Here is a 55,915-nt window from a genome sequence, read left to right on the forward strand (position 1 = left end):
CCGGCCTGCGATCCGGCGAGCCCGCGCGCCTAACGGCGCACGGGACCGGGCGTCACTTCAGGATCTTCGCCACCACCCCGGCGCCGACCGTGCGGCCGCCCTCGCGGATCGCGAAGCGCAGACCATCGTCCATCGCCACCGGGTTGATCAGCTCCACCACCATCTTCACGTTGTCGCCCGGCATCACCATCTCGGTGCCCTCCGGCAGCGTCACCGCGCCGGTGATGTCCGTGGTCCGGAAGTAGAACTGCGGCCGGTAGCCCTTGAAGAACGGCGTGTGGCGACCGCCCTCGTCCTTCGACAGCACGTACACCTCCGCCTCGAACTGCGTGTGCGGGGTGATCGAGCCCGGCTTGGCCAGCACCTGCCCGCGCTCCACGTCGTCGCGCTTGGTGCCGCGCAGCAGCAGACCCGCGTTGTCGCCCGCCTGGCCCTGGTCCAGCAGCTTGCGGAACATCTCCACGCCCGTCACCGTCGTCTTCTGGGTCGGACGGATTCCCACGATCTCGATCTCGTCGCCGACCTTGATCACGCCGCGCTCGATCCGACCGGTCACCACCGTGCCGCGGCCCGAGATCGAGAACACGTCCTCGACCGGCATCAGGAACGGCTTGTCGATGTCGCGCTCCGGCTCCGGGATCCAGCTGTCCAGCGCCTCCACCAGCTTGATGATCGCCGGCACCCCGATGTCGCTCTGGTCGCCTTCCAGCGCCTTGAGCGCCGAACCGTGGATGATCGGCGTGTCGTCGCCCGGGAACTCGTACTTCGACAGCAGCTCCCGCACCTCCATCTCCACCAGCTCCAGCAGCTCGGCGTCGTCCACCATGTCCGCCTTGTTCAGGAAGACCACGATGTACGGCACGCCCACCTGCCGCGCCAGCAGGATGTGCTCGCGGGTCTGCGGCATCGGGCCGTCAGCCGCCGAACACACCAGGATCGCGCCGTCCATCTGCGCCGCACCCGTGATCATGTTCTTCACGTAGTCCGCGTGGCCCGGGCAGTCCACGTGCGCGTAGTGACGGTTCGGGCTCTCGTACTCCACGTGCGCCGTCGAGATCGTGATCCCGCGCGCCTTCTCCTCCGGCGCCGCGTCGATCGCGTCGTAGGCCTTGAACTCGCCGCCGAAACGCTCCGCGCCGATCTTCGTCAGCGCCGCCGTCAGCGTCGTCTTGCCGTGGTCCACGTGACCGATCGTGCCCACGTTCACGTGGGGCTTGGTGCGCTCGAACTTACCCTTGGCCATGGTTGCGTTTCTCGTTGAACTGTTTGGGATGGAGTGCCGCGGAAGATGGTGCTCACGAATGGAATCGAACCATCGACCTCCTCCTTACCAAGGAGGTGCTCTACCGACTGAGCTACGTGAGCAGGTGTTCTTGCTTGTTGCAGAAGATCGGGCTCCTGCCCGGCTCCTGCGTCGCGGCCCCGGCCAAGCCGGGACTCGCTCCCGCGCGACGCTTTCGCCTCGCGCGTCCGGGGCATCCTGTCCCGGTGGGTGACCGATGTTCTGCTGTCGCGGGGCCCAATGGAGCGGGAGACGGGAATCGAACCCGCACCATCAGCTTGGAAGGCTGAGGTTCTACCATTGAACTACTCCCGCGCCGCGCGGAACTTCACTGGATCTGGTGGAGGGAGGTGGATTCGAACCACCGAAGGCGTAAGCCAGCAGATTTACAGTCTGCCCCCGTTGGCCGCTTGGGTATCCCTCCGGTGTTTCTGGCAAGTCGGTGAAAACAGCCCGCGATTTTCGCCTGAACCCGCGCCCCTGTCAACGCGGCCCGTCGCCCGGGTGCGCCAGGCGCGTTCGCAGTTCGGCCAGCTCGCGGCGCAGCTCGCGGATGTCGTGGCCCAGGTCCGCCAGCGCGGCTTCGGGAGCCGCGGCGACGGCCTCGACCGGCGACTCGGCCGCGATGGCGGCCTCCCCCACGTCGCGGTCGTGCAGCGTCTGCATGGCATTCACGATCACCGCGATGAACAGATTCAGCATTGTGAAAGTAGCCAGCAGGATGAACGGGACGAAGAACGCCCAGGCCCAGGGGTGGACCTCCATCACCGGCCGCACGATGCCCATCGACCAGCTTTCCAGGGTCATGATCTGGAACAGGCTGTAGAAGGAGGCCCCCAGGCCACCGAACCACTCCGGGAAATCCGACCCGAACAGGCTGGTGGCGATCACCGCGGCGACGTAGAACAGGATCAGGATGAGGCCGCCGATCGCGCCGATCCCGGGAATCGCCCGCAGCAGCGCCTCCACCACGAAGCGCAGCCGCGGCATCATCGAGGCCAGCCGAAGCACGCGCAGCACCCGCAGCGCGCGCAGCACCGCGAGCGGCCCGGACGCCGGCACCAGGGCGATCCCAACCACCACCAGGTCGAAGACGTTCCAGGCGCTGCGGAAGAACCGCGGGCCGTGGGCCCACAGCTTGATGCCCAGTTCGGCCACGAACACCGCCAGCGCCGCCATGTCCAGGCGCACCAGCCAAGGCCCCCATTCCGCCCGCAGTCCCGGCGAGGTCTCCATGCCCAGGATGGCGGCATTGAGCAAGATCACCACGATCACGAACTTCTGGACCGGCGCCGATTCCACCCAGGCCGCGGTGCGGCCGCGCAGCCCCGGGCGCGGCGCTTCCCCAACGGTCATGTCCACCCCTGCTCCTCCCGGTCAGACGTTGAAACGAAAGTGCAGCACATCGCCTTCCTGGACCCGGTACTCCTTGCCCTCCAGCCGGAGCCGGCCCGCATCGCGCGCGCCGGCCTCGCCGCGGTAGCGGATGAAGTCCTCGAAGCCGATCGTCTCGGCACGGATGAAGCCCTTCTCGAAGTCGGTGTGGATCACCGCCGCCGCCTGCGGAGCGGTCGAACCGGCCTTCACGGTCCAGGCCCGCACTTCCTTGACCCCGGCGGTGAAGTAGGTCTGCAGCCCCAGCAGCGCGTAGGCGGCCCGGATGACCCGATTCAGCCCCGGCTCGTCGAGGCCGAGGTCGGCGAGGAAGGCGTCGCGATCGGCGTCGTCGAGCTGGCTCAGCTCTTCCTCGATCGCGGCCGAGACCGGCACCACCTCGGCGCCCTCGCCGGCGGCCCGGGCGCGCACCGCGTCCAGGTGCGGGTTGTCGTGGAAGCCGTCCTCGAGCACGTTGGCCACGTACATCACCGGCTTCAGGGTGAGCAGGAACAGGTCGCGGACCGCGGCGCGGTCGTCGTCCGAGAGGGCCAGGGCACGCGCCGGCTTGCCGGCATCCAGGCCGTCGCGAACCCGGGTCAGCACCTCGACCCGGGCCTTGGCGTCCTTGTCGCCGGTCTTGGCCGAACGCTCGGCCCGCTGCAGGGCCTTTTCCACCGACTCCAGGTCGGCCAGGGCGAGTTCGGTGTCGATGGTCTCGATATCGGCGATCGGGTCGATGCGGTTGCTGACGTGGACGACGTCGTCGTTCTCGAAGCAGCGCACCACGTGGGTGATCGCATCCACCTCGCGGATATGGGCCAGGAACTTGTTGCCCAGGCCCTCGCCGCTGGCCGCGCCCGCCACCAGTCCGGCGATGTCGACGAACTCGACCGCGGTCGGGAGCACCTTCTGCGGCTTGACGATCTCGGCCAGCTGGGCGAGCCGCGGGTCCGGCACCGGCACGATCCCGACGTTGGGCTCGATGGTGCAGAACGGGAAGTTGGCCGCGGCGATGCCCGCCTTGGTGAGTGCGTTGAACAGGGTCGACTTGCCGACGTTGGGCAGGCCGACGATGCCGCATTTGATGCCCATGATGGTTCCGTGATTCGGGATTCGTGATTGGTGATTCGAAAAGGCGGCGCGGTCGCTCGTCGAATCACCAATCACCAATCACCAATCACCAATCACCAATCACCAATCACGGCCTCGGCGTATGCAACCGCTTCATCGCCTCGTTGAGATCGCCCGCCACCGCCAGCGGCAGCACGTCCAGGGCGTCGTCGATGGCGCGGTCGATGAGGATGTCGTCGTCCGCGGAGGCACGCCCCAGTACCCACGGGGTGACCTTGTCCTTGTGGCCAGGGTGGCCGATACCGATGCGCAGGCGGTGGAAGCGCCCGTGCCCCAGCAGCCGCATGGTGTCGCGCAGGCCGTTCTGGCCGCCGTGGCCGCCGTCGAACTTGAGCCGCGCGGTGCCGGGCGGCAGGTCGAGCTCGTCGTGCGCCAGCAGCGCCTGCTCCGGCTCGATCTTCCAGAACCGCAGCGCCGCGGTCACCGATTTGCCGGAAAGGTTCATGAAGGTCGCCGGCTTCAGCAGCCAGACCTGGCGCCCGCCGACGGCGACCCGCGCGGTCTCGCCGAACAGCTTGCCATCGATCCGGAACCGCTCCCCGCAGCGATCGGCGAGCGCGTCCACGAAGCGGAACCCGGCGTTGTGCCGGGTCCGCGCGTACTCCTGGCCGGGATTGCCCAGCCCGACGATCAGTCGCAGTTCCGTCATTGCGCGCACCGGCGCCTGGACGCCCGGAGCGGGCGTCCAGGCAGCGACCGGCATTACTCGCCCTTGCCTTCCTCGTCGACCTTGGCCGCGGGAACGGCACCGGCCGCGTCACCCTCGCCTTCGCCCTCGGCCTCGATGCGGCCGTGGCGTGCGATCACCACCGCCACGTCGTGCTCCTTGCCCAGCTTCAGCTCGGGGATCTCGACGCCTTCGGGCAGCTTCAGGTCGGACAGGTGCACCGCGTCGCCCAGCTTCAGCTCGCCCAGGTCCACCTCGATGTACTCGGGCAGATTGCCGGGCAGGCAGCTGATCGCGACTTCGTTCATCTCGTGGGTGATCACCACGTCCGAGGCCTTGCCGGCCGGCGAGGTGTCCTCGTTGAGGAAGTGCAGCGGCACCGAGGTGCGCAGCGCCTGGTTGGCGCTCACCCGCTGGAAGTCGAGGTGCATGATCTGCTGCCTGTAGGGATGGCGCTGCATATCCCGCAGCAGCACCTTCTGCACGTCGCCGTCCAGGCTGAGGTCGAGGATCGACGAATAGAACCACTCGTTCTTGCTGGCGAGCAGCACGTCCTCGTGGACGAGCTGGATGTTCACCGGATCGAGCTCGCCACCGTAGACGATGGCCGGCACGTTGCCGGTACGACGCAGGCGGCGGCTCGCACCCTTACCCTCGTCTTCGCGGCGTTGCACCTTGATTTCATGCGTGGTTGCCATGTTGTTTCACTACCTTCGTTGAATGAACCGCCTCGCGGCGGCTTTGGCGACTCTCCCGCGACCAGGAGAGACGGTGGAACCATGATTCGTGACAGGCTAGCGGTTCCTTCCTGCGCGTTGCGGACTACGGATCACCAATCTAGGCTCTCAATCGACATACAGCGAACTCACCGACTCGCCGAAGGCGATCCGGCGGATCGTCTCGGCCAGCAGCTCGGCCACGCTGAGCTGGCGGATCCGGCCGCAGGCCCGCGCCGAGGCGGCCAGCGGGATCGTGTCGGTGACCACCAGCTCGTCGAGCTGCGAGCGGGTGATGTTGTCGATCGCCGCGCCCGAAAGCACCGGGTGGGTGCAGTAGGCGACCACCTTGGTGGCGCCGTTGTCCTTGAGCGCGCCGGCAGCGGCGCACAGGGTGCCCGCGGTGTCGACGATGTCGTCGACCAGCACGCAGGTCTTGCCCTCCACGTCGCCGATGATGTTCATCACCGTGGCGACGTTGGCGCGCGGACGGCGCTTGTCGATGATCGCCAGGTCGGCGTCGTCGAGGCGCTTGGCGATCGCCCGGGCCCGCACCACGCCGCCGACGTCGGGCGAGACCACGATCAGGTTGTCGGTGCCGTGCGCGCGCCAGATGTCGGCGAGCAGCAGCGGCGAGGCGTACACGTTGTCGACCGGGATGTCGAAGAAGCCCTGGATCTGATCGGCATGCAGGTCGATGGTCAGCGCGCGGTCGCAGCCCACCGCGCCGAACATCCGCGCCGCCACCTTGGCGGTGATCGGCACCCGCGACGAGCGCGGGCGGCGGTCCTGGCGGGCGTAGCCGAAGTACGGCACCACCGCGGTGACGCTGGCGGCGCTGGCGCGCTTGAGCGCGTCGATCAGCACCAGCAGCTCGACCAGGTGCTCGGCGCTGGGGGCGCTGGTCGGCTGCAGCACGAACACCTCCTGCTTGCGCACGTTCTCCTCGATCTCGACCTGCACCTCGCCGTCGGAGAACTGCGAGACCAGCGCCTTGCCCAGGCGCGTGCCCAGTTCGCGGCAGACCGCCTGGGCCAACGGCTTGTTGGCGTTGCCCGAGAAGATCAGGAGATTGCGGTCTTCTTTCATCAGGAGGTACTCCGCGTCGCTCTGACCGTGGCGGGGTTGAAGGCCGAGATTGGTGATCGGTGACTCGAAGAAGCGCGCAGTCGCTGTCGCTCTTGCCAAACACGAATCACCACTCGCCAATCACGACCCAATGGCAGGGGCGGCAGGATTCGAACCTGCGAATGCCGGGATCAAAACCCGGTGCCTTGGGCCACTTGGCGACGCCCCTGTGAAACCGGAATTCGTGATTCGTGATTGGTGATTCGCAAGACGCCCTCCCCCAGTGCTTGCCAATCACCAATCACCAATCGCCAATCCCGGCCTTCTCCAGGGCATCCAGCAGCGGCGAGCGCGCGGCGCCCGCCACGACCCGGGCCGCGAGGCCCGGCGGCAGCGCCGCCAGCGCGGCCTCGGCGGATCCGCGCGTGGCGAACTCGACGAAGCAGCCCCCGCCGGTCCCGGTCAGGCGTGGCGTGCCGACCCGCGCCAGCGCGGCGAACGCGGCCTCCACGGCCGGTTCGCGGCAGCGCAGTACCGGCTCGAACGCATTGCCGAGCGGAGCACCCGAAACGAAGTCGGCCATTGTCGCGGCGACCGCATGACGCGTCAATTCCGGCGCCTGGAAAAGCGCGGCAGTGGGCACCGCCACCCCGGTGTCGACCAGCAGGTACCAGGCCGGCGCCAGGGCCAGGGCGTTGAGGCGTTCGCCGACCCCCTCCGCCCAGGCGTTGGCGCCGTGGACGAAGACCGGCACGTCGGCGCCCAGCCGCAGCCCCAGCGCCGCCAGCCGGTCCGCGCCCAATCCAGTCCCCCACAGCCGGTCCAGCACGACGAGGGCGGTGGCAGCGTCGGACGACCCACCGCCGAACCCACCCCCGACCGGAATGCGCTTTTCGACGAAAATATCTGCTCCTTGAGCGACGTTTTGCTCGCTTTGCAGCATCTTCGCCGCCCGAACGGTCAGGTCGTCGGCGCCCTCCATCCCGGCCACGGGAGGGCCGTGACGGACGATGAGGCGGTCGCGCCGGGGCCGGAGATGCACGGTGTCCCCCCAGTCCAGCAGCCGGAACACGGTCTGCAGGTCGTGGTAGCCGTCGGGCCGTCGGCCGGTGATGCGCAGGAACAGGTTGAGCTTGGCGGGCGCCGGCCAGGCGCTCCAGCCGGCGGCGGGATCGGGCGCGGGCGGCACGCTTCAGCCCTCCCGCGGCGCCGGCACCGTCCATTCGTCGACGATCAGCCGCACCCGCGCGTCGCCCTGGCGGGCGCTGATGCGCTGGGGCCAGTCCGCCCCGCCCGGCGGCGCAGCGCCAGGCGCCCAGGCCTGGTAGTCGATGGTCCAGCCGCCCTGCTCGATCCGCACCAGGGTGCCGGCAGCGTCGAAGTGCAGCCGCGCCGGCCCGAATGCGCCCGGGTCGGCGCGCGTGCCGGCCGCCCAGGCGCTCATCGCCCCGACCGGGATGCGCATGCCGGTGGCCTCCAGCAGCAGGGCCTCGACATCGGCCCCCGCCCGCGGGCCGCCCTCCAGGCCCTCGATGCGCGCCCCGCCGGCATCGCCGGTGAGGCTCCAGCTCTGGCGGGTCACCGGCGCGCTCAGCACGACCCGATAGGCCCCGCCGGCCTGCGACCATTCGATGCGACCGTTGCCGCCGTCGCGGCCGTTCGACAGCGCGACCCGGCCGATGAAGCCGATCCGCGGCGCGGCGCGCAGCCGCATCTCCCGCGCCTCCACCCGCGCGGTGGCCGCGGCCAGCGCCGCACCGCCGAGCGCCACCGGCTGCGGGGTGCGCGCCGGTCGCGAAGCGCAGCCGGCGAGCAGCAGCGCGGCCAGCAGCGCGCCGGCCCAGGCCCGGGCGCTCACGCCTCCGCTCCGGTCTTGCGCAGGGCGCGCAGCAGCGAGCGGTTGTCCGGATCGAGCTCGCGCGCCTTCTGGAAGTACTCGCGGGCCTCGTCGCGGCGCCCCAGCGTCCACAGCACCTCGCCGATGTGCGCGCCGATCTCCGGATCCTTCATCAGCCGCCAGGCGCGCAGCAGTTCGGCCAGCGCTTCCTCGTGCCGCCCGAGCCGGTACAGCACCCAGCCATAGCTGTCGACGATCGCGGCGTTGTCCGGCTCGGCGACCCGCGCGCGATCGATCAGCTCCAGCGCCTCGGCGTAGCGGTTGGTGCGGTCCGCCAGGGTGTAGCCGAGCGCGTTGAGCGCGGCGACGTTCTCCGGCTCCGCCACCAGGACCCGGCGCAAGTCGGCCTCGGCGCGGGGAATGTCGTCGCGCCGCTCCCACATCAGCGCGCGCGCGTACAGCAGCGCGCCCTCGTCCGGGTGCGCGGCCAGGCCGCGGGCGAAGGCCTCGCGTTCGCCTTCGGCATCGTCATCGGCGGCGCGCAGTTCCGCCTCCATCAGGTAGGCGTCGCGGCGCAGCCTCTCGTCGACATCGGCGTCGGTCTGCAGGGCGCGCAACTCCGCATAGGCCTCCTCGGCTCGGCCGAGGTCGTGCAGCGCCTTGGTGGCGCGCAGCCGCGCCACCTCACGCTGCGGCCCGCCGGGCACGCTCCGGTACCACTCGAGCGCGTCGTCGTGCCGCTCGAGGTACTCGGCGATCTGCCCCAGCAGCAGGCGCCCGGCGGGGTCGGGCTGCCCCGCGCCGTCGCGCAGCTCCGCGTAGAGCGCGGCCAGCGCATCGCGATCCTCGGCCTTGACCAGCAGCGTGGCGCGCAGGCCGTAGCTGCGCTCGTCCTGCGGCCCGAGCGCCATGATCCGGGCGGATGCGGACGGGTCGCCGAGGCTGTCGTACTCGGCGGCGATGGCCAGACGGAGCTCGGGCGAAACTTCGGCCTGGCGCTCGATCGCCGCCAGGGCCGCGCGCGCACCGTCGGCATCGCCGGCCTCGCGCAGCTGGCTGGCGCGCAGCAGCGCCACCCGCGGCTCGTCGGGGAAGCGCTCCACCACCTCGGCGACGATGCCTTCGGCCAATCCGGGCTCGCCGAAGCGCTGCGCCAGCCCGCCGAACGCCAGCCAGGCCTGCAACTGGTCGGGGATCGCGCCGGACGCCACCAGCCGGCCCAGCACCTGCGCCGAAGCGGCGGGGTCGCGGGTCCCGCTACCCAGCGCCGCCAGCGCGTGGCGCCAGCCGTCGGGATCGGGGTCGCGCAGCAGCTTCTCCAGCTCCCGGCGCGCCGCCCGTTCGCGGCCGCCGCGCAGCAACCAGGTGGCCTGGGCCGAGCGCATCGCAAGCGAATCCGGGGCATGCCGCTTCCAGAGCCGGATCGCATCGCCGGCCAGGTCGTCGTCGTTGGCCAGCAGGGCGATCCGCGCGGCGCGCTCGGCCAGCGCCGGGTCGCCGTCGGCGGCGCGGGCGGCACGCAGGTACCAGTCGGCCGCCTCGCCGAGCCGTCCCGCCTGCAGGGCGTACTCGCCGGACAGGGTGGCGGCGAGCACGTCGTCCTGTTGCGCGGCGGCAGCCGGTGCCGACGCGGCCGGCGACGGCAGCGCCAGCAGCGCGGCGAGCAGCCCGGCGAGGACCGGACCGGGGGGGAAAGGCGAAAGTGCGGGCATCGGGGTCGGTCGGGCCGTAAAATGGGCGTTTCGCCAGCAAGCTTATCGCAAGCACCTGAACGGACGACTCCCGTCGTCACGAGCCCGCAGTCATGAGTATTTTCGCCCTCGGCATCAACCACCAGAGCGCGCCGGTCGCCTTGCGCGAGCGGGTCGCGTTCGCGGAAGGCGCACTGCCGCAGGCGCTGGCGGCGGTGCGCGCGCTGCCGCAGGTGCGCGAGGCGGTGCTGCTGTCCACCTGCAACCGCACCGAGCTCTACGCAGTGGCCGATGACGACGGCAGCTCGCTTTCCGACTGGCTGGCCACCCACCCGGGCGACGGGGCCGCGGGCACTGGCGACCTGCACGCCTACCTGTACCGGCACCGCGACCGCGATGCGGTGCGGCACCTGTTCCGGGTGGCCACCGGCCTGGACTCGCTGGTGCTGGGCGAGCCGCAGATCCTGGGCCAGGTGAAGCAGGCCTGGGCCGCGGCGCGCGCCGCGGGCACGCTCGGCAGCCAGCTCGATCGCCTGTTCCAGCACGCCTTCGTCACCGCCAAGCGCGCCCGCAGCGAGACCCGCATCGGCAGCAGTCCGGTGTCGGTGGCCTCGGTCGCGGTGCGCCTGGCGCAGGAGTCCTTCACCCGCCTGTCCGACGCCACCGTGCTGCTGATCGGCGCCGGCGAGACCATCGAGCTGGCCGCCCGCCACCTGGTGCGGGCCGACGTGAAGCGGCTGCTGGTGGCCAACCGCACCCTGGGCCACGCGCAGGACCTCGCGTCGCGGCACGGCGGCGTGGCGCTGCCGCTCGATGCCATCGGCCGCCACCTGTCGCAGTCCGACGTGGTGTTCTCGGCCACCGCGAGCCGCGAGCCGGTGCTGCTGAGCAGCGACGTGGAGGCTGCGCTGCGGGCGCGCCGCCATCGGCCGATGCTGCTGATGGACCTGGCGGTCCCGCGCGACATCGACCCGGAGGTGGGCCGGCTCCGCGACGCCTATCTGTACACGGTCGACGATCTGGAACGCTCGGTCGAGGACAACCGCCGCAATCGGCGCGAGGCCGCGGACGCGGCGGAGGCGATCATCGAACTGCAGGTGGCGCGCTACGCCGAGGCCCTCGCCTCCGGCCCGCTGAACGAGCCCCTGCGCCGCCTGCGCGCGCATGGCGAAGCCGCCCGCGCCGAGGCCCTGGCGCGCGCGCGGCAGCAGCTGGCGAACGGCCGCGATCCGGAGGCGGTGATGGAATTGCTGGCCCATACCCTGACCAACCGCCTGCTGCACGCGCCCACGGCCGCCGTGCGCGAAGCCGCCGCCGCAGGCAACCTCGAACTCGCGCACGCCCTGGAGCGGGCGCTGCGCCAGGCCGAAGACACCCGACGCGATGCTGCCGACCCTGCGCCGTAAGCTCGAGGCGCTGGCCGAGCGCCGCGACGAGCTCGAGCGCCTGCTGGCCGATCCGGAAATCGCCGCCGACCAGGCGCGCTTCCGCGCGTGCTCGCGCGAGTTCGCGCAGCTGGAGCCGCTGGCCGCCGCGCTGGCCGCGGAAACCCGTGCCCGCGCCGACCTGGCCGCTGCCGAGACGATGCGCGACGACCCGGAGCTCGGCGAACTGGCGCAGGAGGAGATCTCCGCGGCGCAGCAACGCCTGGAGCGCCTGGACACCGAACTGATGGCGATGCTGGTGCCCAGGGACGCACGCGACGAGGGCGGCCTCTACCTGGAGATCCGCGCCGGCACCGGCGGCGACGAAGCGGCGATCTTCGCCGGCGACCTGTTGCGCATGTACACGCGCTACGCCGAGCGCCAGGGCTGGCGGCTCGAGGTCGAATCGGCCAGCCCCGGCGAGCACGGCGGCTTCCGCGAGGTCATCGCGCGGGTCGACGGCCAGGGCGCGTATGCGCGGCTGAAGTTCGAGTCCGGCACCCATCGCGTGCAGCGGGTGCCGGAGACCGAGTCGCAGGGGCGGATCCACACCTCCGCAGCGACGGTGGCGATCATCCCGGTGGCCGAGGAGATCGAACCGGTCGAGATCAACCCGGCCGACCTGAAGATCGATACGTTCCGCTCGTCCGGCGCGGGCGGGCAGCACGTCAACAAGACCGATTCGGCGATCCGCATCACCCATGCCCCCAGCGGGATCGTGGTCGAGTCGCAGACCGAACGGTCGCAGCACGCCAACCGCGACAAGGCGATGAAGCGGCTCAAGGCGATGCTGGCCGAAGCCGAGGTCGAGAAGCGCGCCGCCGCCACCGCGCAGAGCCGCAAGCTGCAGGTGGGCAGCGGCGACCGCAGCCAGCGTATCCGCACCTACAACTATCCGCAGGGCAGGATCACCGACCACCGGGTCGAGGGCCTGACCCTGTACGACCTGCCCAACGTGCTCGAAGGCGCGCTGGATGCGCTGATCGAGCGCCTCGCCCAGGAACACCAGGCCGAGGAACTCGCGCGCCTGGCGGACGGCGGCGCCGGGTAAACCATCTGTCTCGATTGGCGGCACCGGGCAGGCCAGGCGTCGCGGCGATCCATCTCCGTCCTGATGGCGCAACCCAAATGAATCGCGCTGCCGGGAGCATGCGCGGGCCTTGGGTCCGCATTGGCCGCTTTTGGGTGCGGCCGCGCGACCTCCGGCAACCGCCACGGGTGACAAGCGTGGCGCCCGCGGGCGACGATGCGGTTCCTTTCACGACCGAGGAGCGCGCAATGCCAGCAACCATCCGCCGCGCGACGCTGGACGACCTGGACGCCCTGGTGCCGCTGTTCGACGGCTACCGGATGTTCTACTCCCAGCCCTCCGATCCGGCGCTGGCCAGGGACTTCCTGCAACAGCGGCTGCAGCGCGGGGAGTCGGTGGTGCTGCTGGCGGAGCGCGGCGATACGGCCGCCGGGTTCACCCAGCTCTATCCGATGTTCTCCTCGGTGCGGGCCGCGCGGACCTGGCTGCTCAACGACCTGTTCGTCGCGCCCGGCGCCCGCGGCGAAGGCGTCGGCCGCGCCCTGCTGGACGCCGCCGCGGCATTCGGCCGCGAACACGGCGCGGTGGGCCTGGAACTGGAAACGACGCCCGACAACCGCGCCGCACAGGCCCTGTACCGGTCCGCCGGCTGGCAGCCGTATACAGACACGCTGCGCTTTCAGCTGCCGCTGGCGGCCGCCCCGGCATGAATTCCGTGGCGCAGGATCCTCGCGTCCAGGCGCGGCTCGCGGTGCAGCGCGAACCCGGCAACGCGATGGCCTGGATCGTCCTGGCGGACGCCGAACTCGAGGCAGGCGATCCCGGCCGCGGCGGGGGCGCAGCCCAGCGCGCGCTGCAGCTGGCCCCCGGCCACCCCGAGGCGCTGGCGCGGCTGGGCCGGGCGCTGTGGATGCTGGGCCGGCATGCCGAGGCCGCGGACAGTCTGCGGGCCGCGGCGCGGCAGGCGCCGCGGCATGCCGGGATCGCGGTGTGGCTGGGCCACGTGCTCGAGGACGCCGGCGATCCCGAGGGCGCCAACGACGCCTATGCCCGCGCCCACGCCCTGGCGCCCGAGCATCCGCTGATCGCCGCCCATCTGCTGGCCTGGCGCCGGCGCCTTTGCGACTGGCGCGATCTCGACCGGCTCTCGCGCCAGGTGCGCGAGGCGGTGCGCGCCGGCCACGGCGTGATCGAGCCGTTCGCGTTCCTGAGCGAGGACGCCGGCGCCGACGAGCAACTGGCCTGCGCGCGGCTGCGCGCCCGCGAGATCGCGGCGCGGGTGCGCCCGCTGGCCCCGGCGCCGCTGGCGGCGCCTGGACCGTTGCGGCTGGGGTTCCTCTCCAACGGTTTCGGCGCGCACCCGACCGGGCTGCTCACTGCTGCATTCTTCGAGGCGCTGGGGGCGCGAGAGGAAATGGAATCGCACCTCTTCTCGCTCGCCCCGGACGACGGCAGCACGATCCGCGGCCGGCTGCGCCGTGCCGCGTACCGGCTGCACGACGTCTCCGGCAAGCCGCACGCGGCGATCGCCCGCAGCATCCGCGAGGCCGGCATCGAGGTGCTGGTCGACCTGCGCGGCTGGGGCGGCGGCGGCCGCCCCGAGGTGCTGGCGATGCGGCCCGCGCCGGTGCAGGTGAACTGGCTGGCCTACCCCGGCACCAGCGGCGCGCCCTGGATCGACTACGTGCTCGCCGATCGGACCGTGCTGCCCGAATCGCTGGCCACGCAGTTCTCCGAGGCCGTGGCCTGGCTGCCGCGCTGTTTCCAGCCCTCGGACATCCGCCGTGCGATCCCGCCGGCGCCTTCGCGCGCCGAATGCGGCCTGCCTGACCGCGGCACCGTCTACTGCTGCTTCAACAACAGCTACAAGCTCAATCCGGCCTCCTTCGCGCGGTCGCTGGCGGTGCTGCGCGAAGTGCCCGGCAGCGTGCTATGGCTGCTTTCCGGCCCGGGAAGGGCCGACGACCGTCTGCGCGATGCGGCCGCCGCCGCGGGCATCGACCCGCAGCGGCTGGTGTTCATGCCCAAGCAGCCGCAGGCGGCCTATCTGGCCCGGCTGCAGCTGGCGGACCTGTTCCTCGACTGCAACCCCTACAACGCCCATACCACCGCGTCGGACGCGCTCTGGGCCGGCTGCCCCGTGCTGACCCGCCCGGGCGACACCTTCGCCGCGCGCGTCGCCGCCAGTCTCAATCATCATCTCGGCCTGGAGCGGATGAACATGCAGGACGACGCCGGTTTCATCTCCCGGGCCGCCACCCTCGGACGCGACCCGGAAGCGCTTCGCGCGCTGCACGAGGAACTGGCGCGACGGCGCGACGACAGCGGACTGTTCGACATGGGCGGCTTCGCCGGGGATTTCTCGGCCGCCATGCAGCGGATGTCGGCGACGCATCGCGCGGGCGGGTCGCCGGCCTCGTTTTCGGTTCCAGGCGGCTGAGCCTGTCGCATGCGCGGCGATCCAACCCGCACCCGGGCGGGCCGCCTGCAGGTCGCGGGAGACGGGTTCCTCCATCGCGCGCCAGACGCTAGGCTGCAGCCATGAGCAAGAGCGCTGGATTCATCCCGCTGTCGATCTGCGTGCTGACGGTCTCGGACAGCCGCACGCCCGAGGACGACGGCTCGGGCGACTATCTCGCCGGAGCGCTGCAGCAGGCCGGGCACAGCCTCGCCGCCCGCGCCCTCCTCCCCGACGACCGCTACCGGCTGCGGGCGCTGGTCTCGCAGTGGATCGCCGAGCCCGACATCGACGGCGTACTGGTCACCGGCGGCACCGGCTTCACAGGCCGCGATTCCACGCCCGAGGCGCTGCTGCCGCTGCTGGACAAGCGGATGCCGGGGTTCGGCGAACTGTTCCGCGCGATCTCCTTCGAGGAGATCGGCACGTCGTCGCTGCAGTCGCGCGCCTTCGCGGGGCTGGCCAACGGCACGTTCGTGTTCTGCCTGCCGGGGTCGACCTCGGCCTGCCGCACCGCCTGGGAACGCATCGTCCGCGACCAGCTCGACGCCCGCACCCGCCCCTGCAACCTGGCCACGTTGCGGCCGCGGCTGAAGGAACGACCATGAACCAAGACGGGTCCGAATGAGCGAACTCAAGCGCAAGCAGTACGAGCAGCTGCTCGAACCGCTGCAGCTGGAGCTGGTGGCGCTGGCGCGCTGGGTGCGGCACGCCGGCAAGCGCATCGTGATCGTGCTGGAGGGGCGCGACACCGCCGGCAAGGGCGGCAGCATCAAGGCCATCACCGAACACCTCGATACCCGCCAGTACCGCGTCGCCGCACTGCCCAAGCCGAGCGATCGCGAGCAGAGCCAGTGGTACTTCCAGCGCTACATCGCCTACCTGCCGGCGGCCGGCGAGATCACCCTGTTCGACCGCAGCTGGTACAACCGCGCCGGCGTCGAGCGGGTGATGGGCTTCGCCACGCCGGCGCAGGTGCGGCTGTTCCTGAAGCAGGCGCCGGTGTTCGAGAAGATGCTGACCGACGATGGCATCCTGCTGTTCAAGTATTGGCTGACCTGCGACCAGGCGCAGCAGGAGGAGCGCTTCACGGAGCGGCTGGAGGATCCGCTCAAGGCCTGGAAGCTCTCGCCGATCGACGTCGAGGCGCGGCGTCGCTACGCCGACTACACCCGGGCGCGCGAGGCGATGCTCGAGGCCACCCATACCGAGCATGCGCCGTGGACGCTGGTCGACTTCAACGACCAGAAGATCGGCCGGCTGACCCTGATCCGGCACCTGCTCGACCGCCTGCCCAACATCCGCGTGCCGCGCTCCCGCCCGGAGTTCCCGCCGCTGCCCGGCCGGCCGAAGCGCGAGCGCTTCCGCGTCCTCGAGCCGATCGCCCCGTTCCCGGTCGAGGAAGATCCGGAGTAGCGCTGGGCCACGGGGAAGCGGCCGGGGAACGCCGCTGCGGACGTCCGCCTGTCGGGATCGCGGCCCGACCTCAACCGGTGGTGAAGCCCTCGCCGGCGGGCGCGCTGGCCGGCTCGCGCATCACCGCATCGACCCGCGCGGCCGGGGGGCCGCGCCACAGCCAGCGTTCCAGCGCCTCGATGGCGCCGGCCTCGCCCGCCGCCAGCACCTCGACGCCGCCGTCGTCGAGGTTGCGGGCATGACCGCGCAGACCGAGGCGCTGCGCCTGTTCGCGGGTGGAGGCGCGGAAGAACACGCCCTGCACCCTGCCGCGTACCAGGAAGCGGACCGCCAGGCTCACGCCGGCGCCGCCTCCGGCCCGCCGGCGGCGGCGATCGCCGACTCGATCTCGTGCGCCGTCACCGGGCCGAGGAACTGCCTGGCGACGGTGCCGTCCGGCGCGATCAGATAGGTCATCGGCAGTCCGCGGGGGGTCTCGAAATCGGCCGGCGGCGCGTACACGTCGACGATCGCGACCGGGTAGAGCACCGGGTGCTTGTCCAGGAAGGCGCGCATGGCATCGGCCTCGATTTCCTCGTAGGCCAGCCCGATCACCTCGATGTGCTCGTGCATCGCCCCCAGCGCCGACAGCTCGGGCATCTCCTTCAGGCATGGCGCGCACCAGGTCGCCCAGAAGTTCACCACCACCCACTTGCCGCGATGGTCCGCGAGGTCGTAGGCGGCACCGTCGACGGTGGTGACCTGCAGCGCCGGCGGGCCTGCAGGCGCGGCCTGGGGCCCGTCCGCGGGGGGATCGGTGGGCGCTGCAGCGCCGTCCGGCCGCTGCGTGGTCTCCTGCACCGGCGGCTGGTCGGGCCGAACCGCGGCCGGGTCGGCACCGGGCCCGGGTTCGCGGCGGCACGCGACCGCCAGCGCGAGTGCGCATACGAACAGCAACAGCCTTGGCAGGGTCATGTGGACTCCTTCACGGTTGGATACAGGTCGCCGACGCGGCGCTTCAACAGGTCCCGCAGCGGCACCCGCAGGTCGTCGACCGCGGCGAGCGCGGCGATCCCGAGCGCGTCCTCGCGGCAAGGCAGGTGCGCCTCGGCGATCGGAATGCGCAGGTGGCAGGCCTCGTACAGCTCGCCCAGGGTCAGCCGGTCCAGATCGCGCGCGAGCAGCCACTCCCCGGATTCGGCACGCGCCACCACCCCGATCTCGACCAGCTGGGCGAGCATTTCCTGCACCAGGCTGTCGGTCAGGCAGGGTTCGAGCTCGAGGATCTCGTCGCTGTGCAGCCCGCGCCCGCGGCCGCGCGCCTGCCCGAAACGGCCGAGCAGGCGCACCAGGCCGAAGAGTTCGTAGCCGATCGGCAGGCGCATCGCCGCGGGCTGGTAGCGGAACGCGGAGATCGACGAGGCGAAGGAGGCGCCCAGCAGGATCGCCACCCAGGCGAAGTAGATCCACAACAGCAGGATGGGGATGAAGGCGACCTGGCCGTAGATCTTCTGGTAGGCGTCGAAGCTGCCCAGGTACAGGCCGATCAGGCGCTTGGCGATCTCCAGCAGCACCGCGGCCAGCAGCGCGCCGGCGAAGGCATGGCGCCACTGCACCGTGCGATGCGGCACCACCCGGTAGATCGTCGCGAACGCCAGCAGCTCGATGGTCAGCGGCGCCATCCCCAGCAGGACGCCCTGCAGCCACTGCCCGGAGGTGGTGCTGAAGATCCCCAGCGCGAAGAAGCGGGTCGAGAGCGCGAGGCTGGCGCTGGCGACCAGCGCGCCCAGCGTGAGTACGGTCCAGTACACCAGGAAGCGCGAGAACCTCGGACGCGGGGTGCTCACCCGCCAGACCCGGTTGAACGCGTTCTCGATGCCGTACAGCGTGATCAGCACCGAGCCCACCAGCGCGATCACGCCGATGGTGGTGAGCTGGCCGGTGTTCTGCGAGAACTGCAGCAGGTAGCCCTGCACCGCCCGCGCCGAGCTGGGCACGAAATTGGAGAAGATGTAGTCGCTCAGCTGCTGGCTCCAGGTGTCGAACACCGGGAACGCCGACAGCACCCCGAACACCACCATCGACAGCGGCACCAGCGCGAACACCGTGGTGAACGCCAGCGCCCCGGCGACCTCGAACAGGCGGTCGGCGAGAAAGCGCTGGCCGAGGAAGCGCGCGAACGAGCGCGCCCGGGCCCGGTCGACGAGGCGGTCGGTCCAGCGGTTCAGGGTGTCCAGCGGCTCCACCATCGCGCCGAGATTACCCGAAGACGCCCACGGGCCGGGCGGAGGCAGCGGCGCATGCTCTATCCTCTTGCGCCCGGTCGGAGAACGGCATGCCGGACATCCTGGTCCTCTACTACAGCCGCGGCGGTTCGGTGGCGGCCCTCGCACGCCAGGTCGCCCGCGGGGTCGGCGAGGCCGCGGGCGCGAACGCGAGGCTGCGGACGGTGCCGCCGGTGGCGGCCACCACCCAGACCGCCAGCCCGCCGGTGCCCGCCGAAGGCGCGCCCTACGTCGAGCGGCGGGACCTGGCCGAGTGCGCCGGCCTGATCCTCGGCAGCCCGACCCGCTTCGGCAACATGGCGGCGCCGCTGAAGCACTTCATCGACGGGCTCGGCGCGGAATGGGCCAGCGGCACCCTGGTCGGCAAGCCGGCGGCGGTGTTCACCTCCACCGCCACCCAGCACGGCGGCCAGGAGGCGACGCTGCTGTCGATGATGGTGCCGTTGCTGCACCACGGCTGCTATCTGGTGGGGATTCCCTATACCGAACCGGCACTGCACACCACGCGCGGCGGCGGCACCCCGTATGGCGCCAGCCACGTGGCCGGCGGCGACGACCAGGCGGCGCCGAGCGACGAGGAGGCGGCGCTGGCGCGGGCGCTGGGGCGGCGCGTCGCTGAACTCGCGACGCGGCTGGCGTCGTGAGCGCGCGCTGGGCCGGTCCACGCCTGCCGCTGGCGGCCGCACTGGGCGCACTGGCGGCGCTGTTCGCGCTGCGCTACCTCGGCGGCGGCCACCTGGCGGCGGCGCTGCTGGTGTTCGTGGGCCCGCCGCTGCTGCTGATGGCGCTGGTGCTGCGCGGCAGCGCGCGCGCCGCGTTCTGGTCGGGCGTCGGCGGATTGCTGTGGTTCTCGCACGGGGTGATGGATGCGTGGAGCCTGCCCGAGGCGCGGCTGCTGGCGGTGCTCGAGGTCGCGCTGGCGCTGGCGGTGATCGCCGCGGCCAGCTGGCGGGGCCTGTCCGCACGGTTCCGGCGACGGCGCGGCTGAGCGCACCGGCCGCGGCGAAGCCCTAGAATGCGCGCTGGCCCTCCCCGCACGCATGCAATGGAAGAACTGCTGATCGTCACCACCGGCGGCACCATCGACAAGGTGTACTTCGACGACAAGTCGGACTACCAGGTCGGCGAGCCGCAGATCGGCCGCATCCTCGAGGAGCTCGGGGTGGCTTTCCGGTTCCGGGTGATCCCGATCCTGCGCAAGGATTCGCTGCACATCACCGATGCCGATCGCGAACTGGTTCGCGCCACCGTGGCGGCGCAGCCCACCCGCCACGTGCTGGTCACCCACGGTACCGATTCGATGGTGCAGACGGCCCAGGCGCTGGCGCCTGTGGCTGGAAAGACCATCGTGCTGACCGGGGCGCTGAACCCGGCGCGCTTCCGCGGCTCGGACGCCGAGTTCAACATCGGCACCGCCGTGGGCGCGGTGCAGTCGCTGGGCGCCGGCGTCTACATCGCGATGAACGGGCGGATCTGGGATCCTGCGCGGGTGCGCAAGAACGTCGCCGCCAACCGCTTCGAGGCCGACGCCGGCTGAAGGCGCCCTCGCCGCACTCAGTCCGGGCGCGGCGGCGCGGAAGGGCCGGCGCGCATCAGCGCATCCACCTCCAGGTATTCGACGTCGGGATCGGCGGCCAGCGCCTCCAGCAACCGGCGCGCCTCGGCGCGCTGCAGTGGCCGTTCGGCCTGCAGCACATCGGCCTGCACCGCCAGCCGCCGCTGCCAGCGCAGGGCCAGCGGCGTATCCTCGTCGGACAGCATCAGGCCGCTCGCGGCGACGGCGCGGTCCAGCCGCGACTGCACCTCCCGGGGATCGCGCCCGGGAACGGTGTGCGCGCGGTATTTCACGATGAACCGCTGGTACGGACCGGGACCGGCCAGTTCTCCCACGGTCGCGCTCATGAGTTCCTCCGTCACCGCCGGACCGCCCGCCAACGCGAAGCCCGCCGCGCGGCCCGGCACGCACGGAAAGCCATGGACTTGTCCGTCGAGAGCTGGTGGGCCGGAACTCCCGCCCCGGCCGAGCCGGGGCGGGAGCGGACGGCTCAGTAGCTGCCGGTCAGAGTCACGCCCGAGAACGCGGTATAGCCGCGGATCATGACGTGCCAGGTTCCCGCCTGCGGGGAAGCGATGGTGCAGGTCTCGTTGCTGCCGACCAGGTAGGGCCGGCAGTCGTAGGTGGTGGTGTTCGGCTGCTCGCCGTGGCGCACGTACAGATCGGGATCGCCGCTGCCGCCGGACATCGCGACTGTCAGCGAGGAGGTTCCGGCGGGAACCTCGATCGTCCAGAACTGCTCGCTGCCGGCGTCGCCGGCGATGTCGGTCACCGGTACGCCGTTCTCGAGTTCGCCGTCGCCGGGCCCGGTTTCGGGTTCGGCGTGGCGCGCCTGCAGGGTGACGCCGCTGAAGGCCCGGACCCCGACCAGCTTGATGTAGTACGTGCCGGCCTGCGGCTCCGCGACCCGGACGGTTTCGTTGTTGCCCGGACGCTGCGAAACGTAGTCGTACGCGTCGGCGTCGGGCTCGGCTTCGAAAGCGACGTACATGGTGATGTCGCCGCTGCCGCCGGAGCTGATGAAGCTCAGCGGTCCCTCGACGCCCTCGGGCACCACCAGGCTGTACAGCAGCGCGTCGCCGGCGGCGCCGGACAGGCCGGTGACCGGCTGGCGGTTGAAGATCTCGGTGGCGTCCGGCCCCAGGTCCCCGACCTCGATGGTCTGGCTGGCGCTGTCGGTATTGCCTTCGTCGTCGGTGACCGTCAGGGTGACGGTGTACACGCCGGCCGCGTCGTAGGTCTTGACCGGGCTGGCCTCGGTCGAACCGGTGCCGTCACCGAAGTCCCAGTCGTGCGCGGCGATGGTGCCGTCGTCGTCGCTGGAGGCGTCGGTGAAGGTGACCGTCAGGGTGTCGTTGTCCACGGCGAAGCCGAAATCCGCGACCGGATCGCCGGGCTCGCCGCCGCCGTCGGCACCGATGCCGTCGATGAACTCCGCGCCGCTGCCGGTCGGGTCGAGCCAGTCGCTCAGGCGGGTGGCAGCGCTACCGCCGCCGGCCCAGGAGGTGTACACGCGGCCGTAGTAGTCGCTGTGGTCGTCGCCGGAGGTCGAGCAGGAGGCGAGGCCGCCGTGCAGCTGACCGATCACGCGCCCCTCGGGGCTGTAGAGCGGCGAGCCCGACGAGCCGCCCTCGGTGGTGCCGGGCTGGTCCCAGAACACGTGCAGGTGGTCGGTGCCGGCGCCGAAGTAGCCGCTGATCTCCAGCGGGTTGGAGGAATGGGTGATGCGCTTCTCGGCGACGCGCGGATGGTGGATGCCGGTGGCGCCGTCGAAGCTGGTGTCGCGCCGGTCCCATCCCGCCCAGTACAGCGCGAACGCCGGATCGGCCGGATCGTCGAGTTCCAGCAGGGTGAAGTCGGAAGTCGACCAAGTCGCACGCGGCACCGCACCGGTCTGGTTCTGGTCGAGGCTGCCGTCGCCCTCCTGCCCGCTCTCGGCGCTGCCCGGGGTGCGGCAGTAGGAATTCTCGTAGTTCCAGTACACCACGATCGACGCGGCGGCGTCGGCGGTCCCCATGCCGCAGTGGTGCGCGGTCAGGAAGTACATCTTCTGGTCGTTGGCGGTGTTGTTGACCAGCGAGCCGCTGCAGTAGAACGTGCCGAAGCGGGAATAGGCGCCGACCGCGGGAATCTGGTCGCGCCACTCGTCGCCGGCCGGGCAGACCACGTCGATGTTGCAGGAACCGGAAATGCCCTGCGCCTGCTCCATGGCGCCGCGCCGCGCGAGATCGCCGAAACCGACGTAGTCGTGGTTGACGCTGGTCAGACGGAGCTTCAGCTCGCCGAGCTTCGCCCGCGGCACCACCACCTCGATCACCGCGTGATCGCCCGGCACCACCGGGGTCCAGAGCTTGCCGTGGGGCTTGTTGTCGGCGTCGGTGAAGGTACGGATGGCGGACGGATCCGCATTGCGCCCCAGCCCGGCCGGATACAGCAGCATGCGGCCGCCGGCCGGCATGTGGTATTCGGAGAAGCCGAAGTTCAGCGAAAGCGCATCCTTCGATTCCACGCGCAGGCGCCAGACCAGCATGTCGCCGTCGATCTCGTCCCAGTCGCCGGCATCCAGCGGCGTGATGTCGACCGGATGCGGCGCGGCGAAGCGCACCGGCTCGTCGCGCCTGGCCGCGGCCCGCCGCATGTCCTCGGCGCGCAGCCTGGCCACGTCGACCGCGGGCATGTTGCGCACTTCCACGGTGTGTTCGGCGGGCAGCCGGTGCTCGAAGGCCGCCGGGCGCGCGTCGCGCGGTGCGGCCGTCGCCGCCCCGGCCAGCAGCACGCCGGCCCCCAATAACCCAATCAATCGCTTCATCTGATCCGTCCCCATGTTCGTCGGCTTGCGCCGTATGAGCCGGCATCCCCCCCAGTCGAGGGTGCCAGAGCATTCATTCAGGATGCGTAAAGGAGCGGCGCCGGCCGGCGCCGCTCCTTGGAAGGGCCTCCATCCGCCCCTCCTCCCCGCTGGCTCAGAAGGTGCCCGCCAGGCTGACGCCCGAATAGGCGCTGTAGCCACGCAGCATCACGTGCCAGGTACCCGATTGGGGGCTGGAGAACGCGCAGCTCTCGTTGTTCCCGGTGCGATACGGGCGGCAGTCGTAGGCCAAGGTGGTCGGCTGCGAGCCGTGGCGCACGTACAGGTCGGCATCGCCGCTGCCGCCCGAGGTGGAGATGTTGAGGCTGCTCCTGCCCGCCGGCACGTCGATGGTCCAGAACTGCGTGCTGCCGCCTGCGCCGGCGATACCGGTCACCGGCACGCCGTTCTGCAGCTGGTTGCCGCCTCCGCCACCGCCGCTGTAGCTGCCGGTGAGGGTCACCCCGGAATAGGCCGAGTAGCCGCGCAGCATGATGTGGTAGGTCCCCGCCTGGGGCGCCGCGAACGTGCAGGTCTCGCTGTTGCCGTTGCGGTACGGTCGGCAGTCGTAGGCGGAGGTGGTCGGCTGCGAACCGCGGCGTACGTACAGGTCGGCGTCGCCGCTGCCGCCGGCGATCGCGATGCTCAGGTTGGTGGCGCCCGCCGGGACTTCGATGGTCCAGTACTGGGTGCTGCCGCTGCCGCCGGAAATGCCGCTCACCGGCACTCCGTTCTCGAGTTCGCCGTCGGGGTCTGGACCAGGGCCGCCGCCGCCGCCGGCGGCGTCCACCGCCGCCTTGGCGTTGAGGATGCCGGTGCCGATCGGCTGCGAAGGAGTCGAGGGGAAGGCGCGCGCGGTGCTCTTCAGCGTCGACTCGACCTGCGCCGGGCTCAGCACCGGATTGGCCACCGACTGCATCAGCGCCACCACGCCGGCCACGTGCGGAGCCGCCATCGAGGTGCCGTTGTAGGAGGCGTAGCTCTCGCTGCCGGGGGTGGTGCTGCCGCTGTTGAGCGTGGACATGATGTTCGAGCCGGGCGCGGACACGTCGATCAGTGCGCCATAGTTGGAGAAGCTCGAGCGTGCGCCGGTGCTGGTGTTGGATGCCACCGCGACCACGTTGTTGCAGTTGGCCGGCGAGAAGCCCGATACGTTGGCGTTGCTGTTGCCGGCGGCGATCACCAGGGTGGTGCCGCGGCCGACCGCGCCGTTGATCGCGCTCTGCATGGCCGAACCGCAGGAGCCGCCGCCGCCGAGGCTGAGGTTGATCACTTCGGCGGGGTTGGCGTTCGCCGGCACCCCGCCAACGCTGCCGCCCGAGGCCCAGATGATCGCGTCGGCGATATCGGAGTCGTAGCCGCCGCCGCGGCCGAGCACCCGCACCGGGACCACTTTCGCCTGCGGCGCGGTACCGGCGACGCCCTTGCCGTTGTTGGTCACCGCGGCCACCGTGCCGGCCACGTGGGTGCCGTGCCAGCTCGAGGCGTAGCCGCCGTAGTAGTCGCCCGGGTCGCTCGGGTCGCTATCGCGGCCGTTGCCGTCGCCGCCCACCGTCGCGTCGCTGATGAAGTCGTAGCCGCCGACGACATTGGCGTTGAGATCGCTGTGGTTGGTGATGCCGGTGTCGAGCACCGCGACGACGGTACCGGCGCCCTGGGTGACGTCCCATGCCTCGGTGGCGCGGATGCCGCCGGCGCCGGTGCCGAAGCCGTACTGCTGGCCGAAGTTTGGATCGTTGGGAGTGAGGAAGATCCGGTTGAGCTTGTCGACCTCGACGTACTCGACGTTGGGATTGGCCGCCAGCTGGCGCATCAGCGACTCGGCCTCGACACGGTCGAGCTTGCGGTCGGTCTTGACGACCTGGGCGCCGATCGCCATGCGGCGCAGCGGCACGATGCCGAGCGCAGCCCCGCCTGGGGCGGGCACGGCGCGGGCCGCGCCCTTCAGGCTCGACCGGAGCGCGCCGGCGCCGGCCGCCTCGGGGCTGCCCTCGTGGTACTTGACGATGAAGCGGTCGTGCAGCTCGGAGGCCTGCAGTCCGCTCAGGTTGACGCGCTCGCCGGCCAGCGCGGGAAGCGCGGCCATGGAGGACAGGGCGATGGCGGTAGCCATCGCGAGTTTGCGGACGTGCAGACCGCGCTTGGAGACATCGGACATCGTGTGTTACCCCCGGAAACGAAAATGGAAGGCCGCTGGGCGGCAGAAGGCGGGGCAACGGTGCGAATGGAGGAGCGAGAACGTCGCACTGCGTCCCGTCATGAACGTGAACCTGACAATCCTGTCCACAAACTGACGCTAAGCGACGGTTCATTGTGAAAGCAATCGGCCAAGGCGCGCCCGATTACAGTTAATACTTGCTCTTAGTCACAATTTGAAACATCAGGCGATTTCAGGCGCAACTAATTCCAGTGTGCCTGCTGCCGGAATGCGCACAGCGTGGGCGCAACCTGCGCACATCAAGAACGTGCACGGGGCAAGCCGGAAAGAAGGCCTGCTCGGTCAAGCCCGAAGGGCACGGGGCCGGGGAAGCGGGGCCGGACCGCGGGGCAGCCATGCGCGTCCTGCTTCTTCTTTTCAGAGGGGGCCGGTAGGGCGAGGGGATCCGGGCACACGCCGAGATCAGAACATCCCGGTTTCCAGGCGTGCGGCCTCGGACATCATCGAGCGGTTCCACGGCGGATCGAACACCAGCTCGACGTCGGCCTCGCCCACGGTCGGGATCATTTCCAGCTTGTTGCGGACGTCGTCGACCAGGATCTCGCCCATGCCGCAGCCGGGCGCGGTGAGGGTCATCTTGACCTCGACCATGCGCCCCCCGTCGGGCGCCGGCTTCACTTCCGCCTCGTAGACCAGGCCCAGGTCGACCACGTTGATCGGGATCTCGGGGTCGAAACAGGTGCGCAGCTGTTTCCACACCAGCTGCTCGACCGCGGTGTCGTCGGCGTCGGCGGGCAATTCCAGCGGTTGCGGCGGTTCCTTGCCGAGCGCGTCGGCATCGCCGCCCGCGATCCGGAACAGGTTGCCCTCGATGAACACCGTGTAGCTGCCGCCCAGGGCCTGGGTGATGTAGCCGATGCTGCCGGCCGGAAGGGTGACCGCATCGCCCTGCGGCACCAGCACCGCGGCGCAGTCGCGCTCGAGCCGGACGGGTTCGCTGCTGCTGGAATACATGGGCAGAAGATGGGGACGGCGCGGCGGCGCGCAAGGCGTCCATTGTATCGCCGCGCGGCGCAGACGTTATGCTGGCGCGCCTCCCGCAACCGCGACTACATGCGCAAGAGAACCGCACCGGCCTCCCCCTGGTTCGCCACCGTCCTGCTGGTGCTCGGAAGCGCGGGGTGCGCCGCGCTGTGGATCATGCTGGCGGCCGCCACGGCGCGCCAGAGCAGCTGGATGGCAGTGGTGGCGGCGCTCGACGCCGCGCTGCTGCTGCGCATGGCCCGGGTGTCCCCGGGTGCGGCGCGCGCGCTCTGGGGGGTGCTCGCCACCGCCGCGGCGATCGTGCTGGCCAACTGGTTCATCGCCGCCGCCCAGCTGGGCAGGATGTTCGGCCTGCTGCCCTGGGATTCGGCGCTCAAGCTCGGCGCGGGGCACGCCTGGAACCTGGCGCAGCTGGCCAACGATCCGGTCGAGCTGGCTTGGCTCGGCGCCGGGCTGGCCGTTGCGGCGGTGGCGTCACGCTGAGCCGCGCGGGAACAGCTCGTCCAGGCAGGCCGCGAACAGCCTCATCCCCTGCTCGATCTCGGTCACCGACAGCCCCGCGTACCCCATCAGCAGCCCGGCCCGGTCGGGCGGATCGAGGTAGTACGGGGCGATCGGATACAACCCGAGCCCGCGCCTGCCGGCCAGCGCGATCAAGGCGTCGCCGTCGGCTCGCCCACGCCCGGCGATCCAGACCGGCAGGTGCATCCCGGCGCCCGAATCCGCGATCCGCAGGCGCCCGCCGCCGCACTCGCGCAGCAGCCGCAGCAGCACCGCGCGGCGCGCCCTCAGCGCCAGCGCGCTGCGGCGCAGGTGGCGCTCGAACCCACCGTCGGCTATGAACGCCGCCAGCGCCGCCTGGTCGATCGCCGGGGTGGCGAAATCGGCCAGCCACTTGGCCGAGACGAAATCCCGGCGCAGCGCCGGCGGCAGCACCATGTAGCCCAGCCGGAGCGCCGGGTACAGGGCCTTCGAGAACGTCCCCACGTAGATCACCCGGCCGGCGCCGTCGAGCGAGCGCAGCGCCGCGAGCGGGCGGCCGTCGTAGCGGAACTCGCCGTCGTAGTCGTCCTCCAGGATCCAGCTGCCATGCCTGCGCGCGTACTCCAGCAGCGCCATGCGCCGCTCCAGCGACATCACCGCGCCGGTCGGAAACTGGTGCGAGGGGGTCACGCAGATCAGCCGCGGCGGCGCCTGTTCCGGCAGCAGCTCGCAGCGCAGCCCCTGCGCATCCACCGGCACCGGCACCAGCCGCGCGCCGTGCACCCTCAGCACGGTGCGGATGGCATTGTAGTGCGGCTCCTCGAATGCCGCCGGGTCGCCCTCGTCGAGCAGCACCCGGGCAGCGAGCGCCAGCGCCTGCTGGGTGCCGGCCACGATCAACACGTCCTCGGGCGCGGCGTACACTCCGCGCCGCCTGGCCAGGTAGTCGCACACCGCACCGCGCAGATCGGGCAGTCCCTGCGCCGGCGGGTAGTGGGGACGGGTGTAGCGCGCCGCGTGCGCCAGCGCCCGTGCCCAGGCGCCGGTCAGGGCCGGGTTCACCAGCGGCACCCCGTACTGGAAGGAATAGCGCATCCCCGGGATGTCGCGGCCGACCAGGCGCTCTGGGTCGTGCAGCTGCCTCGCCCGCCGGGCGTATGCCGACTGCGGGGCGGCGTTCCCCGGGGCCGAGTCCGGCTCCGCCGGCGGCGCCATCCGCAGCGCGACGAAGCTGCCGGCCCCGACCTTCGCCTCCACGAACCCCTCGGCCCGCAACTGCTCGTAGGCGACCAGCACGGTGTTGCGGGACACGCCGAGTTCGGTGGCCAGCCAGCGGGTCGCAGGCAGGCGGCTGCCATGGGCCAGCCGCCCTTCCAGGATCGTCGCCTTCAGCGCCCGGGTGACCTGGGCATGCAGCGGACCGTGACCGTCGAGAATCAAGCGTACCCCCGGGTAGTACCGCCCCGATTCCACCTCGGACCGGCTGGCGCCGACAGTGCCGATGGTTGGCGGACCGGGCGCTCTTGCATGCAGGAGCACGTCCCCCCGCGCCTCGCCGCCGGGATCTGCGCAAATCCGGCACACCGAGCGATGCCTTCACCGCGCATGCTGACGCGTTAAAGATTCGTAATTTCGCTGTGCGGCCAGGCCGTATCCATCCAATCAGCGGAGTCAGTAATGCGAATCCACCATTTGAGTCACGCCGTGCACCATGCCCTGCTCGCGGGCGCAGCGCTCGGCTTGACCGCGCTCCCGTCCGGCGTCGCCGGCGCGCAGGAGGCCGAAGCCACCACGCTCGACCGCATCGAGGTGACCGGCTCGCGCATCCGCCAGGTCGACATCGAGACCGCCCAGCCGGTGCTGAGCATCAGCCGCCAGGACATCGAGAACCAGGGCTTCCAGTCGGTCGCCGACATCCTGCAGAACATCACTGCCGCGGGCACCCCGCCGCTGAGCCGCGCGGCGCCGCTGGGCGCCGGCGAGGCCGCCGGTGGCCAGGCCATCGATCTGCGCAACCTGGGCGCCCAGCGGACCCTGGTGCTGCTCAACGGCAAGCGCCTCGGCGTCACCACCACCGGCGTCCAGGACATCTCCACCATTCCCGCCGCCATGGTCGAGCGCATCGAGGTGCTGAAGGATGGCGCGTCCGCCGTGTACGGCTCGGACGCGATGGCGGGCGTGGTCAACATCATCACCCGCACCAACTATGAAGGCATCCAGGGCAGCGTCTACTTCGGCCAGTACAGCGAAGGCGACGGCGCCGTCGAGAAGTACGACTTCGTGATGGGCGCCAGCAACGATCGCGGCTCGATCACCATCGGCGCCGAATACGCCAAGGAAGACGATGTCTGGATGCGCGACCGCCCGTTCAGCGCCACCCCGCTGGGCGACCGCCACCCGACCCTCAGCTGGACCCCGGTCGGCCAGTACGGCGGCTTCGTCAGCAACCCGTCGCAGGCGCTTCCCAACGTCACCTATCCTGCGCCGACCGACACCAACCCCGACAGCACCGTCCGCGTGGTGCTGCGCCCGGGCGGCGACGCCAACAACCCGGCGGACTACATCAACCAGCAGTTAGGCACAGTGCACACGTCGAACTACGTCGAGCAGATGCACCTGCGCACCCCGCTGGAGCGCAAGTCGCTGTTCGTCGACGGTAGCTACGAGATCACCGATTCCATCCGGTTGCGCAGCAACATGCTGTACAGCAACCGCATCAGCGATCGCCAGATCGCGGGCTATCCGTACCAGGCCGCTTCTTTCGGCACCCCGATGTCCGCGGACAGCTACTTCAATCCGCTCGACGAGGACATCGGCAACTGGTGGCGCCGGCCATGGGAAGTGCCCCGCACTTCGACCAGCGATGTGACCACCTGGCGTTTCGGCGCCGCGCTGGAAGGCAGCTTCCAAGTCGGCGAGCGCTACTTCGACTGGGATGTAGGCGCGCTCTACAACCAGAACAAGGTGATCCAGTCCTCGTTCGGCAACCTCAACCTCGCTAACGTCCAAGCCGCGGTGGGCCCGTCGTTCATGAACGATGCCGGCCAGGTGCAATGCGGCACGCCAGACGATCCGATCGCGTTCACGGCGTGCATTCCCTGGAATCCTTTCCTGGCCTACGGCGAAGCCGGCCCGGGTAGCCTCGACGACCAGGCCCTGCAGAACTTCCTGTTCCAGCGCGAACATTCCACTGGCGAGACCGAGACCACGATCTACACCGCCAACCTGACCGGTGGCCTGTTCGAACTCCCGGCCGGAGAGATGTCGTTCGCGGTCGGCGTCGAGACCCGAAAGGAAGAGGGCGAGTTCATTCCCGACGCGCTCTCGGTGAGCGGCGGTTCGACCAACCTCGGCGCACGCCCGACCCGCGGCAGCTACACCGAGGACTCGGTGTACGGCGAGCTGTACGTGCCGATCCTGATGGGGGTCACCGGGGCGCAGGAGTTGAGCCTGAACCTCTCCAGCCGCTATTCTGAGTTCGACACCTTCGGCGACACGCTCAACAGCAAGTTCGGCATCAAGTGGAAGCCGATCGACGACCTGCTGGTCCGCGCCACCTGGGCCCAGGGTTTCCGCGCGCCGAACATCGCCAACCTGTACGGCGGCGGCTCGCAGACCTTCGCGTCCTTCACCGACCCGTGCGACACGGTCTACGGCGCCTCCGCCACCGACACGGCGGTACGCGCACGCTGCGCCCAGGACATCGCCAACGCGGACACCTACAGACAGCTGCAGCAGGGCTTCGTGCCGACCGAAACTGCCAGCGCGCAGACGCCACTGGCGTTCTTCTCCGGTGCCGGCAACCCGAACCTGGAGCCGGAAGAATCGACCAGCACCACTGTCGGCTTCGTCTGGAGCCCGGGCTTCGCCGAAGGCCTGAGCATGAACGTGGACTGGTGGGAGATCGAGATCGACAACACCATCGTCCTCGACACCCCCACGCAGATGCTGGACGACTGCTACATCGAGAACATCGCTTCGCGCTGCACCACGTTCACCCGCGATCCGGTGACCGGCATCGTCAACAACATGAACTTCGGCAGCCGCAATGCCGGCTACGTCGAGGTGGAAGGATTCGACTTCGGCGCCGCCTACCGGATCGATACCGGTTACGGCCGGTTCGGCGTCGACTTGCAAAACACCTACACGGTGCGCAACGAGTTCAAGTCCGATGACGTCTCCGAATTCACCACCCAGGCCAACAGCTTCGGCGGCAACTTCCGGCTGCGCTCGAACCTCAACCTGACCTGGGAACAGGGCGATTTCGGGGCCAGTTGGGCGATGCGCTACCACTCGGCGATGAAGGAGGAGTGCCTGGATGCGGAGGCGTTCCCGGGTGAGTGTTCGGATCCGGACTACATCGCGGCCAACCCATCCCAGTCCGGCCCGACCAACCGGACCGGCTCGGTGACCTTCAACGACGTCCAGCTGCGCTGGAGCGCACCATGGAACGCGACGATATCGGTCGGGGCCAACAATGTGTTCGATCGCTACGGCCCACCGATGTATTCCGCACCAAACTCGAATACCAACTACTACGGCGGCTTCGACATCGGCCGTTTCGTCTACATGAAGTACCAGCAGCGCTTCTGATCCACCGCGCGTCGGGCGGCGGCCTCCGGGCCGCCGCTCTTTTTGGCCTCGCGCCGGTTCCGGCATACGCCGCCGTCGAGCTTCGCGCAACCGGTGGTGCGCGGCGCGCACAACCTCGCGGCCCGGACCGGGCCAATCTGTACCGGTCCGCATTGCTCATCTCTCTCTCCAGCAAAGGCCGGCTGCGGCCCCAGGCGCCCATCGCCGGCGCCACTCCCATACCAGAGGGGTCGTCACCACCATTCGCGGACATCGCCCGGCATGCCGGGCGTCTTTTTTTTCGTTCTTCTCGCAACTTCGGGAACCGTCGTTCCGGAGCAGCTACGTGCACGACTCCGGACGGGCGCCGTGCCCTGCCGGCCGGGAGCCGCTTTCCTGGGAATGGCTCCTGTGGATCGGCGCGGATTGGCGCCTGCGGCAGGCCATCGGCGCGATTAAGTTTGCACCGGTGGACGACTGGGAATGGCATGCGCGGCGCGCATTCGCGCACATCCCCCGGACGCTCGTCCCCGGAAACCTGCGGTCCATCCTGCCCACCCGGTCTTTCCCCCCCGCTCGCTTTTTCCGCTCCCCCCGGCCGACCCACTCTGGCCCCGCTCCCAACCGCAGCCGCCACCGCCATGACCGTTCAATACCACTGCATTCGCTCCCATCAGTCGTTCGACCTTTCGCAGCAGCGGACCGACCAGCTGCTGGTACTGCATGGCACCGGCCGCAACCAGCAGGCGACGCTGCCGGCCCGCTGGATCAGCGTCTGGCTGCCCTTTTCCGACGGGCTCGAACTGGAATCGCCCGACTGCCGCTGGTCGCTGAAGCCGCGCGAGCTGCTGGTCTGGCGCGACGCGCCCTTGCAGGCTGGAAGCCGCCGCGGCGGCCCCTGGCTGGCCGTGTGCGGCGGGCCCGACGCGTGGGACCGGCTGCGGCGCCCGCGGCGCGGCGAGCCCTCGCTGGCACTGCTGCCGGCCGAGCATCGCTGTCACCGGGAAGTCCGCCGCCTGCTCGTTCGCCTGGCGCGCACCGCGCGGCGCCCGGCGGATGGCGCGCCCGACGCGACGGCGACCGCCGAGATGCTGAGCGACGCGCTGGCCGAACAGCAGCGGGAGCTGCACGTGCTGCTGCCGCGGTGCAACGGGCGCACCCTGGTGCGCCGGGAGCAGACCCTGATGCGGCTGCTGCGCGTGCACCACCTGATCCGTCGCCACGAGGAGGGGCGCGTCGATCTGGCCCGGTTGGCGGCCAGTGCCAACTATTCCCCCTGCCACCTGATCCGCAGCTACCGCGAGGTGTTCGGCGCCACGCCCTCCGAGCATGCCGCGCGGCTGCGCTCGGAAAAGGCCTGGCGCCTGGTGCGCGAGACCGACATGCCGGTCTGCGAGATCACCGCGGCGCTGGGCTTCGAAAGCCAGAGCGCGTTCTGCCGCGCCTTCAAGAGCAGTTTCGGCATGACCACCACCCAGGCCAGGCAACTCGGCGCGCCGGTGCCGATGCGCGCCGAGGCGTCCGGGCCCGAGTTCGCCCGCGCCCGAGCCGCCTGACGGCCGCGGCGGGCGGCGCCGGGGGCGGCCGTTGGTCAGTGGCCGCCGTCGAGCGCCTTGAGCTCGCTCACCAGCGCGTTGGCCATTTCGGCGCCGTCGCCGTAGAGCATGCGGGTGTTGTCGGCGTAGAACAGCGCATTCTCGATGCCGGCGAAGCCGGTGCCCTTGCCGCGTTTGATGACGACGGTGTTCTTCGAATCGACCACGTCGAGGATCGGCATGCCGTAGATCGGGCTGGCCGGGTCGGTCTTGGCGACCGGGTTGACCACGTCGTTGGCGCCGATCACCAGCGACACGTCGGTGTTGGCGAATTCCGGATTGATGTCGTCCATGTCGGCGATCATGTCGTAGGGCACGCCGGCCTCGGCCAGCAGCACGTTCATGTGCCCGGGCATGCGCCCGGCCACCGGGTGGATCGCGAACTTGACCTTGACCCCACGCTCGGTGAGCCGCTGGGTCAGCTCCCAGATCTTGTGCTGGGCCTGCGCCACCGCCATGCCGTAGCCCGGTACGATCACCACGCGGTCGGCGAAGGCCATCATCGCCGCCACGTCCCCGGCCTCGATCGGCTTCTGGGCGCCGGCGATCTCCTGCGCCTGCCCGCCACCGCCGAAGTTCGAGAACAGCACGCTGCTGATCGAGCGGTTCATCGCCTTGGCCATCAGCCGGGTCAACAGCATGCCGGCTGCGCCCACCATGGTGCCGGCGATGATCAGCGCCTCGTTGCCCAGCACGTAGCCCTCGAAGGCCACCGCCAGCCCGGTCAGCGCGTTGTACAGCGAGATCACCACCGGCATGTCGGCGCCGCCGATCGGCAGCGTCATCAGCACGCCCAGCGCCAGCGCCGCCAGGAAGAACGCGACCACCAGCGGCACGCCGAGCGAATGGATCACCGCCCCGCCCAGCGCCAGCGCGGCCAGGAACACCGCGCCGTTGAACCATTGCTGCCCGGGGAAGGCGTAACGCTTGTCCATGCGCCCGTCGAGCTTGGCCCAGGCGATCACCGAGCCCGACAGTGCCACTGCGCCGATCAGCGCGCCCAGCACCGCCAGCACCAGCACCACGTTGCCTGGCGCCGCCCCGGTGTCCGACCAGCGCAGCAGCTCGACCGCGCCGATCGCCGCCGCCGAGCCGCCGCCCAGGCCGTTGTACAACGCCACCATCTGCGGCATGTCGGTGATCGCGACCTTCTTGCCGGAGTACCACGCCAGGCCGGTGCCGATGAGGATCGCCAGCAGGATCAGGCCGAGGTTCTCCAGCCCGGGCAGGAAGAACGTGGCGACGGTGGCGATCACCATGCCGCAGCCGGCCCAGAGGATGCCGCTGCGAGCGGTCAACGGCGAGGCCATCCGCTGCAGGCCCAGCAGGAACAGGGTGGCGGCGACCAGATAGCTGATCTTCACCGCCACCGCCAGCACTTCCGGCAGCGACCCGGTCATGGCCCGCCCCCCGCGCCGGGCTTGCGGCTGGACCTGAACATCTCCAGCATCCGCTCGGTCACCACGTAGCCGCCGGCCGCGTTGCCGGCGCCCATCAGCACCGCGACGAAGCCGATCGCCTTCTCCAGCGCGGTATCGGCGTGACCGAGCACCACCATCGCGCCGATCAGCACGATGCCGTGGATGAAGTTGGAGCCCGACATCAGCGGGGTATGCAGGATTACCGGCACCCGCGAGATGATGACGTGGCCGGCGATCGCCGCCAGCATGAAGATGTACAACGCCACGAAACCGTCGATCATGCAGCGCTCCCAGGACCCGGTGCCGTCCCGCATCATAACCGCACATGAACCCGATGCCAGCCGGTCAACCGGCGTCCCTCCCGCGCGTTGACGAGGCATTACGTGATCAGCGAATCGACCGACGCAGGTGGACGGCAATCTGGACCAGTATCGCGAGGCGCCGGCCCTGAGGCCCCTGCCCACGCAGGCGCGCGCTAGGGTGGCGCCGGTGAAAGCGCCCGCCGCCCCCGTCGCCCCGCCCCCGGCCGCGCTTCCCGTAAGCCCCCCCGCGGCGACCCTGGACGCGTTCTTCGGGGAGGTCCGCGCACGCGCGTTCCGCTTCGCCGAGATCGGCCTGCGCAACCGCGACGACGCGCTGGACGCGGTGCAGGACGCCATGGCCCGGATGCTCGGCTACCGGGAGCGCCCCGCGGAGGAATGGACCGCGCTGTTCTGGACCATCCTGCGCAGCCGCATCGTCGACATCCAGCGCCGCCGGATGTTCCGGCTGGGCTGGATGAGCAGCACCGGCGAGGACGAGCCGGAGGGGCTGGACTGGGCCGACACCGGCCCGGATCCGGCCCGCGCCCATGAAGGTCGGGAAGCCTATGCCCGGCTGGTGGCGGCGCTGCGGGGCCTACCGCGCCGCCAGCGCGAGGCGTTCGGCCTGCGCGTGCTCGAGGAGCTCGACGTCGCCACCACCGCCAGGGCGATGGGCTGCAGCGAGGGCTCCGTGAAGACGCACCTGTCGCGCGCCCGCGAGGCGCTGCGCAACCGACTGGAGGAATTCCGATGATCGACCAGACCGACTCCGATGCGCGCCTCGATCGCGCCGCCAGGGCCTGCCACCAGACGGCACTGGAGCGTTTGACGCCACGCACGCTGGCACGGCTGCGCCCGCATCCCGCGCCTGCGCCTGCGCCTTCGCCGCGCGCCCGTCGGCTGCTCCTGGGCTGGCCGCTGGCCGGAGCCGGGGCCGCCGCCGCGCTGGCACTGGCGATCGGGATCGGGATCGGCCTGCCGCCGTCCGGCGAAACCGCGGCCCCCGCGCCCGCCGTGGTCGAGGCGCCGCCCCCCGCAGCCCCGGCCGTCGGGGCAGATCCCTACCGCGACGCCCTGGCGGCGTTCGAGGAGGATCCCGAGATGTTCCTGTGGCTGGCCTCGGCCGAGGCCGCACCGCTGGCAATGGAGTAACGACCGATGCGCAACCCGATCACCCTCTTCGCCCTGCTGGCGCTGGCGCTGCTGGCGGCGCCGGCCCGGGCCGGGGACACCCCTCCTCCCTGGGAGCAGCTGGACGCGGCCCAGCGCGAAGCGCTGATCGCGCCGGTCCGCGATCGCTGGAACGACCAGCCCGAGGCCCGCGAGCACATGCTCCGACACGCGGGGCGCTGGCAGCGCATGACCCCCGAGGAGCGGCGCAGCGCCCATCGCGGCATGCAACGCTGGAAGCACATGAGCCCGGAGCGGCAGGAGCAGACCCGGATCCTGTTCCGGCACCTGCGGACCCTGCCCGAGGACGAGCGCGGGGCGCTGCGCGAACGCTGGAACGCGATGACCCCGGAACAGCGGCAGCAGTGGTTGCGCGAGCACCGCCCGGAGGAGTGATCGATGCCGCTTCAGGCCTCGGCTGGCGGGCGTTCCGGCCACACGGTCCTGGCCAGCAGCTCGTCGTCCCAGTCGAAGGCCAGCGCGCCGTCCTTCAACAGCAACTGCACGAAATTGAGCACATTGCGCGCATACATCTCGCTGGCGTGCTGCGCGCCCTGGCTGGCGAGGTCGAGCGGTCCGGCCACGACCACGCCGCCGTGCTCGATGGTCTCGCCGCGGCGGGTCAGCGCGCAGTTGCCGCCGGTCTCGGCGGCCAGGTCGACGATCACGCTTCCTGGCTTCATGCCGGCGGCCATCTCCGCGGTCACGATTCGCGGCGCCGGGCGCCCCGGCACGGCCGCGGTGCAGACCACCACGTCGACGTTGCGCAGATGCTCGCCCAGCCGTCGCTGCTGCTCGGCGCGTTCCTCGTCGGTGAGCTGGCGGGCGTAACCGCCTTCGCCGGCGGCGCTGACACCGAGATCGAGGAACCGCCCGCCCAGCGATTCGATCTGCTCGCGCGTCTCCGGGCGCACGTCGAAGCCCTCGACCTGGGCGCCGAGCCGCCTGGCGGTGGCGATCGCCTGCAGGCCGGCGACGCCGGCGCCGATCACCAGCACCTTGGAGGGGCGGATCGTGCCGGCGGCGGTGGTCAGCATCGGGAAAAAGCGCGGCGCGAGCACCGCGGCGATCAGGACCGCCTTGTAGCCGGCCATTCCCGCCTGCGAGCTGAGCACGTCCATCGCCTGGGCGCGGGTGGTCCGCGGCAGGCGCTCGAGCGGAAACGCCAACACCCCCCGCTCGGCGATCGCGGCGGCGCGCGCTTCGTCCAGTTGCGGCTGCAGGATCCCGACCAGCACCGCGCCCCGCTTCAGCGCGGCGATGCCGTCCGCCGGCGGCGGCTGCACGCACAGCACCGCGTCGGCTTCGCCGACCGCGGCGGCCGCGCTGCCGGTGAGCTTCGCACCGGCCTGCTCGTAAGCGCTGTCGGGGAAATGCGCGCCGGCGCCGCTGCCGCGCTCGACGTGGACCTCGGCCCCGGCGGCCACCAGCTTCCGGCAGGTTTCTGGCGTGACGGCGACGCGCCGTTCGCCCGGCGCGGTCTCCCGCGCGATCCCGATCTTCAGTGTCATGTTCGGCTCCGCGACCCCTCGCCGCCATCCTAACCGAAGCCCCGGGGCGGGTGCGCTCAGTCGGGCGCCGCCTCGAGCCTGCGCAGCGCATCCTCGACCGGCCCATCGGCCGCGCGCAGGCGCAGGCGCCCGGTTTCGAGCATCCGCGCGAACTCGCGCGCGCCGAGCAGCAGCTCGCGTCCGCCGTGGGCGTTGACCAGCAGCAGGTCGCCACCGAGCGGGCTGCGCCAGGCCAGGCGCAGGGCCTGGGCCGAGCCGTCGTCGAGGGTGCGCACCACCCTCTGCCCCACCGTCGCGGGCACGGGTTCGTCCGGGTTACCCGCTGCGGGATCGTGTCCGCCTTCCAGCAGCGGCTCGAAGCGCTGCGGCGAGCGCGGCGCATCGGGGTTGGCCAGCTCCGCGACCAACTGCGCCAGCAGCACCTGGGAACCACCCTCGTCGAGTCCGCAGGCCACGTAGCAGGCGCGCAGCGGCGCCTCCAGCGCGAGCAGGGCATCTGCGACCGCGTGGCCGCGCGCGTGCGCCGCATCGGCGTCGATCCGCACCACCGCCTCGCCCAGCGCGAGCAGATCGGCATAGCGCTGCGATTGCGCGCCGTCGCGCAGCCAGGCCTGCACCAGCGCCTGCCGCCACTGCTCGCGCAGGAACCCGCCGACCCGGTCGAGCATCGGCGCGCGCAGGCGTTCGGCCAGGTGCCGGTCGGCCTCGGCGCGCGCCGCCTGCAGCCGTTCGCGCCCCTCGATCGCCTGTCCGACCCGGCGTTCGGCGACGGCGGCGCGGCGCTGCAGCGGCTCCAGGACCTGCTCGAGCTGCTCCAGCGCACGGGCGAAGACCTGTTCGTCGCCGTGAAAGTGCTCGGCGATGTCGTCGGCGACCGCGTCGGCGAGTTCGTGCAGTTCGGTCTCCGCGCCGCTGCGGCAGGGATTGGCATCCCACAGCCGCAACAGCCGGTCCAGCACCCCGAGCGCCGGCGAGGGCGGCCGTTCGAAAAGATAGGGGTCGGTCAGCGCCAGCCGCAGATACGGCAGCGGCAGGCGCGAAAGCCGGGCCGCGGCCTGGTCGGACAGCGCGTGACTGGCGACCAGGTCGTCGAACAGTCTTCCGACCAGTTCCACCGCATCGTCCTGCTCCGGCGCCGGCGCCGCCGTCGCCGGATCGATGCCGAGCCTCGCGGCGACCTCCGCCAGGCGGACCCGCAGCCGCTGCGCGCAGCCTTCCGTCGCCAGCGCGGGGGCCGGCTCGCCCTGCAGCAGCGACAGCACCGCGAGGAATTCTTCCAGCCGCATCGCCCGCCGCTCCGCGGGCGATGGCGGCCGCAGCCCGCGCATGCGCTGGCGCAGCGCGTTGCCGCGCACCGCATCGCTGGGCGTGCGCCTGGGCGCCGGGCGCTTGTGCCCGGGTTGTTCGCGCCAGGTCGAGCCGGCCGCCGGTGCCAGCGCATTGTGCTCCGCCCACAGGTCCGCCTTGCCGCCGCCGTTGCCGCTGGGGGGCTGGCCGGCCATCAGCAGAGCGTAGTCGCCGGTGCCGACCAGCGAATGGCCGGCCTCCGAGAGCAGGGTGTTGCACCACGCATAGGCGTCGCCCAGGCATGCGGCGACGCTGCGCTCGAAATGGCGCAGCAGCCCGGCCCGCAGTGGCGCGTCGACCTCGGTGGCCGGAAACGCGTGCAGGAACGCCTCCACCACGTGCCGCGGCGCGACCGGATTGTGCGGCCGGACCTGGCCGCCGAGCTGCGCCGCCAGCGACCACAACCGCTTGTCGATCACGTCGAGCGGGTCGGAGAAGCGGCGCTCCAGGGCCTCGATCACCGGCTGGCCGACCAGCTGCGACTGCAGCTCGTCGTCGGACACCAGCGCGTAGGCGTCGTCGGCCATCGGCCGGGGCGGCTGGGGCCAGCCGTTGAAGCCGCGCGCGAACCATTTGCGCCAGCGCCGTTCGGACACGCCGACATAGCGCGAGAGGATCCGCAGGCCGGTGAGCTGGTCGGCGAGGCGATCGGCGGCGGGTTCGGCGGCGCGGCGCGCCTCGAGCTCGCGGGCGGCGGCCTGCAGGGTCGCTGCCAGCGTCGGCTGCAGGCGCCCGGCCATGCCCTGCTCCAGTTGCTCCAGCAGCTGCGCCGGCGCGACGGACGCCGCGCGCGGCCCGGCGGGCGGGCCCGGATGCTGCGAGCTGGGCATGTCGATGTCGGTCCGCGGCCTGAAACGATGCGATAGCGTAAGCGATCACAAAATCGCCTGCCTTAACTGATCGGCCGCGGCGCGGGAACCTGAAGGCCGGGTGCGAGGACCGGGTTCCGGACCCGCGATCAGCCGGCGTTTGCCGCCTTCTGGGTCGGCGCTGGCGCCTGGTTGAGGCGCTGCCAGAGCTGCTTCATGGCCTCGTCGAAGGGAGCATCGACCGAGCGCACCATCACCCTGCCGGAAGCGACCAGCAGGCCCAGCTCCTCGGGCGAAACCACCATCTTGCGGACGCCGCGGCGGTTGACGATCAGGAACCGCGAGGTCAGCGGGCTGATCCAGGCGATCCGCGCCGCGGTCTCGCGGCCGCCCCGGTCGATCATCCGCAGGCCCTGGCCGACCCGCAGCCTGCGCATGCGCGCGGCGATGGCCGGATCGCAGGCGACCTCGTCGGTCCCGCCCGCCAGGCGCAGCGGCAGCATCGCCTCGTCGCCGTCCTCCTCGTCGATCTCGCCGCCGGTCGGCGTGCGAACCGCGCGCGGGGTGTCGGGCATCGCCAGCGCGGAGATGATCCGGGCCATGGCGTCGCGGGCGGCGGTGGCATCCAGCCCGCAGCTGGAATAGCACTCGCCCAGCGGCACCTGCAGCGCCAGCAGCTGGTCGGCCACCGCGGCGCCGCGCACCTGGGCGGCGTCGGCATCCACCTGCACCATCGCGTCGCCCAGGCCGATGGCGGCATGATGGCGCTCCGACTCGGGACCGTCGCGCAGCCAGGTCTGGGTGAGGTAGTGGCGCCAGTGCTGGTCCAGGAAATGCCCGACCGGCGCGGTCAGTGCGCGGTCGGCCATGCGCGAGGCGACTAGGCTCTCGGCGTTGCGCCGCGCCATCTGCAGCCGCTCGCGGCCGTGGATGGCCTCGGCGGCGCGCTTCTCGGCGATGTCGGAGCGCTTGCGCTGCTGGTCGAGCTGGTCGCGCAGTTCCGCGGCGGCCAGTTCGAACACCGCCTGGTCCTCCTGATACTCCTCGACCACACGGTCGACAGCGTGCTCGGCCTTGTCCAGGGTCTCCTGGTCCTGCGCGGTCTGCCCGGTATTGCCGTCGCAGGCTTCGGTCAGCGCATCGAGCAACTGCCGCGCCGGGTGGCTGCGGCGGTTGAACAGCGAGTCGTCGGTCAGCGCGACCTTGACGTAGGGCACCACCAGCTTGCCGTACAGCGAGCGCGAGCGCTGCAGCAGGTCGTTGGCGGTGAACAGCGACTGGAACAGGATGCCGACCAGATCGATGGCATCCTCCTCGTCGGCGCTGAAGCGGGTCTTCTCGGGGTCGAAGCCGAGCTGGCGCACGCCGCCGAGGATCTCGGCGCGGATCACCTCGGCGAGGTTGCGCTGGTCCTCCCCGGCCAGGGCGCGGGTGTAGGGGCTCGGGTCGTCGCCCTGCAGCAGTGAGGCGATGTTGAGCATGTCCTCGGTGCCGAGCACCTGGCCGACCGCCTCGGAGGCGGCGTCGGCCAGCGCCCCGATCTCGGCGGCGACGCTGTCGGCGCCCTCGGCCGGCACCGCGTGCAGGCCGCCCTGCGCCCGCCATGCGCGCAGCTGTTCGCGGACGATGTCGCGATAGCGCAGCGGCTGGCCGTCATCCCCTGGGCGCGCACCGCCCGGGGCCGGGCCCTGGGCCGGGCGCCGGCCGCCGAAATCGGCGGACATGGAGCCCTGGTCGCGGACCTCGCCGCCACCGCCGGCACCGCCGTGCTCGACCAGCCCGCCATCGGGCACCCAGCCCTCGGCGGGCGCATCGGCGGCGCGTCCGGCGCGTTCCGGGGCGCGCGGGGCTTCCGGCCGCTGGACACCGCCACGCCGGGCGCTCGCGCTGCGCTGGCCGCTGCCGAAGGCCGCGGTCTGCAGGGTCGCGTTGGCCTTCGCATAGACCTCGCCCAGCACCTTGGGCAGGCGCTTGTCGAACTGGTGAAACACCATCGTCCGCAGGCTCGGCGTCAGGTCGTCGGCCTGGAACAGGTCGACGAATGCGGACACCGCCACTTCCGGGCGGAGCGGGTTCTGCGGCCGTCCTTCGATATCCAGGCTCACCGCCAGCGCCTCGAGCCTTTCGTCGAGCTGGGCCAGGGGATGCAGGAACTGGTGCTCGAGCAGTTCGGTGATCTGCTGCCCGGCGAGGTGGATCTCCAGTTCGCCCTCGGACATCAGTTCCAGCGACTGCACCCGGTCCTGCTCCTCGCGCGGCTCCAGCCAGCGCTCGAAGGCCTCCTCGATCGCCTCGCGGTAGCGGGTGGCCAGCTCCAGCGCGCGATGGCTGAGGGCGATCACCGCGACCCGGTCTTCCTGCGCTGCGCTGAAATCGTGCCCCGCCAGCGCCGCCAACCGCACCTGTTCCTCGATCGAACTCCAGAATCCCGAAAGCACGCCCACCAGTTCGGTGATCGCATCGCGCTTGAGCGATTCCAGCACGCGCTCGCCCGCGCGGCTGCCGGTGCGGCGGGCGCGGGACTTCGCGACGGTGTCGTCTATGGACGCCATTTCGGGGGACAATGAGTCATGGATTGGCGCAGGGGCGCGCCCAGTCAGCATACATTCCTTAAAGGTCAAAACCACGTCTGTGAACACCGTCCCAAATAGTGCCACTGACATCCTGCGGTCACTCGATTCGCGCCGGTCCATCCCGGCGCGCCAGCTCGACGCGCCCGGCCCGGACGCCGCAACGCTCGCACGGATGCTGCGCGCCGCGGTCCGGGTGCCGGACCATGGCCGCCGCGTGCCATTCAGGTTTCTCCGCATCGCCGGCCCGGCGCGGGCTTGCCTGGGCGAGGCGCTGACCGCGATCGCCCGGCACCGCGACCCGGACGCATCCCAGGCGGTGCTCGACAAGGACCGCGAACGCTTCAACCACGCGCCGCTGGTGATCGCCGTCATCGCCGTGCTCGACGCCTCCGACGACAAGATCCCGGCGCAGGAGCGGCTGCTCAGCGCCGGCTGCGTCTGCTTCGCGCTGCTCCAGGCGGCGCAGGGCCACGGTTTCGGCGCACAGTGGCTCACCGGCTGGCCCGCCTACGACCGGCAGGTGCATGCGCTGCTGGGCGTGGGCGAGGAGGAGCGCGTGGCCGGTTTCATCCACATCGGTACGCCGCGCGCGGACGCGCCCGAGCGCGAACGCCCCGACCCGCTCGCCCTGCTGAGCGACTGGTCGCCCGCGTGATCCCGACCGGGCTGCCCGCGCTGTACCTGGTGGACGCCAGCCTCTACGTGTTTCGGGCCTGGCATTCGATGCCGGACGAGTTCCGCGGCGCCGACGGCCACCAGACCAATGCGGTGCACGGTTTCGCCCGTTTCCTGCTGGAGCTGCTCGAACGGGAACGGCCGCGCCATATCGTGGTGGCCTTCGACGAGGCGCTGGACAGCTGCTTCCGCAACGCGCTCTACCCCGCCTACAAGGCCAACCGGCCGCCGGCGCCCGAAGAACTCAGGCGCCAGTTCGCGCATTGCAAGTCGCTATGCATCGCGCTCGGGCTGACCGTGCTCGCCCACAGCGAGTACGAGGCGGACGACCTGATCGGCAGCGCCCTGCAGCTGGCGCGCGCCAGCGGCCTGCGCGGCGTGATCGTTTCGGCCGACAAGGATCTCTCGCAACTGCTCGACGGGACCGACGAGCAGTGGGACTTCGCCCGCGGCCAGCGCTGGGGCGCGGCCGGGGTGGCCGCGCGCCACGGCGTGGAGGCGCGGCAGATGGCCGACTACCTGGCGCTGTGCGGCGACAGCACCGACAACATCCCCGGAGTGCCGGGTATCGGCGCCAAGACCGCGGCCGCGCTGCTGGCGCACTTCGGCAGCCTCGACGCGCTGCTGGCGCGGGTCGACGAGGTGCCGCACCTGCGCCTGCGCGGGGCGGCGCGTGCGGCCGATCGCCTGCGTGCGCACCGCGAACAGGCGCTGCTGTGCCGCCGGCTGGCGACGATCGCGCTCGACGCGCCGCTTTCCGAGGCGACGCCGCCGTTCCTGCGCGCAAGTCCCGACGCCGCCGCGCTGCTGGCGTTGTGCGAACTGGTCCGGTTCGGGCCGTTGACCCGGCGGCGCCTGCACGAGGCCTCCGGGCTGGCGTTCGCTCCCTGATCCCGGCCGCCCTCGCGGAGCGGGCTCGCTGCCTGCTCCCGCTCCGGAGCCCGCGACGCCGAGCGGCCTCCGCTTTGCCGGGAGTCCGCCGTCTCGCCGAAGGGCAGGTGGTTGGGCCCGAGGGAACATGTCGTTTCGCGCGACGGGGCGATGCCGCTTCGCTCCGGGGGACGGCACGCGCTAGCATGCGGCGATGAAAGAGCAACCGGCCGAAGACCTCGAGATCCTGTACCAGGGCGACTGGCTGCGCATGGTCCGGCGCGGCAAATGGGAGTCCTGCGAGCGCACCCACGGCCGCGACGGGATGGCGGTGATCGTCATCGCGGTCACGCCGGACGAGCAGGTGCTGTTCGTCGAACAGTTCCGGGTGCCGCTGGGCGCGCCCACCATCGAGATGCCGGCCGGACTGATCGGCGACGACCTCGACGACGATTCGATCGAATCCGCCGCACGCCGCGAGCTGATCGAGGAGACCGGCTGGGACGCCGGCCGCATCGACGTGCTGCTGACCGGGCCCACCACGGCCGGCATGAGCAACGAGCGTGTCGCCTTCGCCCGCGCCCGCGAGTTGCGCAAGGTCGGCGAGGGCGGAGGGGTCGGCAGCGAGGACATCACCGTGCACACCGTGCCGCGGCGCGACGCCCCGGCGTGGCTGATGCGCAAGCATGCCGAGGGCTTCGAGATCGACCTCAAGCTGTGGGCCGGGCTCTGGATGATCGAATTCAACCCGGACGGATCGCCGGCCGCCTGAGGCCAGGAGCGACTCGAAGCCGGGAGCAGGGAAGTGGTCGCGCGCCGCTGCGCACTCGGCCTGTTGGCTGCATTCGCCTCGCTCGGGCCGCGGCATCGGCCGCCGGCCGAACCGCCTACGCCGCGGCGAAGCGGTCGGTCGCCTGGACCAGCGCGTCGACGTTCTCCGGCTCGAACGCGGAATGGCCCGAGGTGGGCGTGATCGCCAGCTCCGCGCGCGGCCAGGCCTTGTGCAGATCCCAGGCGTTCTGCACCGGGCAGACCACGTCGTAGCGGCCATGGACGATGACGCCGGGGATGTCGACGATCCGGTAGGCGTCGCGCAGCAACTGATCGTCGGTCTCGAAGAAACCGCCATTGACGAAGTAGTGGTTCTCGATCCGGGCGAACGCCAGGGCGAAGTGCGGATCGTCGTGACCGTGGACGAAGTCCTGGTCGACGCGCAGGAACGAGGTGGCGCCCTCCCACACGCTCCAGGCGCGCGCGGCGGCCAGCCGGGTGGCCTCGTCGTCGCAGGTCAGGCGGCGGTGGAACGCGGCGATCAGATCGTCGCGCTCGCCGGGCGGGATCGCGGCGAGGTACTGCTCCCAGGCTTCGGGAAACAGCCGCGAGGCGCCTTCCTGGTAGAACCACTTCAGCTCCCAGCGCCGCAGCATGAAGATGCCGCGCAACACCAGCTCGGTCACGCGCCGCGCATGGGTCTGGGCATAGGCGAGCGCGAGGGTCGAGCCCCAGGACCCGCCGAAGACCTGCCATGCGTCGATGCCCAGGTGTTCGCGCAGCGCCTCGATGTCGGCGACCAGGTGCCAGGTGGTGTTGTCGACCAGGTCCGCATGCGGCGTGGAGCGCCCCGCACCGCGCTGGTCGAACAGCACGATCCGGTAGCGCTCGGGATCGTGGAACCGGCGCATCTTCGCGTTCGATCCCCCGCCGGGCCCGCCGTGCAGCAGCACGACCGGCTTGCCCCTCGGATTGCCGCACTGCTCGTAGTGCAGCGCATGGCGCGCATCCACCTGCAGGGTGCCGGTCTCGTAGGGCTCGATTTCGGGGTAGAGCGTGCGCATCGCGTCACCGTGGGCAGAAAACCGGTGCGCGAGTCTACCAGCCCGCCGCCCTCGCCCCGGCCCGGCCCAGGGTGACGCGCTCGCGGCGCTCCAGGTCGGCGGCCGTGGCGATGTCGGCCAGGCCTTCGCGGCGCAGGATCTCGCGCACGGCGTCGCCCTGCCCGTGCCCGTGCTCCAGCAGCAGCCAGCCGCCCGGGCCCAGGTGCGCCAGCGCGCCGGCGGCGATCGCGCGGATCGCCTCGAGCCCGACCGGCCCGGAGACCAGCGCCGAATCCGGCTCGAAGCGCAGGTCTCCGCGCTGCAGGTGTGCATCGCCGGCGGCGATGTAAGGCGGATTGCTGGCGATCAGCGCGTAGCGTTCGCCGGCCAGCGGCGCATACCAGTGGCCGGCACGGAACTCGACGTTGGCAATGGCGTTGGCGGCGGCGTTGGCGGCGGCGACCGCCAGCGCCGCGGCACTGCGGTCGGTGGCCACCACGCGGGCGCGCGGCCGCTCGCGGGCAATCGCCAGGGCGATCGCTCCGCTGCCGGTGCCCAGGTCCGCGACCGCCAGGGGCGCATCGGGCGCCAGGCGCCCCAACGCCAGTTCCACCAGCAGTTCGGTCTCCGGGCGGGGAATCAGGGTGTCCGGCGTGACCGCGAGATCCAGCGTCCAGAAGCCGCGGCGGCCGGTGAGATAGGCCACCGGCTCGCCGGCCGCGCGGCGTGCCACCAGCGCCTCGAACGCCGCCGCCGCCGCGTCGGCGACGGGCGCGTCGCCGTGCGCGTACAGCCACGCGCGCGGCCGCGCCAGGGCGTGTTCGAGCAGATGCAGGGCGTCCTCGCGATCGATGCGCCCGGCGGCGCGCCGCAGCATCGCGTCCACGCGCAGGGGGCTGGGTCGGTTCATGCAGTGCAGTGTGCCGCAGGCGGACCCGGCTGCGGCGGGGAGCCGCGGCGGCGGCCGACGAAGCACCAAAAAAGAAGGCGGCCGAGGCCGCCTTCGAAGATTCCGTATCACGCGTGGGAGGGAGTGACGGGACACGGAACTGGTCGCGGCCCGGGCCGCCTGTGCTGAGCGGCCGGGGCCGGTTCGACGCGTCCATCTTGCTGCAACGCAGCACGGATGGCAACGGTTTCAGCCATTGAAACCCTCGATGGAACCGGCTCATCCATACCCGCCGCCTATCGATTAGATCGGATCTATCGATTTTACAGATTGATAGGTGGTCCCTATCCTCTGTGTTCCGCCCGCCAATCGAACCCGGCGGGCTTCGTTTACCCCCACCACGATGAGGATGTCCATGTCGTTGATCAACACCGAAATCAAGCCGTTCGCCGCCACCGCCTACCAGAACGGCGAGTTCATCGAAGTGACCGACGCCAACCTGCGTGGGCAGTGGTCGGTGGTCGTGTTCTACCCGGCCGACTTCACCTTCGTCTGCCCGACCGAGCTCGAGGACCTGGCCGAGCACTACGCCGAGTTCAAGAAGCTGGGCGTGGAGATCTACAGCGTCTCCACCGACACCCACTTCTCGCACAAGGCGTGGCACGACAGCTCCGCGGCGATCGGCAAGATCCAGTACCCGATGGTCGCCGACCCGACCGGCACGATCACCAACAACTTCGAGGTCATGCGCGAGGGCCAGGGGCTGGCCGACCGCGGCACCTTCGTGATCGATCCGGAAGGCCGCATCCAGCTGATGGAAGTGACCGCCGAGGGCGTGGGCCGCGACGCCGCCGAGCTGCTGCGCAAGGTCAAGGCCGCTCAGTACGTGGCCGCGCACCCCGGCGAGGTCTGCCCCGCCAAGTGGAAGGAAGGCGAGAAGACCCTGAAGCCGTCGCTGGACCTGGTCGGCAAGATCTGACCCGCGCCACCCGCTCCCATCCCCGTTCGCGGGGGTGGGAGTGGACCGGNCCGGAGCCGGCGCAGCCCGCCAGCTGCCGCCAGCCCGCCGCGCGCCGGCTCCGGTCCACTCCTCTCCCCAGAGCCCGATGCGCCGCCGCGAACGGTTGCATCGCGGGCCGCCATTACCGGCCCATTTCCCTTTTCCCGAGTTCCACGAGGACCTTCCATGTTGGATGCCGATCTCAAGACCCAGCTCAAGGCGTACCTGGAACGGGTGGTGCGTCCGATCCACGTCACCGCCTCGGTGGACGAGGGCGACAAGTCGCGCGAGTTGCTCTCGCTGCTCGACGACCTGGCCGCGTTGAGCGGCTTCATCACCGTGGAGGTGCGCCGCGACGACGCCGAGCGCAAGCCTTCGTTCGCGCTGTCCTCGCCCGGCCACGACATCGACCTGCGCTTCGCCGGGCTGCCGATGGGCCACGAATTCACCTCGCTGGTGCTGGCGCTGCTGCAGGTCGGCGGGCACCCGCCCAAGGCCGCGGCCGAGATCCAGGAGCAGGTGCGCCGGCTCGACGGCGCGTACCGTTTCGAGACCTACTATTCGCTGTCGTGCCAGAACTGCCCCGACGTGGTGCAGGCGCTCAACCTGATGGCGGTGCTCAATCCGAACGTCCACCACGTCGCGATCGACGGTGCGCTGTTCCAGCAGGAGGTCGAGGCGCGCCAGGTCATGTCGGTGCCCGCGATCTACCTCAACGGCGAGCCGTTCGAGCAGGGTCGCATGAGCCTGGAGCAGATCCTGGCCCGGCTCGACACCGGCGCCGAGCGCCGCGCCGCCGAGAAGATCGCGCGCAAGGCGCCGTTCGATGTCCTGGTGGTCGGCGGCGGCCCCGCCGGCGCGGCGGCCGCGGTCTACGCCGCGCGCAAGGGCATCCGCACCGGCGTGGTCTCCGAACGCTTCGGCGGCCAGGTGCTCGATACGATGGCGATCGAGAACTTCATCTCGGTGCCGGAGACCGAGGGGCCGAAGATGGCGGCGGCGCTGGAGCAACATGTGCGCCAGTACGAGGTCGACATCATGGACATGCAGCGCGCCGAGCGGCTGCTGCCGGCGGGCGAGGACGGTCTGGTCGGGCTGGAGCTGGCCAGCGGCGCCGCGCTGAAGGCGAAGACGGTGGTGCTTTCCACCGGCGCGCGCTGGCGGACCATGGACGTGCCGGGGGAGGCCGAGTACCGCAACCGCGGCGTGGCCTACTGCCCACACTGCGACGGTCCGCTGTTCAAGGGCAAGCGGGTGGCGGTGATCGGCGGCGGCAACTCCGGCGTCGAGGCCGCGATCGACCTGGCGGGCATCGTGCGACACGTCACCCTGCTCGAGTTCGACGGCCGGCTGCGCGCGGACGAGGTGCTGCAGCGCAAGCTGCGCAGCCTCGGCAACGTCGAGGTGGTCACCAGCGCCCAGACCACCGAGGTGGCCGGCGACGGCAGCAGGGTCACCGCGCTGGTCTATACCGACCGGATCGGCGGCGACAGCCATCGCCTCGAGCTGGACGGCGTGTTCGTGCAGATCGGGCTGCTGCCCAATACCGAGTGGCTGCGCGGCACGGTGGAGCTGTCGCCGCGCGGGGAAGTGGTGACCGACGGCAGCGGCCGCACCAGCCTGCCGGGCGTGTTCGCCGCCGGCGACTGCACCACCGTGCCGTACAAGCAGATCGTGATCGCGATGGGCGAGGGCTCGCGGGCGGCGCTGTCCGCTTTCGACCACCTCATCCGCAGCAGCGCGCCGGCCGGCGCCGCCGCCGCCGAGGCGGCGTGAACGCGCCTGCGCCGGGACTCCGGCGTATGCTCGGCGGCGGGGACGACCCGTCCCGCTGGCGTCGCCACCACCGGCGACCGGTGGCCGCATGAACCTGCGCGACCTCAAGTACCTGGTCGCGCTGGCCGACCACAAGCACTTCGGCCGCGCCGCGGCCGCATGCTTCGTCAGCCAGCCGACCCTGTCCACCCAGATCCGCAAGCTGGAGGACGAACTCGGCGTCTCGCTGGTCGAGCGCGCGCCGCGCAAGATCATGCTCACGCCGGCCGGCCGCGAGGCCGCCGAGCGGGCGCGGCGGATCGTCGCCGAGGTCGAGCAGATGAAGGAGGCCGCCCGGCGCGAGCAGGATCCGGAGTCGGGCGCGGTACGCCTGGGGATCTTCCCCACCCTCGCCCCCTACCTGCTGCCGCACGTGATCCCGCGCCTGCGCGCGCGCTTCCCCAAGCTCGAACTGCTGCTGGTGGAGGAAAAGAGCGACGTGCTGCTCGGCCGCCTGCGCGACGGCCGCCTCGACGCCGCGGTGCTGGCCCTGCCGGTCGACGACGACCAGCTGCACTGCGAACCGCTGTTCGAGGAGCCCTTCCTGCTCGCGGTGCCCGAGGGCCACCCGCTCGCCGGGCGCGACGGGCTGCGCATGGAGGAACTGGCCGACCAGCGCCTGCTGCTGCTGGAGGACGGGCACTGCCTGCGCGACCAGGCGCTCGAGGTCTGCCACCTCGGCGGTGCCGGCGAGCGCAGCGAGTTCCGCGCCACCAGCCTGGAGACCCTGCGCCAGATGGTGGCCGCCAACGTCGGCGTGACCCTGCTGCCGATGCTGGCGGTGCAGCCCCCGGTGGCGCACTCGCGTTCGATCCGGCTGCTCCCGTTCCTCGACTCCCGGCCCAGCCGCCGGATCGCGATGGTCTGGCGCCGGAGCTCGGCGATGGATGCCTTCCTGCACCAGCTGGCGGACGTGTTCGCGCAGCTGCCAGCGGAGCTGTTCGAATACCGGCCGCCGGCGCACCCGCCGGCGAGCGAGGCGCCCGCCGCCGCTTGAACCTCCCCGCGACTGGGGCTAGGGTTGCGGCTACGGCGGGCGGCGCGCAATGCGCCGCCCGCGTCGTTACGCGCCGGTGCCGGCGCTCCCTTCCGAGGACCGCCCCATGCACGACCAGAACCCCGGCGGCCCGCCGCCACCCATCGTCGTGTCCGAGACCGATGCCGCGCGCCTGGACGCGCTGCTGGAATCCGACGCCTGGCGCAACCACCCGGCCGCGGCCGCGCTGCAGGCCGAGCTGGTCCGCGCCGAGGTGCGGCCGCTGGCCGGAATGCCGCCCGATGTCGTCGGCATGCACTCCACCGTCGACTGCGAGGACGTCCACAGCGGCAGCCACCATCGCCTGGTGCTGGTGTATCCCCGCGAGGCCGATGTCGCCAGCGGGAAGGTTTCGGTGCTGGCGCCGGTCGGCAGTGCGTTGCTGGGGTTGGCGGTCGGGCAACACATCGACTGGGAGGCACCGGGAGGTCGCAAGCTGCGCCTGCGCGTGACCGCGGTGGCGCCGCGCGCCGACGGCTGATCCGGGAACCGCGGGTGCCGGCGGCGCCCGACCGGCGCGCCGTTGCCGGGCAGGAACGCCCGCGGCTCAGGCCGGCTGCGCCGGCAGCCGGGCGCGCCCGCGCAGGCCGGCCAGGAAGATCCCGGCCAGGGTCAGCGCCAGGCCGAGCCATTCGCGCCCGGTGGTCGCGCGGTCGAGCAGCGCGACATCGAGTACGAACGCCACCACCGGCTGCAGCAGCAGCAACAGCCCGACCACCGCCACCCGCAGGTGCGGCATCGCCCGAGAGATCAGCACCCAGCTCAGGCAGTGGCCGACGCTGGCCAGCAGCAGCAGCCAGCCCAGCGAACGCCACGACGGGATCGCGAACGAGACCCCCTCGACCAGGCCGCCGGCCCCGAGCAGCAGCGCGCAGCCGAGCGAGGCGAGCGCGAGCACCTGGGCGATCGGCGCGGTGCCGGCGGTTGCGCTGCGTGCCTCCTGCTGCGCACGCTTGAGCCCCAGGTTGTAGGCGGCGTAGCAGATGCCGGTGGCCAGCCCCAGCAGCACCCCCCAGCGGTACTCGGGAGCCAGGCTGCTCCATTCGCCGCCCAGCAGCAGCCACAGCCCGAAGAACGCCAGCAGCAGCCCGGCGAGGAATCTCGCCCCGACGCGCTCGCCGTACAGCAGCGCTCCTGCCAGCGCCATCGCGAACACCTGCACGTTGGCAAGCAGGGTCGACAGCCCCGGGCCGACCAGCAGGATGCTGCGGTGCCACAGCCACAGGTCGGCGGCGAACGCCGTGGCCGGCGCCAGCACCCACAGCCAGGCGCGTGGCGGCAGCCTGCGCCAATCGCGCCGGGCCAGCACCAACAGCCACAGCAGCAGGCCGCCGAACAACACCCGGTAGAACGCCGAGACCGTCGGCGGCGTCTCCGCGAACCGGACCATGAGGCCGTTGGTGCCGATCAGCGAGGCGCCGGCGAGCATCCACACCAGCGCGATGCGGTCCTGGTTGCCTCGCTGCTGCATGCGCCCCGCGTCCGTCCGGAAAGGCCGCGACATTAGCAGGCCGCGACCGGCCCGGGATGCGCCGTGGCCGGCCGGTCGCGATCGGCGAGTGCAATCAGGTGAAGACCGCGGGCGCCACGTGCACGCAGTTGCGGCCACCGCGCTTGGCCGCGTACAGCGCCTTGTCGGCGCGGTCGATGGTGGCCGCCGGGCTGTGCTCGCCGTCGCGCCGCGTCGCCACGCCCACGCTGACGGTCAGGCGCAGCGCCTGGCCTTCCCACTCGAGCGCGAGCCGCTCCACCGCCGCGCGCAGGTCCTCGCCGACCTGTCGCGCCGCCGCACCGCCGCGCCCGGGCAGCACCGCGATGAACTCCTCGCCGCCGTAGCGGCCGAAGATGTCGCGCTCGCCGAGCGCACCGCGCAGCGCCGCCGCCGCGGCGCGCAGGCAGTGATCGCCGCAGGCGTGGCCGTAGCGGTCGTTGACCGCCTTGAACCGGTCCAGGTCGACGAACAGCACCGACACCGGCTGCCGGTCCCGCTCCGCTTCGCTGAAGGCGCGCGCCAGCCACTGGTCGATCGAACGGCGGTTGAAGCTGCCGGTCAGGGCGTCGAGCTCGGCGGAGCGGCGCAGGTTGACCGCCGCGATCGCCTGGTCGATCTGGATCTGGGTCAGGCGCACGAACTCGGTCGCCAGCGCCATCTCGTCGCTGGTGAATCCGTCGCCGCCGGCGCGCCGCAGCAGCACCGCGCCCCAGGAAGGAGTGCGGATCTGCAGCGGGATCACCGCCTCGATCGCCACCGAATCCGGAGACGTGAACGGCTGCTGCAGGGCGATGCCGTTGGCGGCCTGGCGCTTGAGCGGCAGCAGCCGCGGCTGCAGCTCGGCCACGAACCGGTCCTTCTGCGCGTGCGGATGCGCCACCATCAGATCGCGGCCGTGGAACCCGTGCGCCACCGCCACCATCGACGCCACCGGGAGCAGCGGCGCCAGGTGGTCGAACAGCGTGCGGAAGCCGGTCCACTCGATGTCGCCGGGAGCGAGCGTGCGCAGCTTCGCCTGCAGCGCGCCGACCAGGTCGGTGCGGGCGGCCTCGCGCTGCATCCGCCGTTCGGTATCGGCGCGCGCCAGGCGATCGTGATCGCGCTGGTCGCGGTACTCGCTGATCCGGCTCACCAGGCCCACCGCGAACACGATCAGCGTGGCGACCACCCCGGCCTGGAAGCCGTAGCGCATCGCCGCCAGGCCGGGTACCACGTCGTAACCGGTCATCCGGCGCAGCAGCGCCAGCAGCAGCGTGGCCAGCACCACCAGCAGCAGCGGCCAGGCCATCGCCACGCGCCGGCGCCCGGCCCCCATCAGCAGCACCAGGCTGCCGACCCCGCTCGCCGCCGAGCCCAGCGCGGCCAGGGGCTGCATCACCGGGTCGAGCAGGCGCAGATCGAGCAGGCAGACGGCGGCGGTCGCCACGAGCGCCCCCGCCGCCACGTCGACGCTGCACGAGGCGGCCGCGCCGAGCCGATGCCCGCCGACGTAGTGCTGTACCAGCTTGAGCCAGGAGGCCAGGAACAGAAACACCAGCGCCCAGATCCCCTGCGCCTGCCAGGTCGCGAACAGGCGCAGGACCGGCATCGCGTACAGGTGGCCGTTGAGCGCCGCCAGCGCCAGCAGCGCGAGCGTGGCGCAGCCGAACAGAAGCAGGAAGGCGCGGTCGCGTGCCGCGCTGTAGAGCGCCAGCGCCAGCAACGAGAGCGTCAGCAGCGCGGCATACACGGTGGCGGCGATGGCGACCGCCCGCTGTTCCAGCCGCGCGACCTCGTCCTCGTCGAGCACCACCGGGCGCAGCGCCGCGGCCGCGCCTCCCTCGACGTGGAGGTCCAGCTCGACCGGTCCCTCCCAGTGGGCCGGAAGCCGCAACCGATACCCGGCGGCGAGCACACCCTGGTCGCCGCCACCGTCGAAGAACCCCCGGACCGGGCTGCGCCAGTCGCCGGCTTCGGCCCACATCGCCGCCACCGGCTCGCGCGGCAGCCACAGCATCCTCCCCGCGCCGTCGGGCCGGGCCGACCCCAGGGTGAAGCGCACCCGCGCATGGCTGCGCTGCGCGCGTCCGCCGGCGTGCCGCAGCACCCGGCCGTCGGCGACCACCTCGCCGGCGCCGCCCGGGACCACCGAGACCGCGATCTGGCCCCGGCCTTCGCCCCCTGCCGCGAGCACCGCGGCCGCGAGCAGGCACACCAGCAGCGCGAACCCGGCCAGGAAGACCGTGTCGTGGTCGCGATGCCAGCGGCCGAACCGGTTCAGCACCCGCGGTCCCCGGTCCCTGCTTCCCGCGCGTCGCGCTCACCGAATTGCATGCTTCCCCCTGTCCCCGAATCGTTCGCAAGACGCGTGCCATTATGATAATAGCGTCACACATCGCACCAGATGGAGTGCGCATTCCACCGTGTGCGCCCCAGGGCGGCGGGCAGGCCCTACACTGTCCGTTTTCCCCGCAAGCGACCATGAACAGCTCCGCCCCCCACGTTTCGCCGCCGTCGGCTCCGCTCCAGGCACCCGATGCCGCGCCCGCGGAAGGAAAGCAGGACTTCATCCGCCAGATCGTCCGTGACGATCTGGCCAGCGGAAAGCATCTCGCCATCCGCACCCGCTTCCCGCCGGAGCCCAACGGCTACCTGCATATCGGCCACGCCAAGGCGATCTGTCTGGATTTCGGCCTCGCCGCCGAATTCGGCGGGCGCTGCAACCTGCGCTTCGACGACACCAACCCGGCGAAGGAGGATCCCGAATTCGTCCAGGCGATCCAGGAGGACGTGCGCTGGCTGGGGTTCGAGTGGGCCAGCCTGCGCCACGCCTCGGACTACTTCGAGGTGTTCTATCTCGCCGCCGAGAAGCTGATCCGCCAGGGCGACGCCTTCGTCTGCGACCTGAGCGCCGAGCAGGTTCGCGAGTATCGCGGCACCCTCACCGCGCCCGGCCGCGAGTCGCCGTTCCGCGGCCGCAGCGTGGACGAGAACCTGGACCTGTTCCGGCGCATGCGCGCTGGCGAATTCGCCGACGGGGCGCGTACCCTGCGGGCGAAGATCGACATGGCCAGCGGCAACATCAACCTGCGCGATCCGGCGCTGTACCGCATCAAGAAGGTGGCCCACCAGAACACCGGCGATGCCTGGCCGATCTACCCCATGTACGACTACGCGCACGCGCTGGGCGACGCCATCGAGGGGATCACTCATTCGCTGTGCACGCTGGAGTTCGAGGACCACCGCCCGCTCTACGACTGGTGCGTGGAGCGGGCGGATCTCGCCGGCGACCCCGGGCTGCTGGAGCCCCTGATCGCCCGCGGGCTGCCCGCCGAGGCGGCCAGGCCGCGCCAGATCGAGTTCTCGCGCCTGAACATCAACTACGCGGTGATGAGCAAGCGCAAGCTCTCGGCGCTGGTGGCCGACGGCCTGGTCCAGGGTTGGGACGACCCGCGCATGTACACCCTGCAGGGGCTGCGCCGCCGCGGCTACACCCCCGCGGCGCTGCGGCTGTTCGTCGACCGGCTCGGCATCAGCAAGCAGAACTCGGTGATCGACTATTCGGTGCTGGAAGGAGCGCTGCGCGACGAGCTCGACGCGCGCGCGGCGCGGCGCATGGCGGTGGTCGACCCGCTGCGGCTGGTGCTGGCCAACCTGCCGGACGGCCACGCCGAGACGCTCACGTTTTCCAACCACCCCAAGGACGAGCGCCTGGGCCAGCGCGCGGTCCCGTTCTCGAACGTGGTGTGGATCGAGCGCGACGATTTCGCCGAGGTGCCGCCCAAGGGGTGGAAGCGCCTGGTGCCCGGCGGCGAGGTCCGCCTGCGCGGTGCCGGGATCGTGCGCTGCGACGAGGTGATCAAGGACGCGGACGGCGCCATCGTCGAGCTGCGCGGCACCCTCGACCCGGCCTCGCGCCCGGGCATGGAGGGCGCCAACCGCAAGGTCAAGGGCACCCTGCACTGGGTCGACGCGGCCCGGGGGGTGCCAGCGGAGCTCCGGCTCTACGACCGCCTGTTCTCGGTCGCCGACCCCGACGACGAATCCGGCGGGCTGACCTACCGCGATCATCTCAACCCGGACTCGCGGCGGGTGGCGCGCGGCGTCATCGAACCGGCCGCGGCGCAGGCCGCACCGGAGCAGGGCTTCCAGTTCGAGCGGCTCGGCTATTTCGTTGCCGACCGCCGCGACCACGCGCCCGGGGCGCCCGTCTTCAACCGCAGTGTGACGCTGCGCGACACCTGGGCCGCCAAGGCCTGACCACGGAGGTCAACATGCGCGTGCAACCGTTTTCAGCTGGGGCCGGGCTGCTGCTGGCGCTGCTGCTGGCCGCCTGCGCTCCCGCCGCCCCCCGCCCCGTGCCAGCGCCGCAGACGGCCGAGACACCGGCCGATCCGCTGCAGCTCGATCGCAGCTGCGCGGCCGACGCCGACTGCGTGGTGAAGAACGTCGGCAACTGCTGCGGCTACTTCCCGGCCTGCGTCAACCGCGACGCGCAGCCGGACCCGGACGCGGTGCGCGAACGGTGCGCCGCCGGCGGGATGGCCTCGGTCTGCGGGTTCCAGGAGATTTCCGCCTGCAGCTGCGTCGCCAACC

50 protein-coding genes, 4 tRNA genes and 1 pseudogene (1 of these 55 cut by a window edge) are annotated in these 55,915 nt (G+C 71.3%); 24 read left to right on the forward strand and 31 right to left on the reverse strand.

The genetic code is table 11. The features are described 5' to 3' along the window. Window positions 1-52: 52 nt before the first annotated feature. The 13 genes from tuf to QFW77_RS03855 all read right to left on the reverse strand — a co-directional run bounded on the left by tuf (window position 53) and on the right by QFW77_RS03855 (window position 9,790). Window positions 53-1,243: an elongation factor Tu gene (gene tuf / locus QFW77_RS03795; RefSeq protein ID WP_280572930.1), complete on the reverse strand. Its 1,191-nt coding sequence runs from the start codon at window positions 1,241-1,243 to the stop codon at window positions 53-55. A gap of 46 nt (window positions 1,244-1,289) precedes the next feature. Next, window positions 1,290-1,365 (reverse strand) — tRNA-Thr (locus tag QFW77_RS03800). 158 nt (window positions 1,366-1,523) lie between these two features. After that, a tRNA-Gly gene (locus tag QFW77_RS03805) sits at window positions 1,524-1,597 on the reverse strand. Between the two features lie 23 nt (window positions 1,598-1,620). After that, a tRNA-Tyr gene (locus tag QFW77_RS03810) sits at window positions 1,621-1,706 on the reverse strand. 59 nt (window positions 1,707-1,765) lie between these two features. Then, window positions 1,766-2,638 carry an ion transporter gene (locus tag QFW77_RS03815; protein WP_280572966.1) on the reverse strand — a complete coding sequence of 291 codons (873 nt, stop codon included), beginning with the start codon at window positions 2,636-2,638 and terminating at the stop codon, window positions 1,766-1,768. Between the two features lie 21 nt (window positions 2,639-2,659). Further along, complete coding sequence (ychF, locus tag QFW77_RS03820) at window positions 2,660-3,751, reverse strand: redox-regulated ATPase YchF (RefSeq protein ID WP_280572969.1); 1,092 nt, start codon at window positions 3,749-3,751, stop codon at window positions 2,660-2,662. 106 nt (window positions 3,752-3,857) lie between these two features. Further along, a complete protein-coding gene (pth, locus tag QFW77_RS03825) occupies window positions 3,858-4,439 on the reverse strand; it encodes an aminoacyl-tRNA hydrolase (RefSeq protein WP_280572970.1) in 582 nt (193 codons plus the stop codon). A 53-nt stretch (window positions 4,440-4,492) separates the two neighbouring features. Further along, window positions 4,493-5,155: a 50S ribosomal protein L25/general stress protein Ctc gene (locus QFW77_RS03830; protein ID WP_280572971.1), complete on the reverse strand. Its 663-nt coding sequence runs from the start codon at window positions 5,153-5,155 to the stop codon at window positions 4,493-4,495. Between the two features lie 147 nt (window positions 5,156-5,302). Continuing rightward, complete coding sequence (locus QFW77_RS03835) at window positions 5,303-6,262, reverse strand: ribose-phosphate diphosphokinase (RefSeq protein WP_280572972.1); 960 nt, start codon at window positions 6,260-6,262, stop codon at window positions 5,303-5,305. Window positions 6,263-6,393: 131 nt separating this feature from the next. Then, window positions 6,394-6,470: transfer RNA gene (locus QFW77_RS03840), tRNA-Gln, on the reverse strand. A 72-nt stretch (window positions 6,471-6,542) separates the two neighbouring features. After that, window positions 6,543-7,430 (reverse strand): 4-(cytidine 5'-diphospho)-2-C-methyl-D-erythritol kinase, encoded by an 888-nt coding sequence (gene ispE, locus QFW77_RS03845; protein WP_280572973.1) that lies wholly within the window; start codon window positions 7,428-7,430, stop codon window positions 6,543-6,545. 3 nt (window positions 7,431-7,433) lie between these two features. Further along, window positions 7,434-8,099: a lipoprotein insertase outer membrane protein LolB gene (gene lolB, locus QFW77_RS03850; RefSeq protein WP_280572976.1), complete on the reverse strand. Its 666-nt coding sequence runs from the start codon at window positions 8,097-8,099 to the stop codon at window positions 7,434-7,436. Next, window positions 8,096-9,790 (reverse strand): tetratricopeptide repeat protein, encoded by a 1,695-nt coding sequence (locus QFW77_RS03855; RefSeq protein ID WP_280572978.1) that lies wholly within the window; start codon window positions 9,788-9,790, stop codon window positions 8,096-8,098. Before QFW77_RS03855 ends, lolB begins: the two co-directional genes overlap by 4 nt. Before the next feature lie 92 nt (window positions 9,791-9,882). On the opposite strand from QFW77_RS03855, the gene hemA reads away from it, so the two are divergent. The 6 genes from hemA to ppk2 all read left to right on the forward strand — a co-directional run bounded on the left by hemA (window position 9,883) and on the right by ppk2 (window position 16,097). Continuing rightward, window positions 9,883-11,175, forward strand: coding sequence for a glutamyl-tRNA reductase (gene hemA, locus QFW77_RS03860; protein WP_425603262.1), 1,293 nt, complete (start codon window positions 9,883-9,885; stop codon window positions 11,173-11,175). After that, window positions 11,153-12,244, forward strand: coding sequence for a peptide chain release factor 1 (gene prfA / locus QFW77_RS03865; RefSeq protein ID WP_280572980.1), 1,092 nt, complete (start codon window positions 11,153-11,155; stop codon window positions 12,242-12,244). Before hemA ends, prfA begins: the two co-directional genes overlap by 23 nt. Window positions 12,245-12,471: 227 nt before the next feature. Beyond that, window positions 12,472-12,933, forward strand: coding sequence for a GNAT family N-acetyltransferase (locus tag QFW77_RS03870; protein WP_280572982.1), 462 nt, complete (start codon window positions 12,472-12,474; stop codon window positions 12,931-12,933). Further along, window positions 12,930-14,663: an O-linked N-acetylglucosamine transferase, SPINDLY family protein gene (locus QFW77_RS03875; protein WP_280572984.1), complete on the forward strand. Its 1,734-nt coding sequence runs from the start codon at window positions 12,930-12,932 to the stop codon at window positions 14,661-14,663. Before QFW77_RS03870 ends, QFW77_RS03875 begins: the two co-directional genes overlap by 4 nt. A 101-nt stretch (window positions 14,664-14,764) precedes the next feature. Beyond that, the gene (gene moaB, locus QFW77_RS03880; protein ID WP_280572986.1) at window positions 14,765-15,289 is read left to right on the forward strand and encodes a molybdenum cofactor biosynthesis protein B; all 525 of its coding nucleotides are present in this window, start codon (window positions 14,765-14,767) and stop codon (window positions 15,287-15,289) included. Between the two features lie 16 nt (window positions 15,290-15,305). Beyond that, window positions 15,306-16,097: a polyphosphate kinase 2 gene (ppk2, locus tag QFW77_RS03885; protein ID WP_280572989.1), complete on the forward strand. Its 792-nt coding sequence runs from the start codon at window positions 15,306-15,308 to the stop codon at window positions 16,095-16,097. A gap of 70 nt (window positions 16,098-16,167) precedes the next feature. On the opposite strand, the gene QFW77_RS03890 is transcribed toward ppk2, so the two are convergent. The 3 genes from QFW77_RS03890 to QFW77_RS03900 are packed head-to-tail and all read right to left on the reverse strand — an operon-like array spanning window position 16,168 to window position 18,322. Then, window positions 16,168-16,431: an acylphosphatase gene (locus QFW77_RS03890; RefSeq protein ID WP_425603268.1), complete on the reverse strand. Its 264-nt coding sequence runs from the start codon at window positions 16,429-16,431 to the stop codon at window positions 16,168-16,170. Window positions 16,432-16,433: 2 nt separating this feature from the next. Further along, complete coding sequence (locus QFW77_RS03895; protein WP_280572991.1) at window positions 16,434-17,051, reverse strand: TlpA family protein disulfide reductase; 618 nt, start codon at window positions 17,049-17,051, stop codon at window positions 16,434-16,436. Next, window positions 17,048-18,322, reverse strand: coding sequence for a YihY family inner membrane protein (locus QFW77_RS03900; RefSeq protein WP_280573193.1), 1,275 nt, complete (start codon window positions 18,320-18,322; stop codon window positions 17,048-17,050). The genes QFW77_RS03895 and QFW77_RS03900 overlap by 4 nt, the downstream gene beginning before the upstream one ends. A gap of 89 nt (window positions 18,323-18,411) precedes the next feature. Here QFW77_RS03900 and wrbA point away from each other — a divergent pair, with 89 nt between their 5' ends. From wrbA to QFW77_RS03915, 3 genes are read left to right on the forward strand one after another with little or no spacing between them, the layout of a single operon-like run. Beyond that, window positions 18,412-19,005 carry an NAD(P)H:quinone oxidoreductase gene (gene wrbA / locus QFW77_RS03905; RefSeq protein ID WP_280572992.1) on the forward strand — a complete coding sequence of 198 codons (594 nt, stop codon included), beginning with the start codon at window positions 18,412-18,414 and terminating at the stop codon, window positions 19,003-19,005. Continuing rightward, window positions 19,002-19,349, forward strand: coding sequence for a DUF2069 domain-containing protein (locus QFW77_RS03910; protein ID WP_425603263.1), 348 nt, complete (start codon window positions 19,002-19,004; stop codon window positions 19,347-19,349). The genes wrbA and QFW77_RS03910 overlap by 4 nt, the downstream gene beginning before the upstream one ends. A 57-nt stretch (window positions 19,350-19,406) precedes the next feature. Continuing rightward, on the forward strand, window positions 19,407-19,898 hold the full coding sequence (locus QFW77_RS03915) for an asparaginase domain-containing protein (protein WP_280572993.1): 492 nt from the start codon (window positions 19,407-19,409) through the stop codon (window positions 19,896-19,898). A 17-nt stretch (window positions 19,899-19,915) separates the two neighbouring features. Here QFW77_RS03915 and QFW77_RS03920 read toward each other — a convergent pair whose 3' ends face one another. The 5 genes and pseudogenes from QFW77_RS03920 to sufT form a co-directional block, all read right to left on the reverse strand. Then, window positions 19,916-20,263, reverse strand: a complete 348-nt coding sequence (locus tag QFW77_RS03920; RefSeq protein WP_280572994.1) for a hypothetical protein — start codon at window positions 20,261-20,263, stop codon at window positions 19,916-19,918. 143 nt (window positions 20,264-20,406) lie between these two features. Then, entirely contained in the window at window positions 20,407-22,725 is a 2,319-nt protein-coding gene (locus QFW77_RS03925; RefSeq protein WP_280572995.1) for a pre-peptidase C-terminal domain-containing protein, read from the reverse strand. Between the two features lie 154 nt (window positions 22,726-22,879). Continuing rightward, the gene (locus tag QFW77_RS03930; protein ID WP_280573196.1) at window positions 22,880-23,227 is read right to left on the reverse strand and encodes a PPC domain-containing protein; all 348 of its coding nucleotides are present in this window, start codon (window positions 23,225-23,227) and stop codon (window positions 22,880-22,882) included. After that, window positions 23,207-24,922, reverse strand: a pseudogene (locus tag QFW77_RS03935) (S8 family peptidase); the annotation flags it as partial. The pseudogene QFW77_RS03935 and the gene QFW77_RS03930, both read right to left, overlap by 21 nt. A 462-nt stretch (window positions 24,923-25,384) precedes the next feature. After that, window positions 25,385-25,936, reverse strand: a complete 552-nt coding sequence (sufT, locus tag QFW77_RS03940; protein WP_280572997.1) for a putative Fe-S cluster assembly protein SufT — start codon at window positions 25,934-25,936, stop codon at window positions 25,385-25,387. Window positions 25,937-26,035: 99 nt separating this feature from the next. On the opposite strand from sufT, the gene QFW77_RS03945 reads away from it, so the two are divergent. Next, window positions 26,036-26,449, forward strand: a complete 414-nt coding sequence (locus QFW77_RS03945) for a hypothetical protein (protein ID WP_280572998.1) — start codon at window positions 26,036-26,038, stop codon at window positions 26,447-26,449. Here the strand turns inward: QFW77_RS03945 and pdxR are convergent. Beyond that, complete coding sequence (gene pdxR / locus QFW77_RS03950; RefSeq protein WP_280572999.1) at window positions 26,441-27,889, reverse strand: MocR-like pyridoxine biosynthesis transcription factor PdxR; 1,449 nt, start codon at window positions 27,887-27,889, stop codon at window positions 26,441-26,443. The two genes, QFW77_RS03945 and pdxR, sit on opposite strands and share 9 nt — an antisense overlap. A 237-nt stretch (window positions 27,890-28,126) precedes the next feature. Here pdxR and QFW77_RS03955 point away from each other — a divergent pair, with 237 nt between their 5' ends. Together QFW77_RS03955 and QFW77_RS03960 are read left to right on the forward strand one after the other, a co-directional pair. Further along, window positions 28,127-31,042, forward strand: a complete 2,916-nt coding sequence (locus tag QFW77_RS03955) for a TonB-dependent receptor domain-containing protein (protein ID WP_280573000.1) — start codon at window positions 28,127-28,129, stop codon at window positions 31,040-31,042. Window positions 31,043-31,662: 620 nt separating this feature from the next. Continuing rightward, the gene (locus QFW77_RS03960; RefSeq protein WP_280573001.1) at window positions 31,663-32,577 is read left to right on the forward strand and encodes a helix-turn-helix transcriptional regulator; all 915 of its coding nucleotides are present in this window, start codon (window positions 31,663-31,665) and stop codon (window positions 32,575-32,577) included. A gap of 35 nt (window positions 32,578-32,612) precedes the next feature. On the opposite strand, the gene QFW77_RS03965 is transcribed toward QFW77_RS03960, so the two are convergent. Together QFW77_RS03965 and QFW77_RS03970 are read right to left on the reverse strand one after the other, a co-directional pair. Next, a complete protein-coding gene (locus QFW77_RS03965) occupies window positions 32,613-34,016 on the reverse strand; it encodes an NAD(P)(+) transhydrogenase (Re/Si-specific) subunit beta (protein ID WP_280573002.1) in 1,404 nt (467 codons plus the stop codon). Next, window positions 34,013-34,318, reverse strand: coding sequence for an NAD(P) transhydrogenase subunit alpha part 2 (locus QFW77_RS03970; RefSeq protein WP_280573004.1), 306 nt, complete (start codon window positions 34,316-34,318; stop codon window positions 34,013-34,015). The genes QFW77_RS03965 and QFW77_RS03970 overlap by 4 nt, the downstream gene beginning before the upstream one ends. A 208-nt stretch (window positions 34,319-34,526) precedes the next feature. On the opposite strand from QFW77_RS03970, the gene QFW77_RS03975 reads away from it, so the two are divergent. From QFW77_RS03975 to QFW77_RS03985, 3 genes are read left to right on the forward strand one after another with little or no spacing between them, the layout of a single operon-like run. Next, entirely contained in the window at window positions 34,527-35,093 is a 567-nt protein-coding gene (locus QFW77_RS03975; RefSeq protein ID WP_280573005.1) for an RNA polymerase sigma factor, read from the forward strand. Beyond that, window positions 35,090-35,491 carry a hypothetical protein gene (locus QFW77_RS03980; protein ID WP_280573006.1) on the forward strand — a complete coding sequence of 134 codons (402 nt, stop codon included), beginning with the start codon at window positions 35,090-35,092 and terminating at the stop codon, window positions 35,489-35,491. The genes QFW77_RS03975 and QFW77_RS03980 overlap by 4 nt, the downstream gene beginning before the upstream one ends. 6 nt (window positions 35,492-35,497) lie before the next feature. Beyond that, on the forward strand, window positions 35,498-35,905 hold the full coding sequence (locus QFW77_RS03985) for a DUF3106 domain-containing protein (protein ID WP_280573007.1): 408 nt from the start codon (window positions 35,498-35,500) through the stop codon (window positions 35,903-35,905). A gap of 11 nt (window positions 35,906-35,916) precedes the next feature. Here the strand turns inward: QFW77_RS03985 and QFW77_RS03990 are convergent, their stop codons facing one another. The 3 genes from QFW77_RS03990 to QFW77_RS04000 all read right to left on the reverse strand — a co-directional run bounded on the left by QFW77_RS03990 (window position 35,917) and on the right by QFW77_RS04000 (window position 41,728). Next, window positions 35,917-37,020 (reverse strand): NAD(P) transhydrogenase subunit alpha, encoded by a 1,104-nt coding sequence (locus QFW77_RS03990; protein WP_280573008.1) that lies wholly within the window; start codon window positions 37,018-37,020, stop codon window positions 35,917-35,919. A 56-nt stretch (window positions 37,021-37,076) separates the two neighbouring features. Next, window positions 37,077-39,197: a DUF1631 family protein gene (locus QFW77_RS03995; protein WP_280573009.1), complete on the reverse strand. Its 2,121-nt coding sequence runs from the start codon at window positions 39,195-39,197 to the stop codon at window positions 37,077-37,079. 128 nt (window positions 39,198-39,325) lie between these two features. Further along, the gene (locus QFW77_RS04000; protein WP_280573010.1) at window positions 39,326-41,728 is read right to left on the reverse strand and encodes a DUF1631 family protein; all 2,403 of its coding nucleotides are present in this window, start codon (window positions 41,726-41,728) and stop codon (window positions 39,326-39,328) included. Between the two features lie 109 nt (window positions 41,729-41,837). On the opposite strand from QFW77_RS04000, the gene QFW77_RS04005 reads away from it, so the two are divergent. The 3 genes from QFW77_RS04005 (at window position 41,838) to QFW77_RS04015 (ending at window position 44,066) form a co-directional block, all read left to right on the forward strand. Next, window positions 41,838-42,404, forward strand: coding sequence for a nitroreductase family protein (locus QFW77_RS04005; protein WP_425603269.1), 567 nt, complete (start codon window positions 41,838-41,840; stop codon window positions 42,402-42,404). Then, on the forward strand, window positions 42,404-43,315 hold the full coding sequence (locus QFW77_RS04010) for a 5'-3' exonuclease (protein WP_425603270.1): 912 nt from the start codon (window positions 42,404-42,406) through the stop codon (window positions 43,313-43,315). The genes QFW77_RS04005 and QFW77_RS04010 overlap by 1 nt, the downstream gene beginning before the upstream one ends. 193 nt (window positions 43,316-43,508) lie before the next feature. Continuing rightward, on the forward strand, window positions 43,509-44,066 hold the full coding sequence (locus QFW77_RS04015; protein WP_280573012.1) for an NUDIX hydrolase: 558 nt from the start codon (window positions 43,509-43,511) through the stop codon (window positions 44,064-44,066). Between the two features lie 115 nt (window positions 44,067-44,181). Here QFW77_RS04015 and pip read toward each other — a convergent pair whose 3' ends face one another. Both pip and prmC read right to left on the reverse strand, forming a co-directional pair. Then, entirely contained in the window at window positions 44,182-45,129 is a 948-nt protein-coding gene (gene pip / locus QFW77_RS04020) for a prolyl aminopeptidase (RefSeq protein ID WP_280573013.1), read from the reverse strand. A 34-nt stretch (window positions 45,130-45,163) separates the two neighbouring features. Further along, window positions 45,164-46,018: a peptide chain release factor N(5)-glutamine methyltransferase gene (prmC, locus tag QFW77_RS04025; protein WP_280573014.1), complete on the reverse strand. Its 855-nt coding sequence runs from the start codon at window positions 46,016-46,018 to the stop codon at window positions 45,164-45,166. A gap of 394 nt (window positions 46,019-46,412) precedes the next feature. On the opposite strand from prmC, the gene ahpC reads away from it, so the two are divergent. From ahpC to rnk, 4 genes are all read left to right on the forward strand, one after another. Then, window positions 46,413-46,976: an alkyl hydroperoxide reductase subunit C gene (gene ahpC, locus QFW77_RS04030; RefSeq protein ID WP_280573015.1), complete on the forward strand. Its 564-nt coding sequence runs from the start codon at window positions 46,413-46,415 to the stop codon at window positions 46,974-46,976. A gap of 207 nt (window positions 46,977-47,183) precedes the next feature. Then, on the forward strand, window positions 47,184-48,773 hold the full coding sequence (gene ahpF, locus QFW77_RS04035) for an alkyl hydroperoxide reductase subunit F (RefSeq protein ID WP_280573016.1): 1,590 nt from the start codon (window positions 47,184-47,186) through the stop codon (window positions 48,771-48,773). 88 nt (window positions 48,774-48,861) lie between these two features. Further along, window positions 48,862-49,809, forward strand: coding sequence for a DNA-binding transcriptional regulator OxyR (gene oxyR / locus QFW77_RS04040; RefSeq protein WP_280573017.1), 948 nt, complete (start codon window positions 48,862-48,864; stop codon window positions 49,807-49,809). A gap of 106 nt (window positions 49,810-49,915) precedes the next feature. Next, window positions 49,916-50,329: a nucleoside diphosphate kinase regulator gene (gene rnk, locus QFW77_RS04045; RefSeq protein WP_280573018.1), complete on the forward strand. Its 414-nt coding sequence runs from the start codon at window positions 49,916-49,918 to the stop codon at window positions 50,327-50,329. Between the two features lie 66 nt (window positions 50,330-50,395). On the opposite strand, the gene QFW77_RS04050 is transcribed toward rnk, so the two are convergent. Next, window positions 50,396-51,319 (reverse strand): DMT family transporter, encoded by a 924-nt coding sequence (locus tag QFW77_RS04050; RefSeq protein WP_280573019.1) that lies wholly within the window; start codon window positions 51,317-51,319, stop codon window positions 50,396-50,398. Window positions 51,320-51,413: 94 nt separating this feature from the next. Further along, on the reverse strand, window positions 51,414-53,603 hold the full coding sequence (locus QFW77_RS04055; RefSeq protein WP_280573020.1) for a GGDEF domain-containing protein: 2,190 nt from the start codon (window positions 53,601-53,603) through the stop codon (window positions 51,414-51,416). Between the two features lie 197 nt (window positions 53,604-53,800). Between QFW77_RS04055 and QFW77_RS04060 the strand changes: the two genes are divergently transcribed. Both QFW77_RS04060 and QFW77_RS04065 read left to right on the forward strand, forming a co-directional pair. Beyond that, window positions 53,801-55,579: a glutamine--tRNA ligase/YqeY domain fusion protein gene (locus tag QFW77_RS04060; RefSeq protein WP_280573021.1), complete on the forward strand. Its 1,779-nt coding sequence runs from the start codon at window positions 53,801-53,803 to the stop codon at window positions 55,577-55,579. Window positions 55,580-55,593: 14 nt separating this feature from the next. Continuing rightward, on the forward strand, window positions 55,594-55,915 hold the 5' portion of the coding sequence (locus QFW77_RS04065) for a hypothetical protein (protein WP_280573022.1). Its footprint extends 44 nt past the window's final position; only the first 322 of its 366 coding nucleotides appear in the window; its start codon is at window positions 55,594-55,596; the stop codon falls past the right edge of the window.

It is taken from the genome of Luteimonas endophytica, assembly GCF_029887875.1.
GTDB lineage: Bacteria > Pseudomonadota > Gammaproteobacteria > Xanthomonadales > Xanthomonadaceae > Luteimonas > Luteimonas endophytica.

What these genes read in the sequence shown, in the direction of transcription:
- QFW77_RS03875 (WP_280572984.1), top strand. Translation starts at nt 12,930, where the DNA reads ATGAATTCCGTGGCGCAGGATCCTCGCGTCCAGGCGCGGCTCGCGGTG.
- QFW77_RS03965 (WP_280573002.1), bottom strand. Translation starts at nt 34,016, where the DNA reads ATGACCGGGTCGCTGCCGGAAGTGCTGGCGGTGGCGGTGAAGATCAGC.
- QFW77_RS03895 (WP_280572991.1), bottom strand. Translation starts at nt 17,051, where the DNA reads ATGACCCTGCCAAGGCTGTTGCTGTTCGTATGCGCACTCGCGCTGGCG.
- QFW77_RS03915 (WP_280572993.1), top strand. Translation starts at nt 19,407, where the DNA reads ATGGAAGAACTGCTGATCGTCACCACCGGCGGCACCATCGACAAGGTG.
- QFW77_RS03815 (WP_280572966.1), bottom strand. Translation starts at nt 2,638, where the DNA reads ATGACCGTTGGGGAAGCGCCGCGCCCGGGGCTGCGCGGCCGCACCGCG.
- pip (WP_280573013.1), bottom strand. Translation starts at nt 45,129, where the DNA reads ATGCGCACGCTCTACCCCGAAATCGAGCCCTACGAGACCGGCACCCTG.
- QFW77_RS03970 (WP_280573004.1), bottom strand. Translation starts at nt 34,318, where the DNA reads ATGATCGACGGTTTCGTGGCGTTGTACATCTTCATGCTGGCGGCGATC.
- QFW77_RS04050 (WP_280573019.1), bottom strand. Translation starts at nt 51,319, where the DNA reads ATGCAGCAGCGAGGCAACCAGGACCGCATCGCGCTGGTGTGGATGCTC.
- ahpF (WP_280573016.1), top strand. Translation starts at nt 47,184, where the DNA reads ATGTTGGATGCCGATCTCAAGACCCAGCTCAAGGCGTACCTGGAACGG.
- ychF (WP_280572969.1), bottom strand. Translation starts at nt 3,751, where the DNA reads ATGGGCATCAAATGCGGCATCGTCGGCCTGCCCAACGTCGGCAAGTCG.
- QFW77_RS03920 (WP_280572994.1), bottom strand. Translation starts at nt 20,263, where the DNA reads ATGAGCGCGACCGTGGGAGAACTGGCCGGTCCCGGTCCGTACCAGCGG.
- QFW77_RS03995 (WP_280573009.1), bottom strand. Translation starts at nt 39,197, where the DNA reads ATGCCCAGCTCGCAGCATCCGGGCCCGCCCGCCGGGCCGCGCGCGGCG.
- QFW77_RS03835 (WP_280572972.1), bottom strand. Translation starts at nt 6,262, where the DNA reads ATGAAAGAAGACCGCAATCTCCTGATCTTCTCGGGCAACGCCAACAAG.
- QFW77_RS03960 (WP_280573001.1), top strand. Translation starts at nt 31,663, where the DNA reads ATGACCGTTCAATACCACTGCATTCGCTCCCATCAGTCGTTCGACCTT.
- oxyR (WP_280573017.1), top strand. Translation starts at nt 48,862, where the DNA reads ATGAACCTGCGCGACCTCAAGTACCTGGTCGCGCTGGCCGACCACAAG.
- sufT (WP_280572997.1), bottom strand. Translation starts at nt 25,936, where the DNA reads ATGTATTCCAGCAGCAGCGAACCCGTCCGGCTCGAGCGCGACTGCGCC.
- QFW77_RS03985 (WP_280573007.1), top strand. Translation starts at nt 35,498, where the DNA reads ATGCGCAACCCGATCACCCTCTTCGCCCTGCTGGCGCTGGCGCTGCTG.
- QFW77_RS04060 (WP_280573021.1), top strand. Translation starts at nt 53,801, where the DNA reads ATGAACAGCTCCGCCCCCCACGTTTCGCCGCCGTCGGCTCCGCTCCAG.
- QFW77_RS03855 (WP_280572978.1), bottom strand. Translation starts at nt 9,790, where the DNA reads ATGCCCGCACTTTCGCCTTTCCCCCCCGGTCCGGTCCTCGCCGGGCTG.
- QFW77_RS03945 (WP_280572998.1), top strand. Translation starts at nt 26,036, where the DNA reads ATGCGCAAGAGAACCGCACCGGCCTCCCCCTGGTTCGCCACCGTCCTG.
- QFW77_RS03990 (WP_280573008.1), bottom strand. Translation starts at nt 37,020, where the DNA reads ATGACACTGAAGATCGGGATCGCGCGGGAGACCGCGCCGGGCGAACGG.
- QFW77_RS03980 (WP_280573006.1), top strand. Translation starts at nt 35,090, where the DNA reads ATGATCGACCAGACCGACTCCGATGCGCGCCTCGATCGCGCCGCCAGG.
- ahpC (WP_280573015.1), top strand. Translation starts at nt 46,413, where the DNA reads ATGTCGTTGATCAACACCGAAATCAAGCCGTTCGCCGCCACCGCCTAC.
- rnk (WP_280573018.1), top strand. Translation starts at nt 49,916, where the DNA reads ATGCACGACCAGAACCCCGGCGGCCCGCCGCCACCCATCGTCGTGTCC.
- QFW77_RS03955 (WP_280573000.1), top strand. Translation starts at nt 28,127, where the DNA reads ATGCGAATCCACCATTTGAGTCACGCCGTGCACCATGCCCTGCTCGCG.
- QFW77_RS03925 (WP_280572995.1), bottom strand. Translation starts at nt 22,725, where the DNA reads ATGAAGCGATTGATTGGGTTATTGGGGGCCGGCGTGCTGCTGGCCGGG.
- tuf (WP_280572930.1), bottom strand. Translation starts at nt 1,243, where the DNA reads ATGGCCAAGGGTAAGTTCGAGCGCACCAAGCCCCACGTGAACGTGGGC.
- prmC (WP_280573014.1), bottom strand. Translation starts at nt 46,018, where the DNA reads ATGAACCGACCCAGCCCCCTGCGCGTGGACGCGATGCTGCGGCGCGCC.
- QFW77_RS03830 (WP_280572971.1), bottom strand. Translation starts at nt 5,155, where the DNA reads ATGGCAACCACGCATGAAATCAAGGTGCAACGCCGCGAAGACGAGGGT.
- ppk2 (WP_280572989.1), top strand. Translation starts at nt 15,306, where the DNA reads ATGAGCGAACTCAAGCGCAAGCAGTACGAGCAGCTGCTCGAACCGCTG.
- hemA (WP_425603262.1), top strand. Translation starts at nt 9,883, where the DNA reads ATGAGTATTTTCGCCCTCGGCATCAACCACCAGAGCGCGCCGGTCGCC.
- pth (WP_280572970.1), bottom strand. Translation starts at nt 4,439, where the DNA reads ATGACGGAACTGCGACTGATCGTCGGGCTGGGCAATCCCGGCCAGGAG.
- QFW77_RS03870 (WP_280572982.1), top strand. Translation starts at nt 12,472, where the DNA reads ATGCCAGCAACCATCCGCCGCGCGACGCTGGACGACCTGGACGCCCTG.
- prfA (WP_280572980.1), top strand. Translation starts at nt 11,153, where the DNA reads ATGCTGCCGACCCTGCGCCGTAAGCTCGAGGCGCTGGCCGAGCGCCGC.
- QFW77_RS04015 (WP_280573012.1), top strand. Translation starts at nt 43,509, where the DNA reads ATGAAAGAGCAACCGGCCGAAGACCTCGAGATCCTGTACCAGGGCGAC.
- QFW77_RS04000 (WP_280573010.1), bottom strand. Translation starts at nt 41,728, where the DNA reads ATGGCGTCCATAGACGACACCGTCGCGAAGTCCCGCGCCCGCCGCACC.
- moaB (WP_280572986.1), top strand. Translation starts at nt 14,765, where the DNA reads ATGAGCAAGAGCGCTGGATTCATCCCGCTGTCGATCTGCGTGCTGACG.
- wrbA (WP_280572992.1), top strand. Translation starts at nt 18,412, where the DNA reads ATGCCGGACATCCTGGTCCTCTACTACAGCCGCGGCGGTTCGGTGGCG.